This window comes from Pseudooceanicola sp. (genome assembly GCF_029213205.1).
Classification (GTDB): Bacteria; Pseudomonadota; Alphaproteobacteria; order Rhodobacterales; family Rhodobacteraceae; genus Pseudooceanicola.
Window position 1 is genome coordinate 1 of record NZ_JARGNH010000003.1, and the last position, 53,731, is coordinate 53,731.

General features: G+C 63.2%; 62 protein-coding genes (1 of these 62 cut by a window edge). 39 read left to right on the forward strand and 23 right to left on the reverse strand.

Going from position 1 to position 53,731, the window contains the following annotated elements; genetic code table 11:
- Positions 1-85 precede the first annotated feature (85 nt).
- From rnhA to P1U48_RS03610, 3 genes are all read right to left on the reverse strand, one after another.
- Positions 86-535 carry a ribonuclease HI gene (rnhA, locus tag P1U48_RS03600; protein ID WP_301067309.1) on the reverse strand — a complete coding sequence of 150 codons (450 nt, stop codon included), beginning with the start codon at positions 533-535 and terminating at the stop codon, positions 86-88.
- A gap of 99 nt (positions 536-634) precedes the next feature.
- Positions 635-1,588 (reverse strand): 4-hydroxy-3-methylbut-2-enyl diphosphate reductase, encoded by a 954-nt coding sequence (gene ispH / locus P1U48_RS03605; protein WP_301067311.1) that lies wholly within the window; start codon positions 1,586-1,588, stop codon positions 635-637.
- A 103-nt stretch (positions 1,589-1,691) separates the two neighbouring features.
- Positions 1,692-2,264, reverse strand: coding sequence for an NYN domain-containing protein (locus tag P1U48_RS03610; protein ID WP_301067312.1), 573 nt, complete (start codon positions 2,262-2,264; stop codon positions 1,692-1,694).
- 115 nt (positions 2,265-2,379) lie between these two features.
- Here P1U48_RS03610 and folK point away from each other — a divergent pair, with 115 nt between their 5' ends.
- From folK to P1U48_RS03670, 12 genes are all read left to right on the forward strand, one after another.
- Positions 2,380-2,985, forward strand: coding sequence for a 2-amino-4-hydroxy-6-hydroxymethyldihydropteridine diphosphokinase (gene folK, locus P1U48_RS03615; RefSeq protein WP_301067313.1), 606 nt, complete (start codon positions 2,380-2,382; stop codon positions 2,983-2,985).
- A gap of 53 nt (positions 2,986-3,038) precedes the next feature.
- Positions 3,039-3,392 carry a DNA-directed RNA polymerase subunit omega gene (gene rpoZ / locus P1U48_RS03620; RefSeq protein ID WP_301067314.1) on the forward strand — a complete coding sequence of 118 codons (354 nt, stop codon included), beginning with the start codon at positions 3,039-3,041 and terminating at the stop codon, positions 3,390-3,392.
- A 38-nt stretch (positions 3,393-3,430) separates the two neighbouring features.
- The gene (locus P1U48_RS03625) at positions 3,431-5,587 is read left to right on the forward strand and encodes a bifunctional (p)ppGpp synthetase/guanosine-3',5'-bis(diphosphate) 3'-pyrophosphohydrolase (RefSeq protein ID WP_301067315.1); all 2,157 of its coding nucleotides are present in this window, start codon (positions 3,431-3,433) and stop codon (positions 5,585-5,587) included.
- Complete coding sequence (locus P1U48_RS03630) at positions 5,577-6,239, forward strand: DUF2062 domain-containing protein (protein ID WP_301067318.1); 663 nt, start codon at positions 5,577-5,579, stop codon at positions 6,237-6,239. Before P1U48_RS03625 ends, P1U48_RS03630 begins: the two co-directional genes overlap by 11 nt.
- 17 nt (positions 6,240-6,256) lie before the next feature.
- Positions 6,257-6,997 carry a pyridoxine 5'-phosphate synthase gene (locus P1U48_RS03635; protein WP_301067319.1) on the forward strand — a complete coding sequence of 247 codons (741 nt, stop codon included), beginning with the start codon at positions 6,257-6,259 and terminating at the stop codon, positions 6,995-6,997.
- Entirely contained in the window at positions 6,994-7,431 is a 438-nt protein-coding gene (gene acpS, locus P1U48_RS03640; protein WP_301067321.1) for a holo-ACP synthase, read from the forward strand. The genes P1U48_RS03635 and acpS overlap by 4 nt, the downstream gene beginning before the upstream one ends.
- Before the next feature lie 86 nt (positions 7,432-7,517).
- On the forward strand, positions 7,518-8,357 hold the full coding sequence (gene lepB / locus P1U48_RS03645; protein ID WP_301067322.1) for a signal peptidase I: 840 nt from the start codon (positions 7,518-7,520) through the stop codon (positions 8,355-8,357).
- Between the two features lie 10 nt (positions 8,358-8,367).
- Positions 8,368-9,051: a ribonuclease III gene (rnc, locus tag P1U48_RS03650; protein ID WP_301067323.1), complete on the forward strand. Its 684-nt coding sequence runs from the start codon at positions 8,368-8,370 to the stop codon at positions 9,049-9,051.
- Positions 9,048-9,956 carry a GTPase Era gene (gene era, locus P1U48_RS03655; protein WP_301067324.1) on the forward strand — a complete coding sequence of 303 codons (909 nt, stop codon included), beginning with the start codon at positions 9,048-9,050 and terminating at the stop codon, positions 9,954-9,956. The genes rnc and era overlap by 4 nt, the downstream gene beginning before the upstream one ends.
- Before the next feature lie 80 nt (positions 9,957-10,036).
- Complete coding sequence (locus P1U48_RS03660; protein WP_301067325.1) at positions 10,037-10,366, forward strand: DUF1491 family protein; 330 nt, start codon at positions 10,037-10,039, stop codon at positions 10,364-10,366.
- Positions 10,367-10,437: 71 nt separating this feature from the next.
- The gene (locus P1U48_RS03665; RefSeq protein ID WP_301067327.1) at positions 10,438-10,971 is read left to right on the forward strand and encodes a TetR/AcrR family transcriptional regulator; all 534 of its coding nucleotides are present in this window, start codon (positions 10,438-10,440) and stop codon (positions 10,969-10,971) included.
- Positions 10,972-10,996: 25 nt separating this feature from the next.
- On the forward strand, positions 10,997-11,596 hold the full coding sequence (locus P1U48_RS03670; protein ID WP_301067328.1) for a glutathione S-transferase family protein: 600 nt from the start codon (positions 10,997-10,999) through the stop codon (positions 11,594-11,596).
- A gap of 6 nt (positions 11,597-11,602) precedes the next feature.
- Here the strand turns inward: P1U48_RS03670 and P1U48_RS03675 are convergent, their stop codons facing one another.
- Together P1U48_RS03675 and P1U48_RS03680 are read right to left on the reverse strand one after the other, a co-directional pair.
- Positions 11,603-12,013, reverse strand: a complete 411-nt coding sequence (locus tag P1U48_RS03675; RefSeq protein ID WP_301067330.1) for a thioredoxin family protein — start codon at positions 12,011-12,013, stop codon at positions 11,603-11,605.
- A 13-nt stretch (positions 12,014-12,026) separates the two neighbouring features.
- A complete protein-coding gene (locus P1U48_RS03680; protein ID WP_301067332.1) occupies positions 12,027-12,740 on the reverse strand; it encodes a cytochrome c biogenesis protein CcdA in 714 nt (237 codons plus the stop codon).
- A 166-nt stretch (positions 12,741-12,906) separates the two neighbouring features.
- Between P1U48_RS03680 and P1U48_RS03685 the strand changes: the two genes are divergently transcribed.
- From P1U48_RS03685 to arfB, 5 genes are all read left to right on the forward strand, one after another.
- Positions 12,907-14,241, forward strand: coding sequence for an MFS transporter (locus P1U48_RS03685; protein ID WP_301067334.1), 1,335 nt, complete (start codon positions 12,907-12,909; stop codon positions 14,239-14,241).
- A gap of 13 nt (positions 14,242-14,254) precedes the next feature.
- The gene (gene mepA / locus P1U48_RS03690) at positions 14,255-15,190 is read left to right on the forward strand and encodes a penicillin-insensitive murein endopeptidase (RefSeq protein WP_301067336.1); all 936 of its coding nucleotides are present in this window, start codon (positions 14,255-14,257) and stop codon (positions 15,188-15,190) included.
- On the forward strand, positions 15,163-16,056 hold the full coding sequence (locus P1U48_RS03695; protein WP_301067338.1) for an esterase-like activity of phytase family protein: 894 nt from the start codon (positions 15,163-15,165) through the stop codon (positions 16,054-16,056). Before mepA ends, P1U48_RS03695 begins: the two co-directional genes overlap by 28 nt.
- Positions 16,057-16,119: 63 nt before the next feature.
- Positions 16,120-16,743 (forward strand): queuosine precursor transporter, encoded by a 624-nt coding sequence (locus P1U48_RS03700; RefSeq protein ID WP_301067341.1) that lies wholly within the window; start codon positions 16,120-16,122, stop codon positions 16,741-16,743.
- Between the two features lie 266 nt (positions 16,744-17,009).
- Positions 17,010-17,423: an alternative ribosome rescue aminoacyl-tRNA hydrolase ArfB gene (gene arfB / locus P1U48_RS03705; protein ID WP_301067342.1), complete on the forward strand. Its 414-nt coding sequence runs from the start codon at positions 17,010-17,012 to the stop codon at positions 17,421-17,423.
- A gap of 271 nt (positions 17,424-17,694) precedes the next feature.
- On the opposite strand, the gene ettA is transcribed toward arfB, so the two are convergent.
- The gene (ettA, locus tag P1U48_RS03710) at positions 17,695-19,350 is read right to left on the reverse strand and encodes an energy-dependent translational throttle protein EttA (protein ID WP_301067344.1); all 1,656 of its coding nucleotides are present in this window, start codon (positions 19,348-19,350) and stop codon (positions 17,695-17,697) included.
- A gap of 209 nt (positions 19,351-19,559) precedes the next feature.
- Here ettA and P1U48_RS03715 point away from each other — a divergent pair, with 209 nt between their 5' ends.
- Both P1U48_RS03715 and dacB read left to right on the forward strand, forming a co-directional pair.
- Entirely contained in the window at positions 19,560-20,174 is a 615-nt protein-coding gene (locus P1U48_RS03715) for a nicotinate-nucleotide adenylyltransferase (RefSeq protein WP_301067668.1), read from the forward strand.
- Positions 20,171-21,697 (forward strand): D-alanyl-D-alanine carboxypeptidase/D-alanyl-D-alanine-endopeptidase, encoded by a 1,527-nt coding sequence (gene dacB, locus P1U48_RS03720; RefSeq protein WP_301067347.1) that lies wholly within the window; start codon positions 20,171-20,173, stop codon positions 21,695-21,697. The genes P1U48_RS03715 and dacB overlap by 4 nt, the downstream gene beginning before the upstream one ends.
- Here the strand turns inward: dacB and P1U48_RS03725 are convergent.
- Together P1U48_RS03725 and P1U48_RS03730 are read right to left on the reverse strand one after the other, a co-directional pair.
- The gene (locus tag P1U48_RS03725; protein ID WP_301067350.1) at positions 21,691-21,828 is read right to left on the reverse strand and encodes a hypothetical protein; all 138 of its coding nucleotides are present in this window, start codon (positions 21,826-21,828) and stop codon (positions 21,691-21,693) included. The two genes, dacB and P1U48_RS03725, sit on opposite strands and share 7 nt — an antisense overlap.
- A gap of 110 nt (positions 21,829-21,938) precedes the next feature.
- Entirely contained in the window at positions 21,939-22,364 is a 426-nt protein-coding gene (locus tag P1U48_RS03730; RefSeq protein WP_301067353.1) for a tellurite resistance TerB family protein, read from the reverse strand.
- A gap of 111 nt (positions 22,365-22,475) precedes the next feature.
- On the opposite strand from P1U48_RS03730, the gene P1U48_RS03735 reads away from it, so the two are divergent.
- The 4 genes from P1U48_RS03735 (at position 22,476) to P1U48_RS03750 (ending at position 27,760) form a co-directional block, all read left to right on the forward strand.
- Entirely contained in the window at positions 22,476-24,050 is a 1,575-nt protein-coding gene (locus tag P1U48_RS03735; RefSeq protein ID WP_301067355.1) for a lysine--tRNA ligase, read from the forward strand.
- Between the two features lie 126 nt (positions 24,051-24,176).
- Positions 24,177-24,803 (forward strand): CoA pyrophosphatase, encoded by a 627-nt coding sequence (locus tag P1U48_RS03740; RefSeq protein WP_301067357.1) that lies wholly within the window; start codon positions 24,177-24,179, stop codon positions 24,801-24,803.
- 145 nt (positions 24,804-24,948) lie between these two features.
- Positions 24,949-25,350, forward strand: coding sequence for a DUF4864 domain-containing protein (locus P1U48_RS03745; protein WP_301067359.1), 402 nt, complete (start codon positions 24,949-24,951; stop codon positions 25,348-25,350).
- Between the two features lie 118 nt (positions 25,351-25,468).
- Positions 25,469-27,760 carry a glycosyl hydrolase family 28-related protein gene (locus P1U48_RS03750; RefSeq protein ID WP_301067361.1) on the forward strand — a complete coding sequence of 764 codons (2,292 nt, stop codon included), beginning with the start codon at positions 25,469-25,471 and terminating at the stop codon, positions 27,758-27,760.
- Positions 27,761-27,764: 4 nt separating this feature from the next.
- On the opposite strand, the gene P1U48_RS03755 is transcribed toward P1U48_RS03750, so the two are convergent.
- Both P1U48_RS03755 and P1U48_RS03760 read right to left on the reverse strand, forming a co-directional pair.
- The gene (locus P1U48_RS03755; RefSeq protein ID WP_301067362.1) at positions 27,765-28,253 is read right to left on the reverse strand and encodes a pyridoxamine 5'-phosphate oxidase family protein; all 489 of its coding nucleotides are present in this window, start codon (positions 28,251-28,253) and stop codon (positions 27,765-27,767) included.
- 34 nt (positions 28,254-28,287) lie between these two features.
- Positions 28,288-28,959 (reverse strand): hypothetical protein, encoded by a 672-nt coding sequence (locus P1U48_RS03760; protein WP_301067364.1) that lies wholly within the window; start codon positions 28,957-28,959, stop codon positions 28,288-28,290.
- Positions 28,960-29,169: 210 nt separating this feature from the next.
- Here P1U48_RS03760 and P1U48_RS03765 point away from each other — a divergent pair, with 210 nt between their 5' ends.
- The 3 genes from P1U48_RS03765 to P1U48_RS03775 all read left to right on the forward strand — a co-directional run bounded on the left by P1U48_RS03765 (position 29,170) and on the right by P1U48_RS03775 (position 31,488).
- A complete protein-coding gene (locus P1U48_RS03765; protein ID WP_301067366.1) occupies positions 29,170-29,676 on the forward strand; it encodes a carbon monoxide dehydrogenase subunit G in 507 nt (168 codons plus the stop codon).
- A 124-nt stretch (positions 29,677-29,800) separates the two neighbouring features.
- On the forward strand, positions 29,801-30,730 hold the full coding sequence (locus tag P1U48_RS03770) for an ABC transporter ATP-binding protein (protein WP_301067368.1): 930 nt from the start codon (positions 29,801-29,803) through the stop codon (positions 30,728-30,730).
- Positions 30,727-31,488, forward strand: a complete 762-nt coding sequence (locus P1U48_RS03775; protein ID WP_301067370.1) for an ABC transporter permease — start codon at positions 30,727-30,729, stop codon at positions 31,486-31,488. Before P1U48_RS03770 ends, P1U48_RS03775 begins: the two co-directional genes overlap by 4 nt.
- 218 nt (positions 31,489-31,706) lie before the next feature.
- Here P1U48_RS03775 and uvrC read toward each other — a convergent pair whose 3' ends face one another.
- The 6 genes from uvrC to P1U48_RS03805 all read right to left on the reverse strand — a co-directional run bounded on the left by uvrC (position 31,707) and on the right by P1U48_RS03805 (position 36,894).
- On the reverse strand, positions 31,707-33,563 hold the full coding sequence (gene uvrC, locus P1U48_RS03780) for an excinuclease ABC subunit UvrC (RefSeq protein WP_301067372.1): 1,857 nt from the start codon (positions 33,561-33,563) through the stop codon (positions 31,707-31,709).
- 321 nt (positions 33,564-33,884) lie between these two features.
- Positions 33,885-34,664: an SDR family oxidoreductase gene (locus P1U48_RS03785; RefSeq protein WP_301067374.1), complete on the reverse strand. Its 780-nt coding sequence runs from the start codon at positions 34,662-34,664 to the stop codon at positions 33,885-33,887.
- A 16-nt stretch (positions 34,665-34,680) separates the two neighbouring features.
- Positions 34,681-35,628, reverse strand: a complete 948-nt coding sequence (locus P1U48_RS03790) for a calcium/sodium antiporter (protein WP_301067376.1) — start codon at positions 35,626-35,628, stop codon at positions 34,681-34,683.
- A 6-nt stretch (positions 35,629-35,634) separates the two neighbouring features.
- Positions 35,635-35,796 carry a hypothetical protein gene (locus P1U48_RS03795; protein ID WP_301067378.1) on the reverse strand — a complete coding sequence of 54 codons (162 nt, stop codon included), beginning with the start codon at positions 35,794-35,796 and terminating at the stop codon, positions 35,635-35,637.
- A gap of 4 nt (positions 35,797-35,800) precedes the next feature.
- A complete protein-coding gene (locus P1U48_RS03800) occupies positions 35,801-36,598 on the reverse strand; it encodes a S49 family peptidase (RefSeq protein ID WP_301067381.1) in 798 nt (265 codons plus the stop codon).
- A 152-nt stretch (positions 36,599-36,750) separates the two neighbouring features.
- Entirely contained in the window at positions 36,751-36,894 is a 144-nt protein-coding gene (locus P1U48_RS03805) for a hypothetical protein (protein ID WP_301067384.1), read from the reverse strand.
- A 100-nt stretch (positions 36,895-36,994) separates the two neighbouring features.
- Here P1U48_RS03805 and P1U48_RS03810 point away from each other — a divergent pair, with 100 nt between their 5' ends.
- From P1U48_RS03810 to ccoS, 5 genes are all read left to right on the forward strand, one after another.
- Complete coding sequence (locus P1U48_RS03810) at positions 36,995-37,897, forward strand: LysR family transcriptional regulator (protein WP_301067386.1); 903 nt, start codon at positions 36,995-36,997, stop codon at positions 37,895-37,897.
- Positions 37,898-37,994: 97 nt separating this feature from the next.
- The gene (gene ccoG / locus P1U48_RS03815) at positions 37,995-39,425 is read left to right on the forward strand and encodes a cytochrome c oxidase accessory protein CcoG (RefSeq protein ID WP_301067389.1); all 1,431 of its coding nucleotides are present in this window, start codon (positions 37,995-37,997) and stop codon (positions 39,423-39,425) included.
- 1 nt (position 39,426) lies between these two features.
- Positions 39,427-39,900 carry a FixH family protein gene (locus P1U48_RS03820; protein WP_301067391.1) on the forward strand — a complete coding sequence of 158 codons (474 nt, stop codon included), beginning with the start codon at positions 39,427-39,429 and terminating at the stop codon, positions 39,898-39,900.
- Between the two features lie 57 nt (positions 39,901-39,957).
- Positions 39,958-42,096 (forward strand): heavy metal translocating P-type ATPase, encoded by a 2,139-nt coding sequence (locus tag P1U48_RS03825; protein ID WP_301067669.1) that lies wholly within the window; start codon positions 39,958-39,960, stop codon positions 42,094-42,096.
- Positions 42,097-42,100: 4 nt separating this feature from the next.
- The gene (ccoS, locus tag P1U48_RS03830; protein WP_301067393.1) at positions 42,101-42,259 is read left to right on the forward strand and encodes a cbb3-type cytochrome oxidase assembly protein CcoS; all 159 of its coding nucleotides are present in this window, start codon (positions 42,101-42,103) and stop codon (positions 42,257-42,259) included.
- Between the two features lie 84 nt (positions 42,260-42,343).
- On the opposite strand, the gene P1U48_RS03835 is transcribed toward ccoS, so the two are convergent.
- From P1U48_RS03835 to P1U48_RS03855, 5 genes are all read right to left on the reverse strand, one after another.
- A complete protein-coding gene (locus tag P1U48_RS03835) occupies positions 42,344-43,660 on the reverse strand; it encodes a D-alanyl-D-alanine carboxypeptidase family protein (protein WP_301067671.1) in 1,317 nt (438 codons plus the stop codon).
- Positions 43,661-43,919: 259 nt separating this feature from the next.
- A complete protein-coding gene (locus P1U48_RS03840) occupies positions 43,920-44,879 on the reverse strand; it encodes an IS481 family transposase (protein ID WP_301067396.1) in 960 nt (319 codons plus the stop codon).
- A 90-nt stretch (positions 44,880-44,969) separates the two neighbouring features.
- Positions 44,970-45,143: a hypothetical protein gene (locus P1U48_RS03845; RefSeq protein WP_301067398.1), complete on the reverse strand. Its 174-nt coding sequence runs from the start codon at positions 45,141-45,143 to the stop codon at positions 44,970-44,972.
- Positions 45,110-45,544: a hypothetical protein gene (locus P1U48_RS03850; RefSeq protein WP_301067400.1), complete on the reverse strand. Its 435-nt coding sequence runs from the start codon at positions 45,542-45,544 to the stop codon at positions 45,110-45,112. The genes P1U48_RS03845 and P1U48_RS03850 overlap by 34 nt, the downstream gene beginning before the upstream one ends.
- A gap of 80 nt (positions 45,545-45,624) precedes the next feature.
- Complete coding sequence (locus tag P1U48_RS03855; RefSeq protein ID WP_301067401.1) at positions 45,625-46,326, reverse strand: HAD family hydrolase; 702 nt, start codon at positions 46,324-46,326, stop codon at positions 45,625-45,627.
- A 96-nt stretch (positions 46,327-46,422) separates the two neighbouring features.
- On the opposite strand from P1U48_RS03855, the gene clpS reads away from it, so the two are divergent.
- The 6 genes from clpS (at position 46,423) to P1U48_RS03885 (ending at position 50,790) form a co-directional block, all read left to right on the forward strand.
- The gene (gene clpS, locus P1U48_RS03860) at positions 46,423-46,764 is read left to right on the forward strand and encodes an ATP-dependent Clp protease adapter ClpS (protein WP_301067403.1); all 342 of its coding nucleotides are present in this window, start codon (positions 46,423-46,425) and stop codon (positions 46,762-46,764) included.
- Between the two features lie 10 nt (positions 46,765-46,774).
- Positions 46,775-47,776 carry a methyltransferase gene (locus tag P1U48_RS03865; protein ID WP_301067406.1) on the forward strand — a complete coding sequence of 334 codons (1,002 nt, stop codon included), beginning with the start codon at positions 46,775-46,777 and terminating at the stop codon, positions 47,774-47,776.
- Positions 47,777-47,801: 25 nt separating this feature from the next.
- Positions 47,802-48,602 (forward strand): SDR family oxidoreductase, encoded by an 801-nt coding sequence (locus P1U48_RS03870; RefSeq protein WP_301067407.1) that lies wholly within the window; start codon positions 47,802-47,804, stop codon positions 48,600-48,602.
- Between the two features lie 100 nt (positions 48,603-48,702).
- Positions 48,703-49,575 carry an oxygen-dependent coproporphyrinogen oxidase gene (gene hemF, locus P1U48_RS03875; RefSeq protein WP_301067409.1) on the forward strand — a complete coding sequence of 291 codons (873 nt, stop codon included), beginning with the start codon at positions 48,703-48,705 and terminating at the stop codon, positions 49,573-49,575.
- Between the two features lie 87 nt (positions 49,576-49,662).
- A complete protein-coding gene (locus tag P1U48_RS03880; RefSeq protein WP_301067410.1) occupies positions 49,663-49,839 on the forward strand; it encodes a PLDc N-terminal domain-containing protein in 177 nt (58 codons plus the stop codon).
- A 21-nt stretch (positions 49,840-49,860) separates the two neighbouring features.
- A complete protein-coding gene (locus tag P1U48_RS03885) occupies positions 49,861-50,790 on the forward strand; it encodes a YihY/virulence factor BrkB family protein (protein ID WP_301067413.1) in 930 nt (309 codons plus the stop codon).
- On the opposite strand, the gene P1U48_RS03890 is transcribed toward P1U48_RS03885, so the two are convergent.
- Entirely contained in the window at positions 50,751-51,233 is a 483-nt protein-coding gene (locus tag P1U48_RS03890; protein ID WP_301067415.1) for an RNA pyrophosphohydrolase, read from the reverse strand. The genes P1U48_RS03885 and P1U48_RS03890 overlap by 40 nt on opposite strands.
- Before the next feature lie 121 nt (positions 51,234-51,354).
- On the opposite strand from P1U48_RS03890, the gene P1U48_RS03895 reads away from it, so the two are divergent.
- Together P1U48_RS03895 and P1U48_RS03900 are read left to right on the forward strand one after the other, a co-directional pair.
- A complete protein-coding gene (locus P1U48_RS03895) occupies positions 51,355-52,440 on the forward strand; it encodes a CaiB/BaiF CoA-transferase family protein (RefSeq protein WP_301067418.1) in 1,086 nt (361 codons plus the stop codon).
- Between the two features lie 77 nt (positions 52,441-52,517).
- The gene (locus tag P1U48_RS03900; protein WP_301067420.1) at positions 52,518-53,351 is read left to right on the forward strand and encodes a DUF6544 family protein; all 834 of its coding nucleotides are present in this window, start codon (positions 52,518-52,520) and stop codon (positions 53,349-53,351) included.
- Positions 53,352-53,354: 3 nt separating this feature from the next.
- Here the strand turns inward: P1U48_RS03900 and P1U48_RS03905 are convergent, their stop codons facing one another.
- Positions 53,355-53,731 carry the 3' portion of a pseudouridine synthase gene (locus P1U48_RS03905; protein WP_301067422.1) on the reverse strand. 271 nt of this gene lie beyond the right edge of the window, so only the last 377 of its 648 coding nucleotides appear in the window; its start codon lies beyond the right edge, outside the window; the stop codon is at positions 53,355-53,357.

The window sequence follows — 53,731 nt, forward strand, 5'->3', positions numbered from 1 at the left end:
CCCCCCCCCCCCCCCCCCCCCCCCCCCCCCCCCCCCCCCCCCCCCGCGGCGCGGGCAACGCCCGCGCAAACCAATTGTTCCAGCTCTACTTGAACGGCGCCATCCCGGCCCGGGCCAGCTCATCGGCGCGCTCGTTCTCGGGATGCCCGGCATGGCCCTTGACCCAGGCCCAGGTGACCTCGTGGCGCGCCTGCGCCGCGTCCAGACGCTGCCAGAGCTCGGCATTCTTCACCGGCTTCTTCGCCGCCGTCTTCCAGCCGTTCTTCTTCCAGCCGTGAATCCAGCTGGTCACCCCGTTCTTCACATATTGGCTGTCGGTGATGATGGTGATCGCGGTGCCGCGTCCCAGCGCCTCAAGCGCCGAAATCGCCGCCATCAGCTCCATCCGGTTGTTGGTGGTATCGGGCTCTCCGCCGGACAATTCGCGTTCCTTCAGAACCCTGTCGCCATCCTTGGCCTGCATCAGAACGCCCCAGCCTCCGGGGCCGGGATTGCCGGAACAGGCGCCGTCGGTATAGGCAAGGTAATCTGGCATGGGTCGCGGCCTCGGCTGGTATTACGGGCGGTCAGGAGACACCACGCCGGTGCCGACCCGTCAAGCCCGTTCCGCCGCATTCGGTCCAGCCGCGGCGGATCAGCCCGGTTGGCGCAGCACCCGTGGCACCTTGAACTCGACGTTTTCCTTGGCGGTCTCCACCAGTTCGACGCGCACATCGAAACGGGTCCGCAGGGCGGCGATGACCTCATCCACCAGCACCTCCGGCGCGCTGGCCCCGGCGGTGACGCCCATCGCGCGGATGCCGTCCAGTGCGCGCCAGTCGATATCGGCGGCGCGCTGCACCAGCTGGGCATAGGCACAGCCCTGGCGCGCTGCGACCTCGACCAGACGTCGCGAATTCGATGAATTCGGCGCGCCGACCACCAGCATCGCGTCGATCTTGCCAGCCATCGCCTTGACCGCCTCCTGCCGGTTGGTGGTGGCGTAACAGATGTCTTCCTTGTGGGGCCCGACAATGGATGGAAACCGGGCCTGAAGGGCCGTGACGATCCCGGCGGTGTCATCGATCGACAGGGTGGTCTGGGTGACAAAGGCCAGCCGCGCGGGATCGCGGACCGCGAGCATCTGCACATCTGCCTCGGTTTCCACCAGCAGCACCTCGCCCGCAGGCAATTGCCCCATGGTGCCGATGGTTTCGGGATGGCCGGCATGGCCGATCATCACGATCTGCAATCCGGCGGCATGGTGCCGCTCGGCTTCGATATGCACCTTGCTGACCAGCGGGCAGGTGGCATCGACATAGATCATCTGGCGCTGCTCGGCCTCGGCGGGCACGCTTTTCGGCACCCCATGCGCGGAAAAGATCACCGGTCGATCGGGCGGGCATTCGTCCAGATCTTCGACAAACACCGCACCCTGTTCGCGCAGGCTGTCGACGACGAATTTGTTGTGCACGATTTCATGGCGGACATAGACCGGGGCGCCCCATTTGGTCAGCGCCATCTCGACGATCTTGATCGCCCGGTCGACACCGGCGCAGAATCCGCGCGGCGCGGCCAGGTAGAGGGTCAGGGGCGGTCGGTCGGACATCAGAGAGCCTTCGGAGATGCGGTGCGGCATCTCCGGATTAAGCCAGCCAGCGGCCCGCGTCCAGTGCGGGCCGGGGCCAGGTCAATTCGCGGCCGGGTCGCCGTCAGGTCGCAGTGGCGATCGCGCGCATCCGGTCTTCGGTCTGTTCACGTGGCGGGCGGCCAATGACATCGCGCAGCTCGTCCAGCTCGATGAAATTGTCAGCCTGACGGCGCAGCTCATCCGCGATCATTGGCGGCTGGCTGCGGATCGTCGACACCACCGAAACCCGGACGCCCGAGCGTTGCAGGCTTTCCACCAGGGGGCGGAAATCGCCATCGCCGGAAAACAGCACGATGTGATCCACCCGTGGCGCCAGCTCCATCGCATCGACGGTCAGTTCGATGTCCATGTTGCCCTTGACCTTACGCCGACCCTGGCTGTCAGTATATTCCTTGGCCGGTTTGGTCACCATGTTGAAGCCGTTGTAGTGCAACCAATCCACCAGTGGCCGAATGGGCGAATATTCTTCATTTTCCAGAAGTGCGGTGTAATAGAACGCACGCAGCATTTTCCCTCGCCGCATGAATTCCTGCCGCAACAACTTATAGTCAATGTCGAAGCCCAATGCCTTGGCTGCCGCGTAAAGATTGGAGCCATCGATGAACAGCGCCAGCCGTTCGTCTTTATAAAACATCAAAATTCCTTCCAAGCACTTGAGACCGGACGCGACCGTGAGTGTGTGAAACGTTTACGTTCAGCCTAAGGTGTAAAAAATACGTGCTTGCAGGCGACGCATCAAGCCCGCTGGTATGTTCAAAAGTATAGGAATCGTCCCCTTGACCCAAAGTTACTTCGCTGCAATCGGAGGGAATACTCCCAACGGGTCCATGCAATCATTGGATGTGGTGCGTCGCGCGGTTGTCGACCTCGGTTCGGTCGGGTTTCAGGTCACGGCGGTCAGTGCGCTCTATCAAACCCCGGCTTACCCGGCGGGATCGGGGGCGGATTTCATCAATGCCGCCGTCGCCTTTGACAGCCGCAAATCGCCCGACGAGGTGCTGGCAATATTCCATGATATCGAGCGGTTACGTGGTCGTCAGCGCCAGGAGCGCTGGGGCCCACGGACCCTTGACCTTGACCTGTTGGCGCAGGGTGCGCGGGTACTGCCTGACCGGGCGACATGGCGGCACTGGTGGGCGATTCCAGCCGCCGAACAGCGCGATTCCACCCCCGATCGGCTGGTTCTTCCGCACCCCCGGTTGCAGGATCGGGGCTTCGTACTGATTCCCCTTCGTGACATCGCGCCTGCGTGGCGGCACCCGGTGCTGGAGCGTTCGGTCGCGGAAATGTGCGCAGATTTGCCCGCTTGTGAGGTCGAATCCGTGCTGAAACTGGCCGATCCGCCTTGTGTTTGAGCGGGGCTGTGCCTATTACACGCTTTCTGCCGCCTTGATGAGTTGGAGTGACCATGGCCCGGGTGACCGTAGAAGATTGCGTCGACAAGGTTCCGAACCGGTTCGAACTGGTGATGCTGGCCGCACATCGTGCGCGTGAGGTATCTTCCGGGTCGCCGATCACCATCGACCGTGACAACGACAAGAATCCCGTCGTGGCGCTGCGTGAAATCGCCGACGAGACCCAAAGCGCCGACGAACTTCGCGAGCGCCTGATCGAGGCCAATCAGAACCAGATCGAGGTGGACGAGCCCGAGGACGACAACATGTCGTTGCTGATGGGCGCCGAAGTCGACAAACCGGCCGAGGACGACATGAGCGAAGAACGCTTGCTGCGTCAGCTTATGGAAGCCCAGGGGCAGGATTAACCGACGGGCGAACCCACTCAGAGAGGCACAAGGGCATCATGATCGCGGTTGACGACTTGATTGCTCTGGTCCGCGCCTACAATCCCAAGACCGATGAAAAACTGATCCGCAGGGCCTATGAATACGGCGCTGCGGCGCATGAGGGCCAGCTGCGCCAGTCCGGTGAGCCCTATTTCAGCCACCCGGTGGCGGTGGCCGCGATCCTGACCCAGCAAAAGCTGGACGATGCGACGATCATCACCGCGCTGTTGCATGACACCATCGAAGACACCGCAGCCAGTTACAGCGAAGTCGCCAAGATTTTTGGCCACGACATCGCCGATCTGGTCGACGGCGTCACCAAACTGACCAAGCTGCAATTGTCGTCGACCGAAACCCAGCAAGCGGAAAACTTTCGCAAGCTGCTGATGGCGATGTCCAAAGATCTGCGGGTGATTTTGGTCAAGCTGGCCGACCGGCTGCACAATATGCGCACCATTCGCGCGATGCGGAGCGAAAAGCAGGTCCAGAAGGCCCGCGAGACCATGGATATCTTTGCGCCGCTGGCCGGTCGCATGGGCATGCAATGGATGCGCGAAGAGCTGGAGGATCTGGCTTTCAAGGTGCTGAACCCGGAAGCCCGGCAATCGATCCTGCGCCGCTTCGTTACCCTGCAAAGCGATTCCGGCGGGGTGATCGAGCGGATCTCGGCGGATATGCAGAACGAGCTGGCCGAGGCCGGGATCGAGGCCGAGATCCTGGGCCGCGCCAAGAAACCCTATTCGATCTGGCGCAAGATGCAGGAAAAGGACCTCGGGTTTTCCCGGCTGTCCGACATCTATGGGTTTCGCGTCATCACCGGGTCTGAGGATGCCTGTTACCGGGCGCTGGGGGTGATCCACCGGCGCTGGAGGGCGGTGCCCGGGCGGTTCAAGGATTACATCAGCCAGCCGAAATCGAACGGCTATCGCTCGATCCACACCACGGTTTCGGGGCGCGACGGCAAGCGCGTCGAGGTGCAGATCCGCACCCGCGAAATGCATGAGATGGCCGAGGCCGGGGTGGCCGCGCATTGGTCCTATCGCGACGGGGTGCCGGCGGAAAACCCGTTTGCGGTCGACCCGGTGAAATGGCTGTCTGGTCTGACTGAGCAATTCAACAGCGAAGAAGATCACCAGGATTTCCTCGAAGCGGTCAAGCTGGAGATGTATACCGACAAGGTATTCTGCTTCACCCCCAAGGGTGAGGTGATCAAGCTGCCGCGCGGTGCCACGCCGATTGATTTCGCCTATGCGATCCACACCAGGATCGGCAACGCCTGTGTCGGGGCCAAGATCGATGGGATGCGGGTGCCGCTGTGGACCCGGGTCAAAAACGGCCAGTCGGTCGAGATCACCACCGCCGAGGGCCAGATGCCGCAGGCGACCTGGCTGGAGATGGCCGCCACCGGCAAGGCAAAATCGGCGATCCGTCGGGCATTGCGTGAGGTCGATCGCGAACGCTTCATCCGTCTCGGGCAGGAATTGGCGCGGTCGGGGTTTGAACATGTCGGCAAGCGCGCCACGGACAAGGCATTGGATACCGCGGCGCGGCATCTGCGCCTTGAGGACCGTCACGAGGTGCTGGCGCGCCTCGGTTCGGCCGAGATGACGGCGCGCGATGTGGTGCGGGCGGTCTATCCCAATCTGGTGCCCAACGACGGCCCCGGGATCGCCTGGGAACGTGCGGTGATCGGCCTGGCGGCGGGGCAGAGTTTCGAACGCGGGTCTTGTTGCCAGCCGCTGCCGGGCGAACGGATCGTCGGGATCACCTGGCGCGGGCGCGGGGTGGTGGTGCATGCGATTGATTGCGACAAGCTGGCGGAATTCGAGGACCAGCCCGATCGCTGGATCGATCTGCATTGGCATTCGGGCAAGCACAAACCGATCTATCCGGTGACACTTGGGATCACGATGGGCAATGACGCTGGCGTCTTGGGGCGAATCTGCACATTGATCGGTGAGCAGAAAGCCAATATCTCGGATCTTCGGATCGCCGACCGGAAACCGGATTTCTACCGGGTGTCGATCGATCTGGAGCTGAGTGACGTCGAACATCTGCACACGGTCGTTTCCGCGCTGGAGGCGGAAAGCGATGTCGCCGCAGTCGAACGGCGCCGATATGCGCCCGAGGCCGATCCGGCCCGGGCAGCACAGGGAGAGGCCGTTGGTCTTTAAACGCAGGGACAGACGACCGATCTGGAAAATCCTTTGGGATCTGCTCTGGCCCAAGGGCGGCTGGGCGCGGGCGTTTCACTATGTCCGCCACCGGCTGCGGCGGTTGCCTGACAGTCCGGACCGGATTGCGCGCGGCATCTTTGCCGGGGTGTTCACCGTGTTTTCCCCGCTTTACGGCCTGCATTTCGTGATCGCGGCACTGATCGCCAAGATCATGCGCGGCAATATCCTGGCGGCGTTGCTGGCGACCTTTGTCGGCAATCCGCTGACCTATCTGCCGATTGCGGTGGTGTCGCTGCAGACCGGGCATTTCCTGCTGGGGCGTCCACCGCGCCCGGATGACGAGGTGCACCGCACCATCGCGGGCAAATTCGCCGATGCGGCACTGGCGCTGAAACACAACTTCAGCGCCCTGTTCAACGACCGCGACGCCGATTGGAATGGGCTCAGCATCTTTTACCATGAGGTGTTCTTTCCCTATCTGATTGGTGGCGTTGTTCCCGGCATCATTGCCGGAATTGTGGCCTATTATGTGTCGCTGCCGCTGATCCGCGCCTATCAGCATCACCGCAAAGGGGCCTTGCAAGAGCGTCTGAAACGCATCAAGTCTGCGAAGACCGCCAAGGCCGAGGGCAAACCGCCCACGGCCTGACATCTGGAGGCAAGCCCATGACTCACCTGCGCCTAGGTGTGAATATCGACCATGTCGCCACTGTGCGAAACGCCCGTGGCGGCATCTATCCGGACCCCTTGCGCGCCGCCAGGCTGGCGCAGGAATCCGGCGCCGACGGGATCACCGCGCATCTGCGCGAGGATCGCCGCCATATTTCGGATGCCGATATCGAAGGGTTGATGCAGGTGTTGACGGTGCCGCTGAATTTCGAGATGGCGGCGACCGACGAAATGCAGGCGATTGCCCTGCGTCACAAGCCGCATGCGGTCTGTCTGGTCCCCGAAAAGCGCGAGGAACGGACCACCGAAGGCGGGCTGGAAGTGGCGCGCGAGGAAAACAAGCTGGCGCATTTCATCGCGCCGCTGCGCGAGGCCGGGTGCCGGGTGTCGATCTTTATCGCCGCCGACCGGGCGCAGATCGAGGCCGCCCACCGGATCGGCGCCGAGGTGATTGAACTGCACACTGGCGCCTATTGCGACAGCTTTGCCGAAGGCCGTTTCGAGGACAGCGCGCGCGAGTTGGAGCGGCTGCGCGAGATGTCGGGACTTGCCGATTCTCTGGGTCTTGAGGTGCATGCCGGTCATGGGCTGACCTATGATACGGTCACGCCGATCGCCGCCTTCCCCGAGGTGAAAGAGCTGAATATCGGTCATTTCCTGATCGGTGAGGCGATTTTCCTTGGGTTGAAGCCGGCGATCATCGAAATGCGCCGTCTGATGGATGCTGCCCGGGCATGATCCTCGGCATCGGCACCGATCTGGCCAATATCGAACGGATTCAAGGCACCCTGGATCGCTTTGGCGACCGGTTTCGCAACCGGGTGTTTACCGAGATCGAACAACGCAAGGCCGAGCGTCGCAAGGATGTCGCCGGCACCTATGCCAAACGCTGGGCCGCGAAAGAGGCCTGTTCCAAGGCGCTGGGCACCGGCCTGCGGATGGGCATCGCCTGGAAGGACATGGCGGTCTCGAACATGCGCAGCGGCCAGCCCAAGATGCATCTGACCGGCTGGGCCGCCGAGCGGCTGAAAGAGATGACACCGGCGGGCCATCACAGTGTGATCCATGTGACGCTGACGGATGATCACCCCTGGGCACAGGCCTTTGTGGTGATCGAGGCGCTGCCGATCGACGCCGATCCGCCGATGATACCGATGCCGCCGGGGCATTAAGCCGTCCTCGTGCCAGCGTCCGCAACCTTGACACTGCGCCACCGCCCCCGCATGTAACCCCCAAGGCAGCAGCAGGGACAATTCACATGGCAAGCGAAGGCGGCTTCGGCAGCGCGGTCTGGGAGACCATCAAGACTATCTTTTGGGCGCTGATCATCGCCGGCGTTTTTCGCACCTTGCTGTTTCAACCGTTCTGGATCCCCTCGGGATCGATGAAGGACACGCTGCTGATCGGCGATTTCCTGTTCGTCAACAAGATGGCCTATGGCTATTCCTACGCTTCATGCCCCTCGATCCGGATTCAGAAATTCGGCATCGACGTGGATGCCAGTGACATCTGCGGCGTGATCGACGGCGACAACACCCGGATCCTGGGCAGTGAGCCCGAGCGCGGCGATGTGGTGGTGTTCCGCCACCCGGTGACCGGACAGGATTACATCAAGCGGCTGGTCGGTCTGCCCGGCGATACCATTCAGATGATCGACGGCGTGTTGCAGATCAATGGCGCCGCGGTGCAGCTGGCCGATGGCGGTCAATTCAGCGAGACCTATGACCGTCAGGGCCCGGAAGGGCGCCCGCCGCGTTGCGAGAACGGCGCCGTCGGGCCGGGGGCGGAATGCCTGAAGTCGCGGCAGATCGAAACCCTGCCGAACGGGGTCGCGCATTCGATCCTGAATATCGGCAGCTTTCGCGGTGCCGATGAAACCGGCGTGTTCCATGTGCCCGAAGGCCATTACTTCATGATGGGCGACAACCGTGACAATTCGCTCGACTCCCGGTTCGCGCCGACGGCGGGCGGGGTCGGGTTCGTGCCCTTCGAAAACCTGATCGGACGGGCTGACCGGATCATGTTCTCTTCTGCTGGCCGTTCGATGCTGTTCTTCTGGACCTGGCGTGGCGACCGGTTCTTCAAAGGGATCACTTAGGCCTGCGGCGATGAAGCTGTCGCGCGACCAGATCGAATTTCAGCACCGGCTCGGGCATCAATTCGCCCAGCCGCAATTGCTGCAGCGTGCCCTGACCCATCCCTCACTGTCCTCGCCGAACCGTTCCGATAATCAGCGGCTGGAATTTCTGGGTGACCGGGTGCTGGGGCTGGTGATGGCGCAGGCGCTGCTGGCCGCCGACCGCGCCGCGACCGAGGGCCAGCTGGCGCCGCGGTTCAACGCGCTGGTGCGCAAGGAAAGCTGCGCCGACGTCGCGCGTGAGATTGACCTCGGCGCGGTGCTGAAACTCGGCCGATCGGAAATGATGACCGGTGGGCGGCGCAAAGAGGCACTGCTGGGTGACGCAATGGAAGCGGTGATTGCGGCGGTTTATCTGGACGCGGGCTTTGAAACGGCGCAAAGCCTGATCCTGCGGCTCTGGGGCAAACGGATCGAGTCGGTCGAAGACGATGCCCGCGATGCCAAATCGGCGTTGCAGGAATGGGCTCAGGCGCGTGGGCTGGCGCGCCCGGATTATGTTGAATTGTTGCGCAGCGGCCCGGATCATGCCCCGGTGTTCACCATCGAGGCCCGGTTGACGACCGGCGACAAGGCCAAGGGGCGTGATGCCTCCAAACGCAAGGCGGAACAGGCGGCGGCGCAGGCCCTGCTGGACAAGGTAGACAGGACATGACCCAGACACGTGCCGGTTTCGTTGCCCTGATCGGCGAACCCAATGCCGGCAAATCGACGCTGCTGAACCGGATGGTCGGTGCCAAGGTCAGCATCGTTACCCATAAGGTGCAGACCACCCGCGCCCGGATCCGGGGTGTGGCGATGGCGGGCGAGACCCAGATCGTGTTTGTCGACACACCGGGCCTGTTTCAGCCGAAGCGACGGCTGGACCGGGCGATGGTGTCGGCGGCCTGGGGCGGCGCGGCGGATGCCGATATCGTGGTGCTGCTGGTCGAGGCGCAGCGCGGCGTGACCGAGGGGGTCAAGACCATCCTCGGCAAGTTGCGCGACATGCCCGAGGGACACAAGGTGGCGCTGGCGATCAACAAGATCGACCGGGTCGAGGCCCCGAATCTGCTGGCGCTGACCGAAAGCCTGAACGCCGAGTTCGATTTCGTCCGCACATTCATGATCTCGGCCGAAAAGGGCCACGGGATCGATGCCCTGCGCGACTGGCTGGCCGAGGAATTGCCCGAAGGTCCCTGGCTCTATCCCGAGGACCAGATTGCCGATCTGCCGTTGCGGATGATCGCGGCCGAGATGACGCGCGAGAAACTGACCCTGCGGCTGCATCAGGAACTGCCCTATCAACTGACCGTCGAGACCGAGAATTGGGAAGAGCGCAAGGACGGCTCGGCCCGGATCGATCAGATCATCTATGTCAGCCGTGATGGCCACAAAGGCATCGTGCTGGGCAAGAAGGGCGAGACGATCAAGGCGGTTTCGACCGCGGCCCGCGCCGAGATCTCGGCCTTCATGGGACGTCCGGTGCATCTGTTCCTGCAGGTCAAAGTGCGCGAGAACTGGCAGGACGAGGCGGCGCGCTATTCCGAGATGGGCCTGGATATCCGCGACGGCAACTAGGCGACATTGCGGTTCCCCTGTTGATCTCTGGAACACAATCCGCGCAGCCCCCTTTGTCCATTCGAGTGAAAACACCCGTCATGCGCCTGACCGCTTCTTTCTGGGTTTCCGCCTATCTCGCCCGGCTCCGGCTGGCCGATATTCCGGCCTTCGTTACCGCGCATGGTGATGACACCGGCGGTTCGGTTCTGGTTAAGCTCAACACGCTGGACGGGCAGGCCGTCGCGCTCACCCGCAGTTTCGATCTGACCAGCGGCGCCCGGGTCTGGGTGGAACTGGCGCGCGGCGATGAGGCCGAGGTTGACGCCGCCATCGGGCGGCAGCGCGGCTTTGACCCCGATCTCTGGGTGATCGAGGTCGAGGATCGGCAGGGGCGACACCTGCTTGACGAACCGGGGCTTTCCGACTGAAGCTGGTAAATGTTTCTGCGTCGCAGAGTTATGCATAGGCATTTATGAATTTTTTGGTTTAGATTTCGGATATGGCACCCAAACAACGATTGTCCCCCGACGATTGGCTGAAAGCCGGGATCGATGCCCTGGCCCGGCTTGGCCCTGAGGGGTTGAAGGCCGAGCCGCTGGCACGGGGGTTGCAGACGACCAAGGGGTCGTTCTATTGGCATTTCGCCGATGTGCCGACATTTCAGCAACAGGTTCTGGAGTATTGGGGCCGTCTCAACGACGCCCCGGCAGACCCGCCCGCCAAGAAGAAAGAGGCGGTGGCCGAGCTGAAGACGATAATGGAACAGGGCATCGACGAAGACCTGTCGGCCGAGGCCGCGATGCGGGCCTGGGCGCGCACCGACCCGGCGGCGGCGGCGATGCTGTCAACGATCGACGCGCAACGGCTGGCGCGGATCAAGCTGCTGCTCGACAAGATCGGCGTCACCAACCCCGACATCGCGCGGGCGCTTTATGCGGCGCGGATCGGGATGACCCAGATTGCCAAAGGCAAGGACAAATCGAACCGGGCAGCGATCCAGACCCTGGTGGATCTGGTCTTGGCGCTTAGATAACGATCACTCTGAGGAGGAGACGATCATGCTGACCCTGTTCCATGCGCCGCGCAGCCGGTCCTCAGCCATCGTGCAGCTGATCGACGAAATGGGCGTCCATGGCGCGGTGACGATCCGCGAGGTCGGCATCTCCCGCCAGGACGGCAGCGGCGGCGCCGATCCGCAGAACCCGCATCCCGACGGCAAGGTGCCTTTTCTGACCCATGATGGTGTCGGGATGAGCGAGCTGAACGCGATCGCGCTCTACCTGACCGAAGTGTTCCCGCAGACCGGGCTGGGCTATGCCCCCGGTGACCCGTTGCGCGGCCCCTATCTGTCGTGGCTAGCCTGGTATGGCAATGTGCTGGAACCGGTGCTGCATTTCCATTTCTTCCAGATCGATTCGCCGCAGCTGGCCCGCACCTTTCGCGATTTTCCCACCGCCATGGCGCGGATCGAGGCGCAGCTGGCGCAAACGCCCTGGCTGATCGGGGATCGCTACAGCGCCGCTGATCTGCTGGTGGTGCAGATATTCCTGCGCTTCCCGGCCTTGATGCCGGAAACCGGCCCGGTGCCGGATTGGGTGGCGCGCTGCGCCGGCCGTCCCGCCGCCAAGCGGATCGCCAAGGAAGAGGCGGCGGGCTGAGCTGGATCAGGCCATAGCCGCCCGCAACGCCGCATCCAGCAGCATCTTGATCTGCGCTTCGCGGGTATCGGCAACCACGCGCCCGATCTCGGCCTTGCCTTTCAGGGCCACCAGGGTCGAGCGGCGCGGAATTCGCAGCCTCTGGGTAAAGGACGCCCGCGCGTAGGTGTCCCAATCGACATTGATAAAGGTGATGTTGGCCTCATAGGCCGGGTCCTGCGCCTTGAGCCGGTCCAGCACGGCCTCTTGTGCCTTGCAGGTCGTACACCAGCTGGCCTTGAAATCGAGGAACACGGTTTCACCGGCATCGAGGCGGGCCTCAACCAGCCCCGGCGTATACTCCATAGGCGCGGCCTGGCCGAGGCTTGGCAGCAGCAGGGCGGCGCCCCCGAGGGCGATAAAGTCGCGGCGTTTCATGGTGGTTCTCCTTTCAGATCGAAACAGACAGGTTGATCAGCCAATCGGGCATAAGAGTGAGCGCCCAGCCCTCAATCAGATGATGCAGACGAAACAGGATGGCGAGGCCGGTGGCGACAAAGACCACGCCCAGCACGGTTTTGGAGCGCTCGGCCAGCGCCCGCATCCAGGCTTGCCGGGTCACAAGCAGGCTGCGGGCGCCATAGCCGAGGCCGAGGATCAGGGTGGCGACTCCAGCGGCAAAGGCGGCCATGATCGCCGTCGCCCAGAGCAGGTTTTCACCTTGGCTGGCCAGTGAAATCGCGCCGCCCAGGGTCGGGCCGACGCAGGGGCTCCAGACCGCGCCGAGCAGCAGCCCGCCGAGGAATTGACCTCGCAACCCGCCACTATCGAGCCGCCCGATCCGGGCATCGGCGCCACTGGCGACACCGGCGGTCACCGTGGAAAATCCGGCCGACAGGCGCGGCACCAGCAGGATCAGGCCAAAGCCGACCATCAAGACCGCCCCGGCCTGGGCGATGGTCTGTTCGTCAATACCGATCAGATGACCAAAGCCAGCGATGCTGACCCCCAGCACCACAAAAGACAGCGCCATGCCCGTCGCCAGCGCCAGCGGCCCGCCACGGCTGGCCTGCAGCGACGCGCCCAGCACGATCGGCAACACCGGCAGAACGCAGGGATTGATGAGCGTCAGCAGCCCGGCGAGGTATCCAAGGAACAATTCCATCCCCTGACCTAGGTGCTGATGACGGCCGTTGTCATCCGGCAATCCGGTGAAGCCGATAAATTCAGCGTGGGAAATGTTACGATGCGGCCCGGCGGATTGCATTTGCGGCCTTGCCTCATGGCGGTGTTGACGGTCTTATCGCGGCAATCGTTCGGGGGGGGGCGGAATGACAAATCGCAAGCGCATCTGGGGGTGGTTCTTTTTCGATTGGGCCAGTCAGCCTTATAATACGCTGCTGATCACCTTTATCTTTGCGCCCTATGTCAAAGAGCTTATCGGCGACGGGGCCAAGGCCCAGGCGGCTTGGGGGTTCGGCATCGCCGCCGCCGGGTTCTGCATCGCCCTTCTGGCACCGATCCTGGGCGCGATATCGGACGTTTCGGGCAATCGGCTGCGCTGGATCTGGCTGTTTTCGCTGATGTATGTGGTCGGCGCTGCGGCGCTGTGGTGGGCGGCACCGGGCGATTTCGACCTGATCCGAACCTTGTTTTTCTTTGCCATCGGGCTGATCGGGATGGAATTCGCGACGATCTTTACCAATTCGATGCTGCCCGATCTGGGCAGCAAGGAAGAGATCGGACGGATTTCTGGCAGCGGCTGGGCCTTTGGCTATGTCGGCGGGCTGGTGGCGCTGGTGATAATGCTGGCGCTGTTGCAGGAAAATCCTGAAACCGGGCGCACGATGATCGGCATCGAGCCGATCTTCGGCCTTGATCCCGCGGCACGCGAAGGCACCCGCGCCGTCGGGCCGTTGAGTGCGATCTGGTACGCGGTCTTTATGATCCCGTTCTTTCTGTTCGTGCGCGACCCGAAAGTGGCCAAAGCCCCCAAGGGCGCGGTCAAGGCGGCGCTGACCGGGCTGGGCCGGACTCTGGCCGGGTTGCCGAAACGGCGCTCACTCTTTGCCTATCTGGGGTCGTCGATGTTCTATCGCGACGGGCTGAACGGCATGTATACCTTTGGCGGCATCTATGCCTCGGGCGTGCTGGGCTGGTCGATTGTCGATATCGGCGTTTTCGGCATCCTGGCGATTGTCTCCGGTGCCATTTTCGCCTGGATCGGCGGGCACGCGGATGTGCGCTTCGGCCCGAAACCGGTGATCACCCTCTGCATCGTGATCCTGACCCTTGTGGCGATTTCCATCGTGCTGGTGTCGCGTGAGAGCGTCTATTTCATTGCGGTCGGCCCGGAATCCGCATGGCCTGACATCGTGTTCTACGTTCTCGGCGCGCTGATCGGCGCGGCGGGCGGGGTGCTGCAAGCGGCCAGCCGGACGATGATGGTGCGTCAAGCCAATCCAGCCCGGATGACCGAGGCCTTTGGCCTCTATGCGCTGGCGGGCAAGGCGACCTCGTTCCTGGCGCCGCTATCGATCGGCATCGCCACCTCGCTGACCGGCAGTCAATCGTTGGGGGTGACGCCGCTGATCGGGCTTTTCGTTATCGGGTTGATCCTGCTACGCTGGGTCAATCCCGAAAACGCCAAAGCCGATCCGGCGTAGAAAGGCACAAGCCATGGCCCGCCATTTGATCCAAAGTACCATCGCCGCCCTGTTTCTGGCGGCCTGCGGCGGCGGCGGTGACGGTGCCGCGCCGAAACAATCCATCGTCTCTACCCAGCAGGAGATTCCCGCCGCCCTGCGCGGGGTGGCGGCGAAAAAGCTGTTCGGCGGCAAGACCACCGCCGCAGCGATGGCGCCCGCGCCCTATGGATCCTATGCCAAGGGCTGCGTCAGCGGCGCGGTGCAACTGCCCGAAACCGGCGCCACCTGGCAGGCGATGCGGCTGTCGCGCAATCGCAACTGGGGCCATCCGGAAACCGTGGATTTCCTGCAGGACCTCAGCCGCAAGGCGGCGGCGCTGCCGGGCTGGTCCGGCCTTTATATCGGCGATATCTCGCAACCGCGCGGCGGGCCGATGCTGACCGGCCATGCCTCGCATCAACTGGGGCTGGATGCCGATATCTGGATGTTGCCGCCCAAGCGGCTGGATCTGTCGCGGGCTGAGCGGGAAAACCTCTCGTCGATCTCGCTGCGCCGCGCGAACGGCGCCTATACCAACGACAACTGGACGCCGCAGCATATGGCGGTGATGAAGGCCGCCGCCGAGGATCCCCGGGTGGCGCGGATCTTTGTGTTTCCCGGCGCCAAGGTAAAGATGTGCGCCGAGGCAAAGGGTGACCGCAGTTGGCTGAACAAGATCCGGCCCTGGTGGGGGCATCATTACCATTTCCATGTGCGCCTGACCTGTCCGCCGGGCAGCAGGGGCTGTGTCAATCAGGCACCGCCGCCTGCCGGTGATGGCTGCGCGGATGCGCAGCAATGGGTGAACAATATCCTGAACCCGCCGCCACCCGATCCCAATAAACCCAAGGTCAAACCGAAACCGCGCCGGGAACTCACCCTCGCCGATCTGCCCAATCAATGCGTCCAAGTCTTGCAGTCGCGCTGATCGCGGCTTGCCTTTCGCCTGGATACAGCCGGGCGCAACCGGCCGAGCTGGTTGGCACGCTCACGCTGGACGGGGCCGCGCCCGATATTGGCGGGCTGTCCGGGCTGGAGCTGTCCGAGGATGGCAGCGGCATTACCGCCCTGTCGGACCGGGCGATCTTGTTTCGCGGGCAGATCCGGCGTGAGGATGGCCGCCCGGTCGCAGTTACCTTTGAGGCGCCACAGCCGCTGGCCTCGCGCCGCAACGGCCCGCTGGTGTTCCCGTTGAGCGATTCCGAAGGGCTGGCCGTTGCGCCTGATGGTGGCCTCTATGTCTCGTTCGAGCGCATCCACCGGGTGACCCATTACCAGCGGGCCGACGGGCCGGGCGCGCCAATGCCGCCACCGGCGCAATTCGGCCGGTTCCGCTGGAATGGCGGGATGGAGGCGCTGGCGATCGACGCCAATGGCGCGCTGTTCGCCCTGCCCGAAGGGGGCAGCCAGGACCGAAGCCTCCCGGTTTGGCGCTTTGCTGCGGGCTATTGGAACCAGGCGTTCAGCCTGCCGAAACGCGATTCATTCCTGCCGGTGGGCGCCGATTTCGGGCCGGACGGGCTGTTCTACCTGCTGGAGCGCGATTATTCCGTCGCCGGGTTCCGCAGCCGGGTGCGCCGCTTTGACCTGCGCGGCACCGAGGTGGCGGGCGAGGTCACGCTGCTGGAGACCGCCAGCGGCACCCATGACAACCTCGAAGGGATTGCGGTCTGGCGCGATGCCGCGGGGGCGATCCGGTTGACCCTGGTCTCGGATGACAATTTCTGGTTCTTCCTGGCCTCGGAGCTGGTCGAATATGTCCTGCCCCTTGCACCAGAGCGGCAAACCGACTAAACGAGCCCCGTCCCGGTCGGGGCACACAAGTCGCCGCAACCTTGTCTAAAAAACGGGCATCAGATGAACCGCAAATACCTTCCCGGCATTCTTGCCATGGCCGCGATTGTCGTGGCTTCGAACATCCTCGTTCAGTTCCTGTTTGGCCAGTGGCTGACCTGGGGGGCGTTCACCTATCCCTTTGCCTTTCTGGTCACCGATGTGATGAACCGGGTCTATGGCCTGGCCGCCGCGCGTCGGGTGGTGATCGCCGGCTTTGTCACCGGCGTCGCCTGTTCGCTGATCGGCACCCAGATTTCCGGCGAGTTCGGGCCGCTGGTGACGCTGCGGATCGCGCTGGGATCAGGCCTGGCCTTTCTGGTGGCGCAGCTGACGGATGTATTTGTTTTCAACCGCTTGCGCCAGGGCCGCTGGTGGCGGGCGCCGCTGGTGTCGACGCTGATCGGGGCGACGCTCGACACTACGCTGTTTTTCAGCATCGCCTTTGCCGCGACGCTGACCTTTCTGGAGCCGGGCAATGATATCGCCTGGGCCAATGAACCGCTGCCGCTGCTCGGCCTCGGGCCGGTCGTGCCGCTCTGGATGTCGCTGGCGCTGGCGGATTGGAGCGTCAAGCTGACCCTCGCAGTGATGGCTTTGTTACCATTTCGTGTGGTTGTCCGAAAAATGACCGCAAGACCTGCCTGATTTTGTTTGGCGATCCGCGAATTTTGTGAGACGATTCAGATATCGGAAACAAACTGAAAGGAGGTGCTCTAGTGTCTAATGGGACTTTGGAGAGAGGTGTTGGAACAGTTTGGAGGCAGGTCAGCTGAGGCAGCCCTCGGCTGAGTGAAATCCAGATTGGTGGGCAACCTAACCGACCCCACCTCCTTATCTCGACAAGGGCCGTTCCATATTCGGGGCGGCCCTTTCATATTGTCAGCACGCGACAGGCGCAGGGCAAGGCAACCATGCTGAAGATCACCGAGCAGATCAGTATCGAAGACTGGGAACTGACCGAGCAATTCATCCGCGCGTCAGGCCCCGGCGGGCAGAACGTGAACAAGGTGTCCACGGCGGTCGAACTGCGGTTCGAGGCCGAACGCTCGCCGTCGCTGCCCCCGGCGGTCAAGGCACGGCTGAAGCGGCTGGCCGGGCGGCGCTGGACCAAGGAGGGCGCGGTGGTGATCCAGGTCTCCGAGGAACGCTCGCAGGCCCGCAATCGCGACATCGCCCGGGAGCGGCTGGCCGAGCTGGTGCGCAAGGCGACGATGGTGCCGAAACGGCGGGTGCCGACGAAAGTGTCGAAGAACCAGAAGCGCAAGCGGGTGGAGGCCAAGAAGGTGCGCAGCGAGGTGAAGGAAGGGCGGGGGTGGGAGCGGTGAGGGAGATCTCGGAAAGCAGTCAGTGCCGGATGCGCCAGTGTTGTGCTCTTACGAAAGGATCACCGCTGAAGGGCTGGAATCTCTAAGCCCATAACCGTCCATCAAACCGGGGGAACTCCAACTACAGCCATTGGTATGCTATCGCCGGGTGACTTCGAAATAAGACAGCAGAAACTGAACCAGGCAGGTGTCTAGGAAGCTAGGGGCACCTCACTGCGTGACTGGCGCTCAGCGGTCAGGTCACCGCAAGCGCCAGTCCTAAATCAGCGGATCAGCGGGTAAACTTCTTGTATTTCACCCGCTTGGGTTCCATTGCATCGGGCCCCAGGCGTCGCATTTTGTCTTCTTCGTAATCTTCGAAGTTGCCTTCGAACCATTCGACATGGGCGTCGCCCTCGAAGGCCAGCATATGGGTGCAGATCCGGTCGAGGAAGAAGCGGTCGTGCGAAATCACCACCGCGCAGCCTGCGAAATCGACCAGTGCGTCTTCGAGTGCGCGCAGGGTTTCGACGTCGAGGTCATTGGTCGGTTCATCAAGCAGCAGCACATTGCCGCCGTCCTTCAGGAGCCGCGCCATATGGACCCGGTTGCGCTCACCGCCCGAGAGCAGCAAGACTTTTTTCTGCTGGTCTGAGCCTTTGAAGTTGAACGCGCCGCAATAGGCGCGCGAGTTGATCTCGGCATCGCCAAGCTTGATGATCTCGGCGCCGCCGGAAATCGCCTGCCAGACGTTGTCATCGGGGCTGAGGTCGTCGCGGGACTGATCGACATAGGACAGTTTGACCGTATTGCCGATGGTGACGCTGCCGGAATCAGGCTGTTCCTGGCCGGTGATCATCTTGAACAGGGTGGATTTTCCGGCGCCGTTGGGGCCAATCACCCCGACGATGCCGCCGGGCGGGATCGAGAACGACAGGTTCTCGATCAACAGCTTGTCGCCCATCGCCTTGCTCAGATTCTCGACCTCGATCACCTTGCCGCCGAGGCGTGGCCCATGCGGAATCACGATCTGTGCCTTGCCGACGCGTTCGCGCAGCGATTCATCGGCCATCTTTTCATAGGACTGGATCCGCGCCTTGGATTTCGCCTGCCGGGCCTTGGCCCCCTGGCGCATCCATTCCAGTTCGCGTTCCAGCGTCTTTTGCTTGGCCTTGTCCTCGCGGGCTTCGTGCAGCAGGCGCTTGGCCTTTTGTTCGACCCAGGCAGAATAATTGCCCTCGTAGGGAATGCCACGGCCACGGTCGAGCTCTAGGATCCAGCTGGTGATGTCATCCAGGAAATAGCGGTCATGGGTGACGATCAGGATGGTGCCCTTGTAGTCGATCAGGTGCTGTTGCAGCCAGGCGATGGTTTCGGCATCCAGGTGGTTGGTCGGTTCGTCGAGCAGCAGCATATCCGGCTCTTCGAGCAGCAGTTTGCAGAGCGCGACCCGGCGTTTTTCGCCGCCCGAGAGGGTGGTGACATCGGCGTCATCCGGCGGGCAGCGCAGCGCCTCGAGCGAGATGTCGATCTGGCTGTCCAGATCCCAGAGGTTCTGCGCGTCGATCTCGTCCTGAAGCTTGGCCATTTCCTCGGCGGTCTCATCCGAGTAGTTCATCGCCAGGTCGTTGTAGCGGTCGAGGATCGCCTTTTTGTCGGCCACGCCCAGCATCACATTGCCGCGCACGTCGAGGTTTGGATCAAGGTCGGGCTCCTGCGGCAGATAGCCGACCTTGGCGCCTTCGGCATGCCAGGCTTCGCCCTGAAAATCCTTGTCCCAGCCGGCCATGATCTTCAACAGGGTCGATTTGCCCGCGCCATTGACCCCGACAACGCCGATCTTCACCCCCGGCAGGAAATTCAAATGGATGTTCTCGAAGCATTTCTTGCCGCCGGGATAGGTCTTGGAGACCCCGGACATGTGGTAGACATATTGATACGAGGCCATCATTTCCCTCCTGGTTCGCAAGGCAGCTAGATACGCGCGATGCCCGGCAGGGACAATCACCCAAGGGGAGATTTCCGGGCGCTGCGACCTAGGGCTCGATTGTTTCCATTTTGGAGACAACTTGGGGATTGTTTCTGATTGTCGCCAAGTGGGCGTATGATCGTCTGCGCCCCTTTCCCAAGGTGGTGGCGTTGCGATACATCCGTTTCATGCGCTCTGGTTTTCCAAATGTTCGGGCCGGTCAGGTGGTTGGGCTGTTGGGTGGATCCTTTGATCCGGCCCATGATGGTCATGCGATGATCACCCGTGAAGCGCTGAAGCGGTTCCGGCTGGATCAGGTCTGGTGGCTGGTCAGCCCCGGCAATCCGCTGAAGGCCCGGCAACCCGCGCCGATGGCGGATCGGCTGCAGCGGGCGCGAGCGGTGATGGACCATCCCAAGGTTCGCGTTACCGATATCGAGGCGCGGCTCGGCACCCGCTATACCGCGCGCAGCTTGCGGGCTTTGATCGCGCGCTATCCCGGGGTGCGCTTTGTCTGGCTGATGGGGGCGGACAATCTGGGACAGTTTGACCAATGGCAGGAATGGCGCTGGATCATGGATCATGTCCCGGTCGGGGTTCTGGCGCGTCCACAGCAACGGATTTCCGCCCGGATGTCCAAGGCGGCGCGGATTTATCACGCGGCCCGTCTGCCATCGCGGCATTCCAGCGTGTTGGCGGATCATTCCGCCCCGGCCTGGTGTTTTGTGAATGTGCCGATGGTGGCGTTGTCGTCGACCGAATTGCGGCGCAAGGGAAACTGGGTGGCGGAGCCTGCGAAATGAAATCAACGGGGTTGAAACCCGGGGCGCTGACCCGACGGCTGTTTCTGGGCACCGGTCTTGCGGCTTTGGCCGCGCCGGTCTGGGCCGAGGTCCCGGCGCGGTCACTGCGCCCGGTGCTGCGTCCGGCCAATCTGGGCCAGCCAAGGGTGGATGCGGCCGCCGATCTGGTCCAGCGGGCCAAGCTGGGAATCCCGGTCGTCTTTGCGGTGGCGGATGCGACCAGCGGCAAGATGCTGGAAACCGGCGACGGAGCGCTGGCGGTGCCGCCCGCCAGCGTCGCCAAGACCCTGACCACGCTATATGCGCTGGACACGCTCGGCCCGGGGTTCCGCTTCGACACCCGACTGCTGGCGACCGGGCCGATCAGCAATGGCCGGATCGCCGGCGATCTGGTGCTGGCGGGGGGGGGGGATCCGACCCTCGACACCAATGCCCTGGCGGAAATGGCGGCGGCGCTGAAACAGGCCGGGGTGCGCGAAGTGGCGGGCCGGTTCCTGGTCTGGGGGGGGGGCTTGCCGCATATCGCCACCATCGACCGGGACCAGCCCGATCATGTCGGCTATAGCCCGGCGCTGTCCGGGTTGAACCTGAATTTCAACCGGGTGCATTTCGAATGGCGCCGGGTGTCAGGCAAATGGGCGGTCAGCATGGATGCGCGATCCGCCCCGTATCGCCCGGATGTGACCGTCGCCCGGATGCAGGTCGTTGATCGGCAAGTGCCGGTCTACACCTATGCCGACAGTGACGGGCGCGACAATTGGACGGTCGCCGAGGCGGCTTTGGGCAAGGGCGGGGCGCGTTGGCTGCCGGTGCGCAAGCCCGAGATCTATGCCGGTGAGGTGTTTCAGACCCTGGCGGGCAGCCATGGTATCCGGCTGAAAGCACCGGTGCTGAGCCATAGCGCACCGCAAGGCGAGATTCTGGTCAGCCATCAGAGCCGGCCGCTGACCGAAATTCTGACCGCGATGCTGAAATATTCGACCAATCTGACCGCTGAAATCATCGGCTTGCGCGCCAGCCTGCAGCGCGGCGGCACGATCACCAGCCTGGCCGGGTCGGCGGCGATGATGAACGCCTGGCTGGCCGCGGAATATGGTATCTCAGATATCCGGCTGGTCGACCATTCCGGTCTGGGCGGCGCCAGCCGGGTCTCGGCGGCGGCGATGGTCGGCGCGCTGACCGCCCCGGGCGTGCAACAGCGTCTGCGACCATTGCTGAAACCGGTGGTGCTGCGCGATAGAAATCGGAAACCCGACAAACATCATCCGATCAAGGTCGCGGCCAAGACCGGCACATTGAATTTCGTCAGCGGGTTGGCAGGGTTCATGACCGGCGCTGATGGGACCGATCTGGCCTTTGCGATCTTTGCCGCCGACACAGGGCGCCGAGAGGCCCTGGGCGAAGATGAGCGCGAGCGCCCGCCGGGGGCGCGATCCTGGAACGGCCGGGCCAAGACCTTGCAACAGGCCCTGATCGAACGCTGGGGCGCTTTGTTTGCCAACGGGCCGGTGTCCGGTCAGTAGTGATGCCCGAGGCTGTGGGTGCCGAGCTGGACGATCTGTTGTTGGCCTTTGCTTGTGTCGGCCAGGGTGCCGAGAACCGGCAGCAGGCAGAGCATCAGGGTGGCGAAAATCAGGAAATGTGAACGTTTCATCGGATCAGTATCCATAAGGCTATGATCTCAATGTGGGGTGGCTGTGCGATTCCGCCTATTCCGGTATTCCAGACCTAGCGAGATCTCGCCGAGCCCTGGGCAAGTTTCCGCTATGGGCGGATATGGCGGGCGCGGGCGCCGCGTTCGATCGCGGCGGCATGCAGCCGGTCGATATCCAGCTCATAGCGGATTTCTTCGAGCAGGCGCAGCTCGGCCTCGCGCAGGGTGCCATCAGCGGCGGCCACGTCACAGGCCAGGGCATAGGCGGTTTCAAACAGCCGCTCTGGCAGGTTGTCACGGATCAGCCCAAACAGGGCGTCGAGCCCGTCCTCTTCGGAAAACAGGTCAAACACGATTTGCGACAGGGTTTTCACCCGATCCAGGTCGAAGGTGGCAAAGATCGGCAACGTGTTGACGTTGTTTTCGATCTTCACAAGCTCCATGGTCCGCACATCGGCGTCAGAGACCGACACCGCGATCATCAGGGCGACCAGGCAATCCTGCGGGGTCAGGGCGTTGGGAACGGGTTCGGACATCTGTATCCTCGATCATGTGGTGCGGTGCAGATTATTGACCCGGCCGGGCCCGGGCAATAGGAAGCGGCCTTGTCCCGCCGATCAATCGGCGGTCGCTAAAGGAGTGTAGCAATGACTGATCTGCGCGAAACCGCGATGAATTCGAAGGCCTGGCCCTTTGAAGAGGCGCGGGCGTTGCTCAAACGCTACGAAAAGGCGCCGCCGGAAAAGGGCTATGTACTGTTCGAAACCGGCTATGGTCCTTCGGGCCTGCCGCATATCGGCACCTTTGGCGAGGTGGCGCGCACCACGATGATCCGCCGTGCCTTTGAGGTGCTTTCGGACATCCCGACCCGGCTGATCTGTTTCAGCGACGATATGGATGGGATGCGCAAGGTGCCGGACAATGTGCCGAACCCGGAAATGCTGCGCGAGCATTTGCAGAAACCGCTGACCAAGGTGCCGGACCCGTTCGAGGAATTCGAAAGCTTCGGCCATCACAACAACGCGATGCTGCGCCGGTTCCTCGATACCTTCGGCTTTGAATATGAATTCATCAGCGCCACCGAATATTATGCGACCGGCAAGCTTGACGCGGTGCTGAAACTGGCTTGTGAACGCTATGATCAAGTGATGAAGGTGATGCTGAAATCGCTGCGCGAGGAGCGTCAGCAGACCTATTCGATCTTTCTGCCGATCCACCCGGAAACCGGTCGGGTGCTCTATGTGCCGATGAAATCGGTGAACCCGACGGATCACACCATCACCTTTGACGATGCCGAGGGGCGGGAGTGGACGCTGCCGGTGACCGGCGGCAATGTGAAATTGCAGTGGAAACCGGATTTCGGGGCGCGCTGGGCAGCGCTGGATGTCGATTTCGAGATGTATGGCAAGGATCACTCCACCAACACCCCGATCTATGACCGGATTTGCGAGATTCTGGGCGGGCGCAAGCCGAACCATTTCTCATACGAGCTGTTCCTCGACGAGAATGGGCAGAAGATTTCGAAATCCTCGGGCAACGGGATTTCGATCGACGAATGGCTGACCTATGCCAGTTCGGAAAGCCTGGCCTATTTCATGTTCCAGAAGCCGAAGACCGCCAAGCGGATGTATTTCGACGTCATCCCCAAGATGATGGACGAATACCACCAGCAATTGCGCGCCTATGCCGGGCAGGATGCGACGCAGCGGCTGGCCAATCCGGTGTTTCATATCCACGGCCACAACGTGCCGGCCTCGGACATGGTGGTGCCGTTCTCGATGTTGTTGAACCTGGCCAGCGTCGCCAGCGCCGAGGACAAGGACACGCTGTGGGGCTTTATCCGTCGCTATGCGCCGGAAGCCAGCCCGCTGACCCATCCGGGTCTGGACGCGGCGGCGGGCTATGCGGTGCGCTATTACAACGATTTCGTGAAGCCGCATAAGGTCTATCGGATGCCCAGCGATGTCGAGCGGTTGGCACTGGTCGAATTGCGTGACGCCCTGAAGGATTGGGGCGGGCCGATGGATGCCGAAGAATTGCAAAACCTGGTGTTCTCGGTTGGGCGCGACCGGTTCGATCCGCTGCGCGACTGGTTCAAGGCACTCTACGAGGTGCTGCTGGGGGCCAGTCAGGGCCCGCGCTTTGGTGGCTTCATCGCGCTATACGGCGTGATCGAGACGGTGGCGCTGATCGATCAGGCGCTGGCGGGCGACCTCGTCTGATCAAGGGGCAGCTGGCGGCTTTGCCAAGTGGCTGGATTGTACCGTCCAAGACTTGGCCTTGCCCAGCGGCAGGGCTAATGTCGGGAGCAGGCCGAGGAATGGCCCGGTGACAGGACAATCAAACCCATGCCGCTTACGTTTTCCGACCCCCTGCGCGATACGATTCGCACCCGGCTGGAGAGTTTTCCCCGCTATGTCAGCCAACGCGACGATCTGCGCCGCGCCGCGGTCTGTCTGGCCTTGACCGATATGCCGGATGGCGGGGCCGGGCTGGTGCTGACCTTTCGTGCCGCGCGGATGTCCTCCCATTCCAACCAGTTTGCCCTGCCCGGCGGGCGGATCGATCCCGGCGAGACCGAGGTCGAGGCCGCCCGGCGCGAGATGGACGAAGAGCTGGGCTATCTGCTGCCTGAGGAGTCTCTGCTGGGGCTGCTCGATGACTACGAGACCCGGTCGGGTTATATCATCACGCCAGTGGTGTTCTGGGCCGAGCCAGGGATATCGGGCGGCTTCGTTCCCAATCCGGGTGAGGTGGCCAAGGTGTTTACGGTTTCGCTGGGAGAACTCACCGATCCCGAGCTGCTGAGCTTTGTCACCATCCCGGAAAGCGACCGCCCGGTGATCCGGATCAGCCTGGTCGAGTCCTATATCCATGCGCCGACCGCGGCCCTGATGCATCAGTTGGGTGAGCTGGTGTGCGGTCGGGAAACCCGGGTCAACGATTACGAAGAACCGGTTTTCGCCTGGCGCTGATTGCCGATGTGGCGCAGGGGGGCTGTCTGCCCCCCGCTCGGGCCTTGCCCGAGCCCCCCCGAGAATATTTTTGGCAAGATGAAGCCGGACTATGAAACCATGTCGCCTGTGCTGACGTATCTGGAGCAGCAAGGGAGGACAGGCCATGCGGCAGTTGATGGGGCTTATCGCGGTAATGATCGGGCTGGCGGCGCCGGCGTCGGGCCAGAGCGCGGCGATCCAATCAGTGATCAGCGCGCAGATCGCGGATTTTCAGGCCGACGATTTCGATGCGGCCTTTGAACATGCCAGTCGCCGGATTCAGGGCTGGTTCGTCACGCCGCAGAATTTCGGCGCGATGGTGCGTCAGGCCTATCCGATGGTGCACCGCCCGCGCGAGTTTCGGTTCCTCGATCTGCAGGCGCGTGAGGCCGGGCTGAACCAGATTGTCGCGATCACAGATGCCAGCGGCCACAGCTTTTTGCTGCGTTATGAGATGATCGTCAGCGACCGGGGCTGGAAGATCGATGGCGTCTATATTCTGCCGCCGCAAGACCTGGCCACCTGAACCGCAGATGCCGGGCAGGGCCGGACACCGTCACGGTGCTCTGAGATCGTGTTAAGGCGGCGCTGTTAGCTCCCGTTCCCCAAACGCCCGGCTGTGGGCCATCTGGAAGGGGAATTCGATGAACAAGGCGATCACCGACGGAATCGTGTTTATGCCACCGGCGTTTTCGGGGGGGCTGGCGGTCTGGTCCAAGGGTGACGGCACCCCGGGGTCGGACACATATGCAGGCGACCCGGGGGCCGCCTATGTTCCGGCGGATGCGGATTTTGCTGGCTGTCTGGAGCTGCTGAAGGGCACCAGCACCCAGAAGCTGCGCTATATGGGCGAGACCCCGATCCTGCCCGGCTGCTACCTGCGGATCAGCGCCCGGGTCAAGGCGATGAGTGGCAACCTGCCCAATGTGCGCATCGCAGGATGGGCGGGCGGTGCGGGCGACGTGCATGTGGCCGGGTTGACCGAGGTCGGGCCGAGCGTGACCCTGACCCAATATGGTGAGGTGGTCGAGATCAGCGCGATTGTCGGCAGCGGCGACCGGCAGGGCGTCGATATGGTCTGGGGCAATGCCCCGCTCTATGGCCATTTCGGGCTGGACCTGACCGGCGCCAACGGCGGTGTGGTGCGGATCGACGATATCACCATCGAGGATGTCACCGAGGTGTTCCTGCGCACGATGCTGCCTTGGGTGGATGTGCGCGACTACGGCGCCAAGGGTGACGGGTCGAGCAATGACCTGGCGGCGTTCCAGGCGGCGGATGCGACGGCGAACGGGCGGTTGGTGATGGTCTCCGAGGGGAGCTATTTCCTCGGCGGCAGCCTGACCATGGAAAGCCGGGTGCAGTTTGAGGGGACTGTCAGCATGGCCACCGCCTCGATCCTGTCGCTGACCCGGAATTTCGACCTGCCGAGCTATATCGATGCCTTTGGCGATGAAGAACTGGCCTTCAAGAAGGCGTTTCAATCGCTGTTGAACGACAGCCAGCACGAAAGTCTGGACATGGGCGGGCGGCGGATCACCGTCACCGGCCCGATCGACATGGCGGCGGCTGTGGCCAATAAATCCACCTTTTCGACCCGGCGCCATATCGCCAACGGCCAGTTCGACGTGGCGGACTCGAGCAATTGGGATGATGTGGTCTCCACCTCGCAGGCCAGCTATTCGCCGTCCAACGCGCTGAAACTGACCGGGGTGGTTAATGTCGCCAATGTGCGGGTCGGATCGCTGGTCACTGGCAATGGGGTGGGTCGTGAGGTCTATGTCCGGGACCGGAACATCGGCGCGCAGGAGATCACCCTGTCGGCGCCGCTCTACGATGCGGCGGGCACCCAGACCTATACCTTTACCCGGTTCCAATATCTGCTCGATTTCAGCGGCTTTGACGATTTCGACAAATTCTCGATGTCGGATATCGAGTTTCGCCTGAACGGGCGGTGTTCGGGGATCCTGCTGGCGCCCTCGGGGCTGATCTTTCACCTGCGCGACTGCGTGATGAACAAGCCGAAGGATCGCGGGCTGACCAGCCATGGCGAGGGCTGTCAGGGGATGCTGATCGACCGCTGCCAGTTCCTGTCGGACGAGGGCGGGGTGCTGAGCCCGAACCGGGTGTCGGTGGCGCTGAACGCCAATGCCAATGATGTGAAGCTGCGCGACAACCGCATTGTCCAGTTCCGCCATTTTGCGGTCCTGGCCGGGACCGGTACGATCATCACCGGCAATCACTGGTTCCAGGGCGATGACGCCAACAACGCGGTGCGTCTGGCGGGGCTGGTCCTGACCCATCCGAATACAAGGGCGACGATCAATGGCAATTATGTCGACAATTGCTTTATCGAATGGGCGAACGAGCATGATGCCAGCCCGGCGTTCAACAGCGAGTTCTCATTCTCGGGCCTGAGCATCACCGACAATATTTTCTTGTGTTCGGATGTGGCGCCCTGGTTCACCTTCATCGTGGTCAAGCCGCATGGCACCGGGCATTTCCTGAACGGGCTGGCGGTGACCGGCAATATTTTTCGCACCATCCATGGCCTGATCGACCGGGTGGAATCCGTCGACACCAGCTTTGCCGATTTGGATTATGACCGCTGCAGGAACGTGACCTTCAGCGACAACATGTTCAACAATGTCAGCGTCGGGGCGTCGAATCCGCTGATCCTGCGCCATGACGAGGCGACGGAGGCGGCGACTTGGGACGTCGAATGCGCCCCGAACCTGCCGTTTGGTGGCTGGGCGCAGACGGTGGAAAGCCTGGTCGCCAATGGCAAGATCACCCGCGCCAACAACACCGCGCATTGGGGGATGCCCTATGTGAAGGTGAAGGAGGGCGCGGCCAAGACCCAGGTGACGCTGAACTGGGAAGAGCCGGTCAAGGGCACCGCCACGGTGATCGTGCGGATGGATGACACGGTCTGACGGGTCAGCTCAGGATGTCGGCGGCGGTGAGGCGATAGGCCTTGCCGAAGCCGGCGTTCAGAAAGGCGCTGTCGATGTCGAATAGCGCGAAAAAGAAATCCGAAAATCCGGCATAGAGCTGTGCCTTGGGGCGCAGCGCCAGGTAATGGGCGCTGAGGCGGGCGTGATCGGCGTGGTCCTGACGGACCATCCGCACCCGGCATTGCAGGGTCAGCCGGGGATGGGTCAGCGGATCGCCCTTGTCGCCCGGCTCACCAACCAGCAGCGAGGCGGCGGGGTTGGATTTCAGCGCCACAGAATGGGCCGCGAGATCTGAGAGCAGGCTGAGCGGGCGCCCGTCCGCTGCGGTGGCCAGCGCGATCCGGCTGAGCATCGGCGCGCCACTGCCGGGGTCGATCACCGCAAGGGCGGCGAAGCGCGCCTGCTGCAACAGGGCCTGCGCCAGGGCGCGGGCGGCGTCATCAGTCTGACGGATCGGGTTGGTCTCGGCCATGCGCCAGCCTAGCCGGCACGTCGGGGCGGCTCAATCAGAAGCTGGTCCAGATGCCGATCTTGATCTGACGATCCACAATCGGGGTGATGCCGGTGGACAGGCCAAGATCGATCCAGCTGTGTTTGAAGATGCGCAGGGCGGTCGAGCTTTCCAATCGCAGATAGGGCTGCCCGCCGCGGGCCTGATAGGCAAAAACCTGGACATAGCTTTTGACCCGGGGGCCGGCCGACAGGCCAAGGGTCAGGTCGATCTTACCGGCCAGCCCCTTGGTGGCCAGATTGACCTCGGCGCCGATATTGGCCTCGACCCAGCCGTGCATCTGAAACAGCTCAAACCCATGTCCCAGCATGATCCGGGGCGAGATCGCCGGATCCCCCGACAGGGTGCCGCCGCCAAGCGCAAAGGTCAGGCGGGATCGGTGTTGTGGCGGCAGCAGGCTGATCTGGTAGAACGCCATCGCCTTGTTGAGCCGCCCGGCGGCGAGGTCGAGCTCGAATCCCAGGGTCATCCGGTTGCTGAGCCCGGATTCATGGAACACCGAGGTCAGCACCCGGGGCGCCAGCGGGATCGAGCCATCGGTGAGGCGAGTGGTGGTGGCGGTAAAGGAATGCCCGGTGCCACGTGGCCAGGCCCCGGCCAGCCCCGGCGGGGCCAACAGCAACAGGGCGACAATCGCCAGAGAGATGGGGCGGGCGATATTGGGCATGCGGCAAGCCTGCGCTGCTCGCCTTAACGGCCCGTTAACCAAGCCGGCCAAATCGGTGATGAAATGGCTGCGCGGCGTCGGCATCGGTGTCACCGGAAAACCGAACCTTGGGTTAATCGCTGAGGCCAGTATGGTATTCCGTTCCGCCAGTCACTGGGGTAGCGTCCGCGCCAACCCCCCAGATCAGGGCCCATTTCAGGAGTGACCCCCATGCAGATGACCGACACGCGCGATATCAAATGTGACCCGGCAACCGTATTCGCGGCGCTGATTTCGCCCGAAGTGCTGAAGGAATGCGTGCCCGGTGCACAAGAGGTCAGCGGCACCCCCGAGGACGGGTTCGAGGCGACGGTGGTGCAGAAGGTCGGACCGGTCAAGGCGACGTTCAAGGGGCAGGTGGTGGTGTCCGACATCGTGCCGGGGCAAAGCCTGACCCTGTCCGGTGAAGGCAAGGGCGGCGCCGCGGGCTTTGCCAAGGGCGGCGCCAAGGTGACGCTGGAAGCGATCCCTGAGGGCACCAGACTGACCTATGACGTCGAGGCAAAAGTCGGCGGCAAGCTGGCGCAGCTGGGCAGCCGGATAATTGATGGCTTTGCCAAGAAGATGGCGGATCAGTTCTTTAGCCGCTTTCAAGAGGTGCTTGAGGGCCCCGCCGATGACGGCGATGAGCCCGAGGCGGTCAAGAAAGGCTGGCTGGCGCGGGTCACAGGGCGCTGATGCGCATGATTGCCGCGCCACTGTGCAAAAACGCGAGGTGAAGAACGACGGCTCCGGCTTGCTATTCTCGCGCGCAGGGGTAGGGTCCCGGCGCGAGAACAGGAAGTGAACACCGGAGGTGCCAATGGCCCCGATCCTTCAGATCAAGAATTTGCGCAAGACCTATGAGGGCGGCTTTGAGGCGCTGAAGGGCGTGTCGCTGGATATCGAAGAGGGCGAGATCATTGCCCTGCTCGGCCCCAATGGCGCTGGAAAGACGACGCTGATTTCGACCCTCTGCGGGATCACCATTCCGACCTCGGGCAATGCCACGGTCGGTGGTTTTGACATTCAGCGCGACTTTCGCGCCGCCCGCAATCTGATTGGGTTGGTGCCGCAGGAGATCGCTCTGGAGCAGTTCGAGACGGTCGGAAATGCGGTGCGGCTGACCCGCGGGCTGTTCGGAAAGCGCCGCGATGACGCGCATATCGACAAGGTGCTGGGCCAGCTGTCGCTGCTGGACAAGAAGGGCGTGCGCACCATGGCCCTGTCCGGCGGCATGAAACGCCGGGTGCTGATCGCCAAGGCGCTGAGCCATGACCCAAGGGTGCTGTTTCTGGACGAGCCGACCGCCGGTGTCGACGTCAGCCTGCGCAAGGAGATGTGGGAGGTGGTCGCTGAGCTGAAACGCGACGGCGTGACCATCATCCTGACCACCCATTACCTGGAAGAGGCCGAAGCGATTGCCGATCGGATCGCGGTGATCAACAAGGGCGAGATCCTGCTGGTCGAAGAAACCGACAAGCTGATGCAGCGGCTGGGCAAGAAGCAGTTGATCGTGGACCTGCGCGACCCGCTGGCGGAAATACCCGCCGCGCTCGCAGGGTTCGATCTGGCGCTGGGCGCGGAAGGCCGTTGCCTGATCTACACCTATGACACCCAGTCCGAACGCACTGGCATCACCAGGCTATTGTCCGAATTGGCGGCGACCGGCATCAATCTGCGCGACCTGTCAACGCGTCAGGATTCACTGGAAGAGATCTTTGTCGGTCTCGTGAGGGAGGACGCGGCATGAACGTGATCGCGATCTGGTCGATCTACCGTTATGAAATGGCGCGGTTTTTCAGAACCATCCTGCAAAGCTTCATCTCGCCGGTGATCTCGACCTCGCTCTATTTCGTGGTCTTTGGCACCGCCATCGGCAGCCGGATTCAAGAGGTCGAAGGGGTCAGCTATGGCGCCTTCATCGTGCCGGGGCTGATCATGCTGTCGGTGATGATGCAATCGATTTCCAACGCCTCCTTCGCCATCTATTTCCCGAAATTCATCGGCACGATCTATGAGATCCTGTCAGCGCCGGTGAATTTCCTTGAGGTGGTGGTGGGCTATGTCGGCGCCGCGGCGACCAAGTCGCTGTTCATCGGGCTGGTGATCCTCGGCACCGCCTCGTTGTTTGTCGATCTCAGCATCGCGCATCCGCTGGCGATGCTGGCGTTCCTGGTTCTGACGTGTATCTCGTTCGCGCTGATGGGCTTTATCATCGGGATTTGGGCAAAGAACTTTGAACAGCTGCAGTTGGTTCCGATGCTGATCGTCACGCCGCTGGTGTTTCTCGGCGGCGCCTTCTATTCGACCTCAATGCTGCCGCCGGTCTGGCAAACCGTTACCCTGTTCAACCCGGTGGTCTATCTGATCTCGGGATTCCGCTGGGCGTTTTTCGAACAGGCCGATGTCCCGGTCGGGCTCAGCCTGCTGGCGATTGCCGGGTTCACGGCGCTTTGCCTTGGCGTCATCTGGTGGATCTTCCGCAGCGGTTGGCGGCTGCGCGACTGAACTCGACCGGAAATGTGCGCCTGCGGCGCATGCCTATATTTGCGATTTCCTCCGGAAATCGGGTGCCTCCGGCGGGAATATTTTTGGCAAGATGAAGCCGGAGACGGTGCCTGCTTCCTCTGGTTGCGAAATATCCCGGGGTTTGGGGCAGAGCCCCAATCCAGAATGGTGTGCGCCGCAGGCGCGCAATCTGGTCAGGGCTGGATTGCGAGACTCGGTCAGCCACGGTCGTGGAAATGGTCATAGATGGTTTCGGCCAGCCTGTCCGACACCCCCTCGACTGCTTTCAGATCCGACAGATTGGCGCGGCTGACCGCCTTGGCCGATCCGAAATGTGCCAGCAGGGCGCGTTTTCGGGCGGCGCCAACCCCGGCGATGTCGTCGAGCGGTGTTGCCGAGATCGCCTTGCTGCGCTTGGCGCGATGAGTGCCGATGGCAAAGCGATGCGCCTCGTCGCGCAGGCGCTGGATGAAATAGAGCACCGGATCGTCGCGGCGCAGGGCAAAGGCGCGGGCGCCGGGGCGGTGGAATTCCTCTTTGCCGGCGTCGCGGTCGATGCCTTTGGCGACGCCAATGAAAGGGACATCCTTGACCCCGGTCTGCTCCATGATCTCGCGCACCGCCGAGACCTGACCGGCACCGCCGTCGATCAGCATCAGATCCGGCCACAGCCCTTTGGAGCGATCCGGATCGTCCTTCAGCAATCGGGTCAGGCGCCGGGTCAGCACCTCTTTCATCATTCCAAAATCATCGCCGGGGGTCAGTTCGTCGCCGCGAATGTTGAACTTGCGGTACTGGGACTTCAGAAACCCCTCGGGCCCGGCAACGATCATCGCGCCGACGGCGTGACTGCCCTGGATATGCGAATTGTCATAGACCTCGACCCGGGTCGGCGGCGCCACCAAGTCAAAGGCCTCGGCCAGCCCGCGCAGCAGCTTTGACTGCGCCGCGCCCTCGGCCATCTTGCGGCCCAGGCTTTCGCGGGCGTTGCGGCTGGCGCCTTCGATCAGCTCGGCCTTTTCGCCGCGCTGGGGCACCAGGATTTCCACCTTGCGGCCGGCCTTTTCGCTCAGCGCCGCCTGCATCAGGTCGGGGTCTTCGATCGGGTGCGACAGCAGGATCTGTCGCGGCGGTTCCTTGTTGTCGTAGAACTGGCCGAGAAAGGCCTGCAGCACCTCGGCCTCGTCGACATCGGCCCCGGCGCGGGGATAGAAATCGCGGTTGCCCCAGTTCTGGTTGGCGCGGATGAAGAACACCTGCACGCAGGCCTGCCCGGCCTCCATATGCAGGGCGATGACGTCGGCCTCGGCGGTGCTGCGCGGGTTGATGCCCTGGGCGGTCTGCACCTGGGTCAGAGCGCGGATGCGGTCGCGCAGGGCCGCGGCGCGTTCGAATTCCATCGCCTCGGCTGCGGCGGCCATATCGGCGGCGAGCTGTTCTTGCATCTCGGTCGAGCGCCCAGAGAGGAAGCGTTCGGCATCCGCGACCGAGGCGGCGTAATCCGCGGCGCCAATCAGCCCGGTGCAGGGGGCCGAGCAGCGTTTGATCTGATACATCAGGCAGGGGCGGCTGCGGCCTTCGAACTGGCTGTCGGTGCAATTGCGCAGCAGGAACGCCCGCTGGATCTGGGTCAGTGTCCGGTTCACCGCATCGGCGCTGGCGAAGGGGCCGTAATAGGCGCCTTTTTCCTTTTTGGCGCCGCGGTGCTTTTTGATCTGCGGAAAGTCGTGATCCTTTGCGACCAGGATATTGGGAAAGCTCTTGTCGTCGCGCAGCAGCACGTTGTAGCGCGGTTTCAGCTGCTTGATCAGGTTCTGTTCGAGCAGCAGCGCCTCGGTCTCTGTCCGGGTGCTCAGGAACATCATCGCGGCGGTTTCGCGGATCATCCGGGCGATCCGCCCGGAATGGCCGGTCGGGCGGGCATAGCTGGAAACCCGCGCTTTGAGGTTCCGCGCCTTGCCGACATAGAGCACCCGGGACTCGGCATCGAGCATCCGATAGACCCCCGGCGCGGTGGTCAGTCGGCGCAGATGATCCTGGATCAGCGCATGGCCTGTTTTTGAGTCGTTTGGCATGAAAGCTTTGCGTTGGTCAGCTTCGAAATGGATGATTCTCGGGCCTGCCTGCAATTTCCGATGCCACGGAGCAAGACACAAGCTTTCCCCGTAACCTGTGGGTAAGTCTGGAGACAACTTTTGTCGGATCGGAAATTATTGTTGTTTTTGGCTGGCTTCCTCGGTTTGCCTAAATTTTAGGCAATTACGTAAGGTGTTGAAATTAAACGACATAAAATCGCATCATGGGGCAAATCTCTGATAACATTGATCTTTTGGTAACGATTCTGTGACCACATCCGCACCCGTGCAAAACTTTTTTGTCGCCGGACCAAATGAGGCCTATTCCAGCCCGACAATGTCCGGCGTGCGCCAACCCAGGTGCTGACCACCGTCAACGCAGATCAATTGACCGGTTACCGCAGGTGCGGAAAGTAGATAAATCAGGGCGGAAGTGACGTCGTTTGGGTTCGCGCCACGGTTGAGTATTGTTGCCTGCCTCTGGGTCTCGAAATGCGCCGCGCTCTGTCGGGCACCGACCAGGGTCGGGCCGGGACCGATGGCGTTTACCCGCACCGCTGGGGCCAATGCCTGGGCTGCGGTCTGGGTCAGAGTCCAGAGCGCCGATTTGGCCAGGGTGTAGCTCATGAATTCCGGTGTCAGCTTGCGGACCCGCTGGTCAATCATGTTGACCACCAATGCCTGGGCCTGCGGTTCGTCGTTGGCATCTGGGGCCGGCGCCGGGGCCTGGGCGGCAAAGCCCTGGATCAGTACGAAGGGCGCGCGCAGGTTTGATTCCAGATGCCGGTCCCAGCTGTCACGGCTGGCGCTGTGGATGTTGTCATATTCAAAGATCGAGGCATTGTTGACCAGACAGGTCAGGCCAGAGCCCAGCGCCGCAATTGCTGCCGGGATCAGCGCCTGCGTCTGGGCCTCGTCGGTCAGATCGGCCTGAACACAGACCGCCCGCCGCCCGAGGGCGCGGATCGCCGCGGCGGTGTCTTCGGCGGCGTCGTGCGAGGTGGCGTAATGCACAGCGACGTCATGCCCGGCCTCGGCCAGGGCGATGGCCATGGCGCGACCCAGCCGTTTGCCGCCACCGGTCACCAAAGCGGTTTGCATCGCGGTTCCTTTCGATTCAGATCAGCACCAGTATGACGTAGAGCAAATAGGCCGCACTCAAGGCAATGCCCCACCTGCGGGTCAGGTCACGGCGCAGCAGGACAAAGCCGCCCAGCAACAGCGCCGCGCCCAACATCACCCAGATGTCGAAACGGGCGATTTCCGGGGCCACCGGGATCGGCCCGACCAGCGCGGTAATGCCGAGGATTGCCAGCAGGTTGAACAGGTTTGATCCGATCACATTGCCGATCGCTACATCCGCCTGACGGCGCAATGCGGCCATCACCGTGGTCGCCAGCTCGGGCAGCGAGGTGCCGACCGCCACCAGGGTCAGGCCGATCACCGCGTCGCTGACGCCAAAGGCACTGGCCAGCACCGCGGCATTGGTGACCAGCAGATCGGCACCCAGCGGCAGCCCGGCCAGCCCCATCGTCAGAAAGACAGCAATCCGCCAGGCCGGCATTTCGGGATCGGCGGTGTCCGGCGCCATGCCGTCATCGCCGCGGCGCGCCTTGAGGGCGCCGCGCAGCTGATCAGACAGCGCCAGCGCCAGCGCGACCAGCAGGATGATCCCAGCCCAGAGGTCGATCACCCCGCGCTGGGCCAAAGCCACGAACAGCAGCGTCGCCGCCACCATGGTCAGGTAGCTGCGCCGGGTGTTGACCCGGCCGGTGTGCAGCCCCGAGATCAGCGCCGGCAGGCCGAGCACCAGCAGGATATTGGCGATATTCGATCCGACGACATTGCCCAGTGCCAACCCCGGCTTGCCCGACAGCACCGCGTCTACCGAAATCAGCAATTCGGGCAGAGAGGTGCCAAAGGCGACCACGGTCAGCGACACGACCAGCGCCGGAATCCCGACCCGCAGCGCCAGATTGACCGCGCCCCGCACCAGGAGATCACCCGCCAGCACCAGCAAGACCAGACCGATTGTGGCCATGACAGCCGCTTCGATCAGTACCATGTTTGATTAGCCTTTTTTGCAGGGGCAGGGCCCCTTGCCGATCCGATGGCGCCCGCATGCCGGGCATTTCGCGGCGGTGCGTCGCGGTGGGCGCGGCATCCGCAGTTTACCAAACATCGCCAGCACTGCCATGCCGATCAGGAACAGGGTGACGATCTTGACGATCATCCGCTCACAGCCCGAAGCGGGCAAAGGCGGCCCGTTCCTCAATCCCGCCGAGGGCGTCGTCGATCACCGCCGCACCCAGACGCTGGGCGATGCCCCGGCGCGGGCCGTATTGGCGGAACCGGACCTTGTCACCGAACCGGGCCTTCATGAAGGGCACCAGATGGCTGATGCCGTCGATCAGCCCCAGGTCCTGCGCCCGTCGGCCAAGCCAGACTTCGCCCTCGAACAGCGGCACCTCGGGTTTCAACCGATCGCCGCGCCGGGCTTTCACATGGTTGATGAAACTGGTGTGGATATCGCCCAGCAACGCCTCGAGCTTTTCGACATCCTGCGGGTCCTCGGGGCGGAACGGGTCGAGCATCGACTTGGACTTGCCAGCCGTGTGCACCCGTCGTTCAATGCCTTGGCGCGACAGGAAAATTTGCGCACCAAATCCCGAGGATATCACCCCGATCGAACCGATGACCGAGCTTTCGTCGGCATGGATTTCATCCGCCGCACAGGCCAGCCAATAGCCGCCCGAGGCGGCAACATCCTCGACAAAGGCAAAGACCGGGACCGACCGCTCGGCCGCCAGCCGCCGGATCCGCGCCGCGATCAACGAGGATTGCACCGGCGAACCACCGGGCGAATTGATCAGCAGGGCCACGGCGACCGGCTTGCCGCGGCGAAAGGCGCGCTCGATGGTCGGGGCCAGAAGCTGATCGTTCAGTGGGCCACGGGCGCCTGAGGCGATCAGGCCCTTAAGCCGGATCACCGCGACGCTGGGCGCGCGGTTCAGAAAGGGGAGGCGATCAAACATGTCCTGCATGTAGAGCGCCGCGGGGCAACAAACAAGGGAACCGCCGCGCGAAACCGCGGGGCGAGGCGGCCCCTGTCACCTGTGTCCGTCGGGGGTGTCCGGCTGGGGCGTTGGGCGCGCACTGGGCAAAGGCGCGCGCCGCGACGCCGGGCTCAGAAGTCTTCCGGCAGGTTGCGCCAATTCGGGCTGGCGCGCCAGCGGCCCCTGGGGTCGGGTTTGCCGCCGCGCAATTCACGTTGGTGCCGGGCCTCGCGCAGAGTTGCGGCGGCAAGATATTCCGAGAAGATCGCAAACATTTCAGATGATCCTTTTTGACCGGTTTCATGCCTGTAACATGAATGAATGGGGCGATTTCCGCTATTCAGGAATATCGCGACCATGTAAGCTGATCTTACAATGGATTGGCTGACGCTCCCCCCTCTGACCGCGTTGCGGGCCTTTGCTGCCTATGCCGAAAGCGGCTCGATGTCCGCTGCCGGGGCGCGGCTGAATGTCAGCCATGCGGCGGTCAGCCAGCAGATTCGCGCGCTTGAGGACCATCTGGGCCTGACCCTGCTTGAGCGGGGCCGGTCGCGCGGCGCCCTGACCGACGCCGGGCTGACCCTGGCCGAGGCCGCCGGCGCCGGGTTCGAACGGATTCAGCGCGCGGTGGCCGAACTGACCGGCGCCGATGCCGACAGGCCGGTGCAGGTGACGACAACCCCGGCCTTTGCCGCCAATTGGTTGATGCCCAGGCTGGCACGGTTTCGCGCCAAATATCCCGAAGTCTCTTTGATGATCGACCCGTCGCCGGAAACCCGCAGCCTGCGTCCTGGCGAGATTGATCTGGCCGTGCGCTATGGCACCGGCAGTTGGCCAGGGCTCGAAGCCGAGTTGCTGATCGAGACGCCGATCGTCGTTGTCGCGGCGCGGTCCCTGGTTGGCGATGGCGCCTATGTCTCGCCCGCCGATCTGTCAGGGTTTCACTGGATGCAGGAGATCGGGACCAATGAGGCGAGCGAGTTTTTCGAGTGCCACGGCGCGGTGCTGGACCGGGCCAGGGGGCTGACATCGCTGCCCGGAAACCTGATGATCGACGCGGCCCGCGAGGGGCAGGGCATCGCCGTGACCGCCGGGGCGTTTGTCGCGTCGGACGTGGCGTCAGGCCGGTTGCGGATTCTGTTCGAGGATCGGCGTAAAAAGGGCTATTTTCTGGTGTGGCGGACTGGGATGCTGCGCCCCCAGGCCCGCGCCTTCCGCAATTGGATAAGGGGGGAAGGCAAGCGCAGTTTGGATCGCTCTGACCGTGACCAGAAATAGATATCGCGGAAATGTGTGATTTGATCGAAGTCAAGGCTGGCCAGGCCACCGCCTGACAGAACATAGTCAAATTTCCGAACGGATGGGGTGAGTCCCGGTGACGTCCACTGAACCAGAACAACGGCTTTATGCCCCCCGCGAACCGATCTTTCCCAAGCGGGTCAAAGGCCGGTTTCGTAACCTGAAATGGCTGATCATGCTGTTCACCTTGGGTGTCTATTACCTGACGCCCTGGATTCGCTGGGACCGGGGGCCGAACCTGCCCGATCAGGCGGTGCTGGTGGATCTCGCCAATCGCCGCTTCTTCTTTTTCTGGATCGAGATCTGGCCGCATGAGTTCTATTTCATCGCCGGTCTGCTGGTGATGGCCGGGTTGGGCCTGTTCCTGTTCACCTCGGCGCTGGGGCGGGTCTGGTGTGGCTATACCTGTCCGCAAACCGTCTGGACCGACCTGTTCATGCTGGTCGAGCGCTGGATCGACGGGGATCGCAACGCCCAGCTGCGCCTGCACCGACAAAAGAAATGGGACTTCCGCAAGGTCCGGCTGCGACTGACGAAATGGTCGGTGTGGTTTCTGATCGGCCTCGCCACCGGCGGGGCGTGGGTGTTCTATTTCACCGATGCGCCGCAGCTATTGGTCGATCTGTTCACCCTGAACGCGCATCCGGTCGCCTATACGACGATCCTTGTGCTGACGATGACGACCTTCATCTTTGGCGGCTTCGCGCGCGAACAGATCTGCATCTACGCCTGTCCCTGGCCGCGGATCCAGGCGGCGATGATGGACGAGGACACGTTGGTCGTCGCCTATCGCGACTGGCGCGGAGAGCCGCGCGGCAAGCACCGCAAGGCCGAGGGCGCCGATCAGCTGGGCGATTGCATCGATTGCAACGCCTGCGTCAACGTCTGCCCGGTCGGCATCGACATTCGCGACGGCCAGCAACTGGCCTGCATCACCTGCGCGCTGTGTATCGACGCCTGTGACGACATGATGGAAAAGGTCGGCAAGCCGCGCGGGCTGATCGATTATATGGCGCTGACCGACGAGGTGGCCGAACGCGCGGGCAAGGCGCCGCGCAACATCTGGAAACATATCCTGCGGCCGCGCACGATCATGTATACCACCCTGTGGTCGCTGGTCGGGTTCGGCCTGATGTTCGCGCTGTTCATCCGCCCCGATATCGAGGTCACCGTGGCGCCGGTGCGCAATCCGACCTTTGTCACCATGTCTGACGGGTCGATCCGCAACACCTATGATGTGCGGCTGCTCAACAAACATGGCGATGACCGACCATTCCGGATTTCGATCAAGGGCGATCTTTCGCTCAGGGTGCAGCTCGAGGGCACGCCATATGAAACGGTGACAGTGCCCGCCGATGCGACCAAGCTGCAAAAGGTCTATATCGTCGCGCCGCGCGGTTCGGCCCCCGCCGAGGCGGAGCGGACCGAGGTGCGGATCTGGGTCGAAGACATCGCCAATGGCGATCGCGCCTACAAGGACACGGTCTTTAACGGAAAGGCGAATTGAGATGGCCCAAGCTGACTCCCCGGGATTCCGGATCACCGGCTGGCATGTCCTGGCGATCTTTGTCGGCGCCTTTGGCACCATCATCGCGGTGAATATTCTGCTGGCGGTGCAGGCGGTACGGACCTTTCCGGGGCTTGAGGTCAAGAATTCCTATGTCGCCAGCCAGACCTTTGACATCGACCGTGCTGCGCAGGAGCGGCTGGGTTGGAGCATCCGCGCCGATGAGGCCGATGGCCAGATCCGGCTGGCGATCAGCGACCGCAACGGCGCGCCGGTGCAGGTCCGTGATCTGCATGCGGTGGTCGGGCGTGCGACCCAGGTCGCGGACGATGTCGAGCCGGTCTTTGCCTGGGATGGCGGCGCCTATGTCGCGCCGCTGGAGCTGAGTGGCGGCCAATGGCATGTCCGGCTGACGGCCCTGGCCGAAGATGGCACAATGTTCAAGCAACGCATCGTGTTGCATGTGAAACGCTGAACCCCGGTCATGCAGCTGACGCGCGCACCCATCTCAGCCTGTCCGGCCTGTTCCGCGATGCCCGCGGCCGAGGCGCTGGCCGAGGCGCGCGCGGCGATGCAGGAGTCCACGATTTCGCTGTCACTGCCGAGCATCCATTGCAGCGCCTGTATTTCGGGGGTGGAGCGGGCGTTGAACGCGGCGCCGGGGGTGCGCGACGCGCGGGTGAACCTGACCCTGAAACGCGCCCGGATCGATGCCGCTGCCGATGTAACGGCTGCGGATCTGATCCGGTTGCTGGCCGGGGCCGGGTATGAGGCGCATGAGCTGGACGCCGGCGCCATCGCCGCCACCAAGACCGACAAGGCCGGACGCGACCTGTTGATGCGGCTGGCCGTGGCCGGGTTCGCGATGATGAATGTGATGCTGCTGTCGGTCTCGGTCTGGTCCGGCGCCGAGGATGCCACCCGCGATCTGTTCCACTGGATCAGCGCGGCGATCACCTTGCCGGCCATCGCCTTTTCCGCACAACCGTTCTTTCGCAACGCCTGGACCGCACTCAGGGCCGGGCATCTGAACATGGATGTGCCGATCTCGCTGGCGATCCTGCTGGCGCTGGCGACGTCGCTCTGGGAAACCGCGCTCTCTGGCGAACATGCTTATTTCGACGCGGCGATTTCGCTGACCTTTTTCCTTCTGGCCGGGCGCTACCTCGATCACCGCACCCGCGCCATCGCCCGTTCGGCGGCTGAGGAGCTGACGGCGCTGGAAGTGCCGCGCGCCTGGCTGGTCGAGGGCGGGGAAGAGCGTCAGGTGCCGGTGGCCGAGCTGCGCCCCGGCATGCTGATCCGGGTGCGCCCTGGCGGGCGGATGCCGGTGGACGGCGAAATTGTCGAGGGGCGGTCCGAACTTGATCGGTCTTTGTTGACCGGCGAGACCCTGCCGGTGCTGGCCGAGCCGGGCGGCAATGTCAGCGCGGGCGAGGTCAATCTGACCGGGCCGCTGCTGGTGCGTGCCTCTGCGGTGGGGGTCGAAACCTCGCTGCACCGGATGGCCGAACTGGTCGCCATCGCCGAAAGCGGGCGCTCGCGCTATACCTCGCTGGCGGATCGGGCGGCCAAGCTCTATGCGCCCGGCGTGCATATCCTGTCGGCGCTCAGCTTTGTTGGCTGGTGGCTTTATTCCGGCGATGTCCGGGTCGCGATCAATATCGCAGCGGCGGTGCTGATCATCACCTGCCCTTGCGCGCTGGGCCTTGCGGTGCCGGCGGTGACCACGGCGGCCTCGGGGCGGTTGTTCCGGCGCGGGATGCTGGTGAAGCATCAGACGGCGCTGGAGCGTCTGTCCGAGGTCGACACCGTGGTCTTCGACAAGACCGGCACCTTGACCGCAGGCGCACCAGAGCCGGTGGCGCTGACCGAACACAGCACGCGCGATCTGCAAATCGCGCTGGCACTGGCCGAAGGTTCGGCGCATCCGCTCAGCATGGCCCTGGCCAGGGCGATTCACGCCCAAGGGCTGAGCGCCGCGCCGGTCACTGGCATCACCGAATTGCCGGGCTATGGCACCAGTGGCACCTGGCAGGGGCAAACGGTGCGGCTGGGAAGGGCCGGGTGGACCGGCGGCGATGAGACTGAAACCACGGCCGCCTGGCTGAAGATCGGCAGTGATGCGCCGGTGGCCTTTCGCTTTAACGACGCGCTGCGCCAGGGCGCCGCCGAGGCGGTTGCGGCATTGCAGGCGCGCGGCATCAAGGTGATCATCATGTCCGGCGATACCCGTGGCGCGGTCGCGGCGCTGGCCAATCGGCTGGGCATCGCGCAATGGCTGGCGGGTGCCCTGCCGGGTGACAAGGCGGCGCAGATCGAAACGCTGCAGGCACAGGGCGCCAGGGTGCTGATGATCGGTGACGGGTTGAACGACACCGCCGCGCTGAGCGTTGCGCATGTGTCGATCTCGCCGGCCTCGGCGCTGGATGCGGCGCGGGTGGCCTCGGATATCGTGCTGCTGGGGGGCGACCTTTCTCCGGTGCCCGAAGCGCTGCAAATCGCGGCCAAGGCGACCCGGCGTATCCGCCAGAATTTTCGCATTGCGACGCTCTATAACGTGATCGCCGTGCCGATCGCGATCATCGGCTTGGCGACGCCGCTGGTGGCAGCGCTGGCGATGTCGATGTCGTCGATCACGGTTTCTCTGAACGCGCTCAGGTTGAGGTGAGGCAATGGATGTTCTGGTCTGGCTGATCCCGGTGTCGCTTTTCCTGGGCGGTATTGGCTTGTTGGCGTTCCTCTATACGGTTCGCTCGAATCAATATGACGACCCCGAAGGCGACAGCCGCCGCATCCTGTCGGATGAATGGGACGACCACCCGCGCCCCTGATCTTTATCACCCCGGACAAGTAAAAACGCCGCCCCTGTTGGAGGCGGCGTTCCTACTTGCGGACCGAGAAAGCTTCGAGGGAAGTCAGCTGGACGGACCGATCATGAAACAGGTTTGATTGCGCGCCTGCAGGCGGCGACAGGCCAGATCAGCGGTTTCCCGTGTCAGGCCCATGAAATTGGCGTCAAAGCCGGTGGGCTTGTTCACCACCTTGCGCAGAGACCCGTCGAGGGTCGAAATCTCGTTCAGGGCGGTTTGCAGCAGCACCCGCTCGGCCTTGTATTGGCTGGGGTAGCGACCGACGTTGATGCCCCAGTGCCGGCCGCCCGAGGTGGACACGCGGCTGACGACCTCGGGCCCGCTGGGGCGGGCCTTGCCGATCCCGGCGGCCTGAACGGTTTCTTCCTGCACCTCGGCCACTGTCGCTTCGATCACCGAGGCCATCGCCATCGCCACCGCAACCGGGGCGCCGTCGGCGGCGGGCGGCGCGGCGCTTTCGGGGCGCTGTTTCGGACGCAGGCTGACCTTGACGGCGGTCAGCAGTCGGATGGTCTTGCCCGCCGCGGTTCTGCCCTTGCCGGGTCCGGCATCGGCATAGAGCGGCAGCGCCGGTTTACGGGTCTTGGCATTGGACGGTGCCCGGCGGAACCCGAGGTCCAGCAGTTCAGCGACCTTGGCATTGCGCGCCGAGGAGGAGCGGCCGCCAAACACCGTGGCGATGATCCGTTCATTGCCACGTTCAGCCGAGGCGACCAGATTGAACCCGGCGGCGCTGGTATAGCCGGTCTTGATCCCGTCGGCGCCTTTGTAATTGGACAGCAGGCGGTGGTTGGTGTTGGTCACCTTGCGCATCCCCGCATCGGTGGTCTTGCGGCTGAACAGGTTGTAATATTCGGGGAAGTCATACAGCAGGTGCCGCCCCAGCAGGGTCATGTCGCGGGCGGTGGACAGGTGTCCCTCTTCGGTCAGCCCGTTGGCATTGCGAAACGTCGACCGGGTCATCCCCAAGGCTTCGGCGGTGCGATTCATCCGGCGGGCAAAGGCCGCTTCGCTGCCTTCCAGTGCTTCACCGATGGCGGTGGCGGCGTCATTGGCCGATTTCACCGCGGCGGCGCGCAGCAAATAGCGGAACTTGATCTTTTGCCCGGTCTGGAGCCCAAGTTTCGAGGGCGGCTCTGACGCCGCGTGGCGGGAAATCTTGACCGTCGTGTCCAGCGAAATCTCGCCGTTCCGCACGGCGGTAAAGGCGATGTAGAGAGTCATCATCTTGGTCAGCGAGGCCGGATGCAGGCGGGCATCGGCGTTGCGCGAATGCAGGATCTCGCCGGTGCGGGCATCCATCACCACCGCCGCCGACGGCGCGGCCGTGGCTGCCAGAGGCAGACCACATACAAATGCCAGTGTAAGAAGGAATGGCCCAACGAGGGCCAGCCGACTGCGCCGAACTGTCACGGTAATTGCCTTTTCACTGCCTCGCGCTCCCGGTTTGTCCGGATAGCAAATTGTTAAGTCTACGTTACCACAATAGCTTCGACCTGCAAAGTACGAGTTTTACTTAATAAATGCTTTGTTTTTCCGCGTTGGATCAACATCTGGTGCCTGCTGAAACCGCCTTCCCAAGATTGGCGATTGTGGCGAAAATGCGGCGGCGGATGATTGCCTAGGTGTTCAGTCCCGGCATTTGGTGGATCGGATTTAGGATGAATCGATCTGGTTCTGAAGTCCAGATCTTGCAGATGTATTCGTAGGGCGTGAGACCGTTGAGGGTCTTTAGCCTGCGTGCGAAGTTGTATGCGTCCATGAAGTCGGCGAGATGCGTGCGCAGCTGATCATGGCTGTCGTAGTGGTACCGCTTCACCGTCGCGTCCTTGATCGTGCGGTTCATTCGCTCGACCTGGCCATTGGTCCAAGGGTGGTTTGGCTTGGTTAGCCGATGCTCGATCTCATTGGCTTCGCATATCATGTCGAACCGCATCTGCCGTGAATATGCGGTGTTGCGATTGCGAGGCTGCTCGGCGAACTGGATGCCATTATCGGTCAGGACCGTATGAATGCGATAAGGGACGGCCCTGAGCAGAAGTTCGAGGAACTCCCATGCGGTCTTTCGATCTGCCTTGTCCACGAGTTGTGTGATTGCAAACTTGCTGGTCCGGTCAATGCCTACAAAGAGATAGAGCTTGCCCTCCACCGTCTGAACCTCGGCTATGTCGATATGAAAGTAGCCGATAGGGTATCGCTTGAACCGCTGTCGTTTTGGTTTGTCGCCCTCGACATCCGGCAAGCGCGAGATGCCATGCCGCTGGAGGCACCGATGTAGCGCCGACCGCGTCAGGTGCGGAATCGACGGTTGAAGGGCATAGAGGCAATCATCCAGCGGCAGCAGCGTGTGCCGTCGGAATGCTACGATCATTTCCTCTTCCGTCTCCGTGAGAACGGTTGAACGAGGTTCCTTCGGTCCGGTCTTCAAATCCTCCACCGTCGCACGCTTCCGCCACTTCGAAACGGTCTTGGGATTGATGCCCAGCTCCCGGCTCAGCTCCGAGAGCGAAGCTTGCGATCGCTGTATTGCTGCTCTGACGGCGTACGTGGTCGTGGCGCTCCCGTGACGAACTTGTCCCATAATGCTTCCTTCCATTCCAACGAAAGGATCACACCATCAAACCGTGGGATCAAACACCTAGGGTCGGATCGGATCAACCGGCTTTGACGCTCAGTTGCTGCCTTCATCTGGATATTTGACCCAGACTTCCAGCACGTCCCTGATCTCCAGGGAACGCGCCAGGCGTCTCTGCTCTTCATCGATGAGCTTCGAACTCGCACCTTTGTCGATCAACAGCTTGACCGATTTTCTCAGCAGGTTGATCTGTTTCTTGTTTTTTCCCACTCATACCACAGGCGTTTCTGACGGGCTTTGGTGCCTTTGATCTGGGCCATTTCCCGCAGCAGACGCCGCATGGCGCGATGATCGACCGCAGCACCATAGATGATCCAGGTCGTCATGTTGGGTGAAAAGCCTTCGATAACCACCCGATCATCTTTTTCCCTGCGCTGCGCAACGAGCTTGGCATAGTCGCGTCTATCCAGCTTCAGAAATTCGGATTGCGAATAGGTCCGCTTGCCGCCCTCGGCATAGGCGCCAATGGCTTCGTTGCCCGGATCGTTGTCGTTATCTTCGCCACCTGCGCGGGCAACGGCCGCGATCAACAAGATGCCCAACGCCAGGATTCCGGCGATAGCAATGTTCAGATAGTGCGACGGGCGATGCGCGTTGATCACCAGGGGCATGGCAATTCCCTCCCGGCTGCTCACCCAAGTAAACCACAAAAAGCGCTCTTTTCCAGTTGAGTGAGTCGCAGTGCAGCGGGTTATCCGATCCCGGCCACCAGATCCGGTAGGTGTTGCAGCCCGTCCAGGCGGTAATATCGCGGGGCGGCGCTGGGCTCGTCGGCATGTTCCAGCGCCCAGGTCAGCCCATGCGGCACGTAGACGCCCCAGCCACCGGCCTCCAGCGCAGGGACGACATCGGACTTCATCGAATTGCCGATCATCATTGCGCGGTCCGCGCCATCGCCGTGTCGGTCAAAGATCTCAGCGTAGATTGTGGCCGTCTTGTCGGACACGATTTCCACCCCGTGGAACAGATCGCCGAGGCCGGATTGAGCCAGCTTGCGCTCCTGGTCCAGCAGGTCGCCCTTGGTGATCAGCAGCACCCGATGGGTTTCGGCCAGCGCCTCGACCGCCGCCCGGGCGTCTGGCAGCAGGTCGATCGGGTGATGCAGCATCTCCTGCCCGGCCTCGATCACCTCGCGAATCACCCGTGCCGGAACCTGTTCGTTGGTGACCTCGATCGCGGTTTCGATCATTGACAGGACAAAGCCCTTGATCCCGAATCCATAGTGGCCAAGGTTGCGGCGTTCAGCGGCCAGCAGGCGGTCGTCCAGGTGGTCGCGGTCGGCATATTCCGCCAACAGTCCGGCGAATCGATCCTGGGTCAGGCGAAAGAATCGCTCGTTGTGCCACAGGGTATCGTCGGCATCGAAACCGATTGTTGTAAGTTTTTCTGCCATCTTGTCGCGGGCAGGGGCCCGGCCCTCTTTTCCTGCACCGGGCGAAAGTTATATAGGAAGGCCAAAGGCCGAAACCCCAAGGATTCGATCAGGGCAATGAACTGGCAACCGGTGCAGATGATGGCGCAGAACGGCAACGACGAGGGTGACACCTCGATCGTGGTCGAAACACGTCCGAAGACCCGCCGCCCGCCGCTCTACAAGGTGATGCTTCTGAACGACGATTACACGCCGATGGAATTTGTCGTCGCAGTGTTGGAACGGTTCTTTGGCATGACCCACGCCCAGGCGTTCGAGATCATGCTGACGGTCCATAAGAAGGGCCTGGCGGTGGTCGGGGTGTTCAGTCACGAGATTGCCGAGACCAAGGTCGCGCAGGTGATGGATTTTGCCCGGCGGCATCAACACCCGCTGCAATGCACCATGGAAAAGGAATAGGCGCAGGGGCATGAGCGCACCACGTCTGGAACTGGCCCTGGCGGGCGGCGGGTTGAGCCTGCCCGAGGATGGCCCGATTGCCGTCTTTGGTGCGCGCGCCGGGATGGATCTCACGGCGCTGCCGCAGGACCGGCTGGTGGTGTTGACCGGGTTTCGCCCGGATCACGACGCCTTCACCGCGGCAGGCTATACCACCGCACTTGCCCCCGAGGGGCGGTTTGCCGCCGCGCTGGTGTTTCTGCCACGCGCCAAGGCGCAGGCGCGGGCGATGATCGCCGAGGCGGTGGCGCTGACTGACGGGCCGGTGATCGTCGATGGGGCCCGCACCGATGGCATCGAGTCGATGATCAAGGCGCTGCGCGCCCGGGTGGCGCTGAACGGCCCGGTCAACAAGGCACATGGCAAGCTGGTGTGGTTCGAGGGCGGCGATTTCGACGATTGGGCGGTGTCGGGGCCGACGCCACTGCCGGATGGCTGGATCACCGCGCCGGGGGTGTTTTCCGCCGATGGCATCGATCCCGCCTCGGCGCTGCTGGCGGCGGCGCTGCCGGACAAGATCGGCGGAAGGGTCGCCGACCTGGGCGCCGGCTGGGGCTATCTGGCCGCTCGTATCCTGGACCGGCCCGGGGTGCGCCAGCTTGATCTGGTCGAGGCCGAGCATGTGGCGCTGGATTGCGCCCGCGCCAATATCTCCGATCCACGCGCCGCGTTCCATTGGGCCGATGCGACGCTGTGGCGCCCGGCGACGGCACTGGACGCCGTGGTCATGAACCCGCCGTTCCACCAAAACCGCAGCGCCGAACCGGGGATTGGCCAGGCGTTTATCCGCGCCGCCGCCGCGATGCTGCGCCCCGGCGGCCGGGTCTGGATCGTCGCCAACCGGCATCTGCCTTATGAGGCCGCGTTGAGTGCGGCCTTCGGCAATGCCGAAGAGGTCGGCGGCGACAACCGGTTCAAGATCCTGAGCGCGACACTCCAGTCTCGCCAGGCGCGACGTGATCGCGTAACCTGATCGAACGCCGCACGAGAGGCCCTTTATGTCGTTTTCCATCGCAGGCAAGACCGCCATTGTCACCGGCGCCGCCAACGGGATCGGATTGGCCATCGCCCGGCATTTTGCCGACCGTGGCGCCAATGTGATCTTTGCCGATATCGACGAGGATCGGCTGATCGAAGAGCTGGGGGCGAAGAGCGAAGACGACAACATCCGCTATTTCGCCGGCGATCTGCGCGAAAAGCTGACCGTCGCCAACCTGCTGTCTGCCACTATCGATGCATTTGAGCGGGTCGATATCCTGGTCAATGCCTCGCGCCAGATCGTGCCCTCCGACCCGTTGACACCGGATGAGGACGCGGTTGAATGCATGTTGCAGCAGAATCTGATGACCGCCCTCAGGATGAGCCAGATGGTCGCCCGCCGGATGATCAAGCAGGCTGAAGGGCAGACCGAAGGCAGCGCCGGGTCGATCATCAATATCTCGTCGATTGCCGGGCGCCGGGCGCATCCCAGCCTGCTGGGGTATTCGATTTCTGTCGCGGCACTGGATCAGATGACAAGGTCTCTGGCGCTGGCACTGGCGCCCAATCGGATTCGGGTGAATGCGGTCGCCTTTGGGTCGGTGATGAGCGCCAGCTTGCAGAGCGTGCTGAAGGAAAACAGCGATTTCCGCAGTGAAATCGAAGGCGGCACGCCGATGCAGCGGATCGCGGCACCCGGTGAGCTGGCCGAGGCGGTGCAATATCTGGCGGGCGAGGCCTCGGGCTTCATGACCGGTCAGGTGATGACCGTGGATGGTGGCCGCACTCTGCTGGACCCGGTGTCGGCGCCGATTCACTAGGCGGCTGCGGCGATCCGGCCACTGGCCGGGTCAGGGGCGGCACACTAGCCTCGCGCGCGGCAAAACAGGCCAGATATCAGACCACCGGAAAGGATCGCGGATGAGCGGGATGGACAGCGAAAAGGCGCAGGCCGCAACCTGGTTTCGCGATCTGCGCGACCAGATCGTCACCGCCTTTGAAGCGTTGGAGGACAAGGCCGGGGCGAATCCGGGCCGGTTCGAGGTCAGCGAGACCAGGCGCGCCGCGCCGGACGGCGGCGATGCCGGTGGCGGGCTGATGAGCGTGCTGCGCGGCGGTCAAGTGTTCGAAAAGGTCGGGGTCAATGTTTCCACCGTTTACGGCGAGCTGGGCGAACGGGCGCAGGCGGCGATGGCGGCGCGCACCGGGCTGCCGGGCATGGCCGGGGATCCGCGCTTCTGGGCCAGCGGCATCAGCCTGGTGGCGCATATGCAAAACCCGTATTGCCCGGCGGTGCATATGAACACCAGGATGTTCTGGACCCCGCATGGCTGGTGGTTCGGCGGCGGCTCTGACCTGAACCCTTGTATCGAATATGCCGAGGACACGGCGCATTTCCACGCGGTGCAAAAGGCGCATTGCGACCGCCATGGCGCTGACCTCTATCCGCGCTTCAAGGCCTGGGCGGATGAATATTTCTATATCCCGCATCGCCACCGGGCGCGTGGTGTCGGCGGCATATTCCTGGACGATTACAACAGCGGCGATTGGGCGGCGGATTTCAGTTTCATCCGCGATGTCGGCGCGGCGTTCCTGCCGGCCTTCCTGCCGCTGATCGAGGCCCGGATGGCGACGGAATGGGATGCGGCGGACAAGGACATCCAGCTGATTCATCGCGGGCTCTATGCCGAATACAATCTGGTCTATGATCGGGGCACCAAATTCGGGCTTGAAACCGGCCATGATGCCAATGCGGTGCTGATGTCGCTGCCGCCCTTGGCGAAATGGCTGTGAGCGCTTGCGCGACCGGCCTGCGTTGACCACTGCGCGGCTTTTCCATCCGGCTTGAAACAGGCCAGAGCCAAACCCGGTGCATTGGCGATGACGGGCCCGGTTGCGCCGATACCGCCGCCAAGGCCGGACGTCTGGGCGATCAATTCGGTCATCGGCTCTGGGTCGACGACCGGGGCCAAGCTGATCTGGGTGCTGTTGGTCCTTGTTCTGCCGATTGTCGGCTTTATCATCTGGCTTATGGCCGGGCCGCGGGGGGCCCGCTGAGCCTGATTTCGAAAGGACCGGATGAGTAGCGACCACAGCGTTGAATTCTCCCCCCTGACAGCGGCACCGATGCGCGGTGTCGCGCTGTGGTGGCTGGCCCTCAGGCGGGTCTGGGACCAGATCGGCGAGGCCAATATGGGGCTGGTCGCCGCCGGGGTTGCCTTCTTTGTGATGCTGGCGCTGTTTCCCGGCCTGGCGGCGCTGATTGCCATCTGGGGGTTGCTGGCGGATCAGGCGGTGCTGCTCGGGCAGATCGAATTGCTGCGCGGTATTGTCCCGGTCGAGGTCTTTACCCTGGTCGAGGCGCAGGTTCTGACGCTGATTGCCGCCGGGGGCGAAACGCTGGGCTGGGCCGGGCTGTTGTCGCTGGCCTTGGCGACCTGGTCGGCGCGCTCAGGTGTCGCTGCCCTGATGCTGGGGCTGAACACCATTCACGGGCAGGGGCGCCGATCAGGCGTGTTTCACTATTTGATGTCGCTGTTGCTGACATTGGCGCTGTTCGGGGTGGCGATCGTGGCGCTGGGCTCGGTGGTGGTTGCGCCGATCGTGCTGCAATTCGTGCCGCTGGGGCCGGGGGCCGCGCTGGTCGCGGCGGCGGTGCGCTGGGTCTCGGCCATCGGGGTGCTGCTGGTCGGGCTGTCGCTGATCTATCGCTATGGTCCGAACACTGGCGGGGCCCGGCATGGCTGGGCGACGCCGGGGGCCGGGCTGGCGGTGATCCTGTGGATGGCCGTGTCCTGGGGGTTCTCGCTCTACCTCGCCAATTTCGCTGATTACAATCAGGTCTATGGCTCAATCGGCGCAGCGATTGCGCTACTGGTCTGGCTCTATGCCAGCGCCTTTGTGGTGCTGCTCGGCGCCTCGCTGAATGTGCAGCTTGACCGGGCAAGGCAGGGCCAGAGCATAGAAAATCAGAGCAGCGGGCCAAGCTCGGCCAGAACCGATTCATAGACCGCCCGTTTGAACGGCACGATTGACTCGACCAGATCGCCCTTGTCGATCCATTTCCAGGCCGAGAATTCCGGATGCGCGGTGGCGATGTTCACCTCTGCGTCGCTGCCGTGATAGCGCAGGAGGAACCATTTCTGCTCCTGCCCGCGATAGCGGCCTTTCCACAGTTTTTTGATCATATTGGCGGGCAGATCATAATGGTGCCAGCCCTTGGTCTCGATCTCGAAACTGACCAGATCGGCGGTGATCCCGGTCTCTTCCTCAAGCTCGCGCAGCGCTGCGGTATGGGGGTCCTCGCCCGCATCGATACCACCCTGTGGCATCTGCCAGGCGTCGCTGGCAAAACCGATACGCTGGCCGACAAACACCTGACCGACTGGATTGGCCAGCATCAGGCCGACATTGCGGCGATAGGGCAGGCGGGCGATCTCTTCGGGGGTCATGGCGGTCCTTTCAATTTGTTTCTGCATACAACCCTCCGACGCCAAGGCCAATCGCCGGTTCGGGATGGACCTTGGCGCGTCGAGCTGTAATTTTGGCCCGAATCCACGAAAGGACAGAAACATGTTGAACGGCATCCGGATAATCGAGATCGAGGGCATCGGCCCGGGACCCTTTGCGGGGATGACACTGGCCGATCTCGGGGCCGAGGTGATTGTGGTGCAGCGCAAGGGCGGAGCCGGGGAGGTCGGCGGCGGTCGTCCGCCCTTGACCCGGGGCAAGCGGGCGATTGCGCTCGACCTCAAGGATGCGGCGGATCTGGTGCTGCTGAAACAGCTGATTGCCAGTGCCGACGGGCTGATCGAAGGGTTCCGCCCCGGGGTGATGGAACGGCTGGGGTTGGGGCCAGAGGACTGCCAGGCGATCCAGCCTCGCCTGGTCTATGGAAGGATGACCGGCTGGGGTCAGGACGGGCCAATGTCGCAGCAGGCCGGGCATGACCTGAATTACATCTCTGTTGCCGGGGCGCTCTGGTATGCCTCGCCCGCGGGCCAACCGCCGTTGACGCCGCCAACCCTGGTTGGTGATATCGGTGGTGGCGCACTCTATCTGGTGATCGGCCTGCTGGCCGGAATCATGGAGGCGCGCCAGACCGGCAAGGGCCGGGTGGTGGACGCCGCCATCGTCGACGGTGCCGCGCATATGATGAACCTGCTGCTGTCGCTCGGGGCCACCGGCAACCTGTCCTACGACCGCGGTCAGAGCCGGTTGGATGGGCCACATTACAGCCGCACCTATGTCTGCGCTGATGGTGGCTTCATTTCGGTTCAATGTCTTGAGCCGAAATTCTATGCCGCCTTCCGCGAAATTCTGGGACTCGATCAGGATCGGGATTTCGACGATCAGGCGGATCGGGCCCGCTGGCCGGAACAGACGGCAAAGTTGGCGACGATCTTTGCTGCGAAACCGCGCGATCACTGGGCCGGAGTGTTCGCCGGAAGCGATGCCTGCGTCGCCCCGATTCTGACCCCGGAAGAGGCGGCCGCGCATCCGCATATGCAGGCGCGCGGCACCTACCAGCCCAGCCTCGGCGGCCTGCAGGCCGTGGCAGCGCCCCGCTTCACCGGCTACGATCCGACGCCGCGCCCGGTGGCCAGCTACAACCAGCACGAGGCCGAGATTCGGGCCGAACTGGCAGCCAAGACTTGACCCATGTCAGGGTGAGGTCCGGCGCGTTCTGACAGATTCCCCCGGGTGCTGAAATAGAAAGGCCCCGGGTGAAGATCATGCCGTTCATCATGATGCCACTGGCCATCGGCCTGGCGCTGGCGCTGCTGGCCGGTCTGGCGCTGCGCTGGTCGGACCAGCGTGCGCTGGCACGGGAATGGGCGCGGCTCGCCGGGCTGGCGGCACCTGCACCGGCGCGGTTTGAGCCCGAGATGATTGCCGATTTGCCGGAACCGGCGCGCCGCTATCTCACTTGGGCGATCCAGCCGGGCACGCCGTTGGCGGGGCTGGTTGAGGTCACCATGACCGGGCGCTTCGGCCTCGGCGATCAGGTCGAACCGAGGTATCAACCAATGCGCGCCCGCCAGATCCTGACGCCGCCCGACGGGTTCGTCTGGGAAATGCACGGCACCGGCGCCATGCCGGTGTCGGGGTCCGACAGCGGCGGCTGGACCCGCTTCGCCCTGGCCGGGATCCTGCCGGTGGCGCGCAGTGGTGGCACCGCCGATCACCGGCGCTCGGCCTTTGGCCGGATGCTGGCCGAGGCGGCGATCTGGTGCCCCAGCGCGCTGATGCCGGGGCCGCATGTGACCTGGTCATCCCCGGCTGCGGATGTGGCCCGCGTCAGCCTGCGCGATGACGGGATCGAGCATGTGGTCGATCTCCAGCTGACCGCCAGCGGCGCCCCCAGTTCGGTGGTGATGCAGCGCTGGTCAAATGCCAACCCGGCCAAACGCTGGCAATACCAGCCCTTCGGCGGCGATCTTTCCGATTATCGCGAGGTCGCCGGTCATCACCTGCCGTTCCACGCCGAGGTCGGCAATTTTTATGGCACGCCGGATTATTTCCCGTTCTTCATCGCCGATCTGACCGGGGTGCGCTTTCCCGGCTGAGGCTCAGAACGGCGCCTTGGCGCGAAAGCTCAGGCCCTGGCCACCATCCGGATGCAGCAGCCGCAACTCCTCGGAATGCAGCATCATCCTGGGGTGATCGTCGCGGGCCGGGCCGCTGGCATAGAACGGATCGCCCAGAATCGGATGACCAAGCGCCAGCATATGCACCCGCAGTTGATGGCTGCGCCCGGTCTTCGGCATCAGCCGCACCCGGCTTTCACCATCGCCACGGCGCAGGCAGCGCCATTCGGTCTGTGCGGCGCGACCGTTTTCATGATCGACATGCTGGCGCGGCCGGTTCGGCCAATCGACGCAGAGCGGCAGATCCACCAGTCCCGATTTCTCCGCCATCTCGCCGCTGACCCGCGCCACATAGGTCT

Excerpts from the sequence above, each read along its gene's own strand:
- P1U48_RS03850 (WP_301067400.1), bottom strand. The coding sequence starts at position 45,544 with ATGCCCCTGGTGATCAACGCGCATCGCCCGTCGCACTATCTGAACATT.
- P1U48_RS03880 (WP_301067410.1), top strand. The coding sequence starts at position 49,663 with ATGACGGGCCCGGTTGCGCCGATACCGCCGCCAAGGCCGGACGTCTGG.
- P1U48_RS03795 (WP_301067378.1), bottom strand. The coding sequence starts at position 35,796 with ATGATCGTCAAGATCGTCACCCTGTTCCTGATCGGCATGGCAGTGCTG.
- rnc (WP_301067323.1), top strand. The coding sequence starts at position 8,368 with ATGAAGCTGTCGCGCGACCAGATCGAATTTCAGCACCGGCTCGGGCAT.
- P1U48_RS03675 (WP_301067330.1), bottom strand. The coding sequence starts at position 12,013 with ATGAAACGCCGCGACTTTATCGCCCTCGGGGGCGCCGCCCTGCTGCTG.
- mepA (WP_301067336.1), top strand. The coding sequence starts at position 14,255 with ATGGCCCGCCATTTGATCCAAAGTACCATCGCCGCCCTGTTTCTGGCG.
- P1U48_RS03730 (WP_301067353.1), bottom strand. The coding sequence starts at position 22,364 with ATGTCCGAACCCGTTCCCAACGCCCTGACCCCGCAGGATTGCCTGGTC.
- folK (WP_301067313.1), top strand. The coding sequence starts at position 2,380 with ATGTTCAAAAGTATAGGAATCGTCCCCTTGACCCAAAGTTACTTCGCT.
- P1U48_RS03635 (WP_301067319.1), top strand. The coding sequence starts at position 6,257 with ATGACTCACCTGCGCCTAGGTGTGAATATCGACCATGTCGCCACTGTG.
- P1U48_RS03870 (WP_301067407.1), top strand. The coding sequence starts at position 47,802 with ATGTCGTTTTCCATCGCAGGCAAGACCGCCATTGTCACCGGCGCCGCC.
- clpS (WP_301067403.1), top strand. The coding sequence starts at position 46,423 with ATGAACTGGCAACCGGTGCAGATGATGGCGCAGAACGGCAACGACGAG.
- ccoS (WP_301067393.1), top strand. The coding sequence starts at position 42,101 with ATGGATGTTCTGGTCTGGCTGATCCCGGTGTCGCTTTTCCTGGGCGGT.
- P1U48_RS03685 (WP_301067334.1), top strand. The coding sequence starts at position 12,907 with ATGACAAATCGCAAGCGCATCTGGGGGTGGTTCTTTTTCGATTGGGCC.
- P1U48_RS03890 (WP_301067415.1), bottom strand. The coding sequence starts at position 51,233 with ATGACCCCCGAAGAGATCGCCCGCCTGCCCTATCGCCGCAATGTCGGC.
- P1U48_RS03765 (WP_301067366.1), top strand. The coding sequence starts at position 29,170 with ATGCAGATGACCGACACGCGCGATATCAAATGTGACCCGGCAACCGTA.
- P1U48_RS03790 (WP_301067376.1), bottom strand. The coding sequence starts at position 35,628 with ATGGTACTGATCGAAGCGGCTGTCATGGCCACAATCGGTCTGGTCTTG.
- uvrC (WP_301067372.1), bottom strand. The coding sequence starts at position 33,563 with ATGCCAAACGACTCAAAAACAGGCCATGCGCTGATCCAGGATCATCTG.
- P1U48_RS03715 (WP_301067668.1), top strand. The coding sequence starts at position 19,560 with ATGCGCTCTGGTTTTCCAAATGTTCGGGCCGGTCAGGTGGTTGGGCTG.
- P1U48_RS03680 (WP_301067332.1), bottom strand. The coding sequence starts at position 12,740 with ATGGAATTGTTCCTTGGATACCTCGCCGGGCTGCTGACGCTCATCAAT.
- P1U48_RS03665 (WP_301067327.1), top strand. The coding sequence starts at position 10,438 with ATGGCACCCAAACAACGATTGTCCCCCGACGATTGGCTGAAAGCCGGG.
- P1U48_RS03805 (WP_301067384.1), bottom strand. The coding sequence starts at position 36,894 with ATGTTTGCGATCTTCTCGGAATATCTTGCCGCCGCAACTCTGCGCGAG.
- P1U48_RS03900 (WP_301067420.1), top strand. The coding sequence starts at position 52,518 with ATGCCGTTCATCATGATGCCACTGGCCATCGGCCTGGCGCTGGCGCTG.
- P1U48_RS03865 (WP_301067406.1), top strand. The coding sequence starts at position 46,775 with ATGAGCGCACCACGTCTGGAACTGGCCCTGGCGGGCGGCGGGTTGAGC.
- P1U48_RS03700 (WP_301067341.1), top strand. The coding sequence starts at position 16,120 with ATGAACCGCAAATACCTTCCCGGCATTCTTGCCATGGCCGCGATTGTC.
- P1U48_RS03625 (WP_301067315.1), top strand. The coding sequence starts at position 3,431 with ATGATCGCGGTTGACGACTTGATTGCTCTGGTCCGCGCCTACAATCCC.
- lepB (WP_301067322.1), top strand. The coding sequence starts at position 7,518 with ATGGCAAGCGAAGGCGGCTTCGGCAGCGCGGTCTGGGAGACCATCAAG.
- P1U48_RS03740 (WP_301067357.1), top strand. The coding sequence starts at position 24,177 with ATGCCGCTTACGTTTTCCGACCCCCTGCGCGATACGATTCGCACCCGG.
- P1U48_RS03770 (WP_301067368.1), top strand. The coding sequence starts at position 29,801 with ATGGCCCCGATCCTTCAGATCAAGAATTTGCGCAAGACCTATGAGGGC.
- P1U48_RS03775 (WP_301067370.1), top strand. The coding sequence starts at position 30,727 with ATGAACGTGATCGCGATCTGGTCGATCTACCGTTATGAAATGGCGCGG.
- P1U48_RS03670 (WP_301067328.1), top strand. The coding sequence starts at position 10,997 with ATGCTGACCCTGTTCCATGCGCCGCGCAGCCGGTCCTCAGCCATCGTG.
- P1U48_RS03840 (WP_301067396.1), bottom strand. The coding sequence starts at position 44,879 with ATGGGACAAGTTCGTCACGGGAGCGCCACGACCACGTACGCCGTCAGA.
- acpS (WP_301067321.1), top strand. The coding sequence starts at position 6,994 with ATGATCCTCGGCATCGGCACCGATCTGGCCAATATCGAACGGATTCAA.
- era (WP_301067324.1), top strand. The coding sequence starts at position 9,048 with ATGACCCAGACACGTGCCGGTTTCGTTGCCCTGATCGGCGAACCCAAT.
- rnhA (WP_301067309.1), bottom strand. The coding sequence starts at position 535 with ATGCCAGATTACCTTGCCTATACCGACGGCGCCTGTTCCGGCAATCCC.
- P1U48_RS03785 (WP_301067374.1), bottom strand. The coding sequence starts at position 34,664 with ATGCAAACCGCTTTGGTGACCGGTGGCGGCAAACGGCTGGGTCGCGCC.
- ispH (WP_301067311.1), bottom strand. The coding sequence starts at position 1,588 with ATGTCCGACCGACCGCCCCTGACCCTCTACCTGGCCGCGCCGCGCGGA.
- hemF (WP_301067409.1), top strand. The coding sequence starts at position 48,703 with ATGAGCGGGATGGACAGCGAAAAGGCGCAGGCCGCAACCTGGTTTCGC.
- P1U48_RS03755 (WP_301067362.1), bottom strand. The coding sequence starts at position 28,253 with ATGGCCGAGACCAACCCGATCCGTCAGACTGATGACGCCGCCCGCGCC.
- rpoZ (WP_301067314.1), top strand. The coding sequence starts at position 3,039 with ATGGCCCGGGTGACCGTAGAAGATTGCGTCGACAAGGTTCCGAACCGG.
- P1U48_RS03885 (WP_301067413.1), top strand. The coding sequence starts at position 49,861 with ATGAGTAGCGACCACAGCGTTGAATTCTCCCCCCTGACAGCGGCACCG.
- ettA (WP_301067344.1), bottom strand. The coding sequence starts at position 19,350 with ATGGCCTCGTATCAATATGTCTACCACATGTCCGGGGTCTCCAAGACC.
- P1U48_RS03820 (WP_301067391.1), top strand. The coding sequence starts at position 39,427 with ATGGCCCAAGCTGACTCCCCGGGATTCCGGATCACCGGCTGGCATGTC.
- P1U48_RS03855 (WP_301067401.1), bottom strand. The coding sequence starts at position 46,326 with ATGGCAGAAAAACTTACAACAATCGGTTTCGATGCCGACGATACCCTG.
- P1U48_RS03725 (WP_301067350.1), bottom strand. The coding sequence starts at position 21,828 with ATGAAACGTTCACATTTCCTGATTTTCGCCACCCTGATGCTCTGCCTG.
- P1U48_RS03760 (WP_301067364.1), bottom strand. The coding sequence starts at position 28,959 with ATGCCCAATATCGCCCGCCCCATCTCTCTGGCGATTGTCGCCCTGTTG.
- P1U48_RS03610 (WP_301067312.1), bottom strand. The coding sequence starts at position 2,264 with ATGTTTTATAAAGACGAACGGCTGGCGCTGTTCATCGATGGCTCCAAT.
- P1U48_RS03745 (WP_301067359.1), top strand. The coding sequence starts at position 24,949 with ATGCGGCAGTTGATGGGGCTTATCGCGGTAATGATCGGGCTGGCGGCG.
- P1U48_RS03895 (WP_301067418.1), top strand. The coding sequence starts at position 51,355 with ATGTTGAACGGCATCCGGATAATCGAGATCGAGGGCATCGGCCCGGGA.
- P1U48_RS03825 (WP_301067669.1), top strand. The coding sequence starts at position 39,958 with ATGCCCGCGGCCGAGGCGCTGGCCGAGGCGCGCGCGGCGATGCAGGAG.
- arfB (WP_301067342.1), top strand. The coding sequence starts at position 17,010 with ATGCTGAAGATCACCGAGCAGATCAGTATCGAAGACTGGGAACTGACC.
- P1U48_RS03800 (WP_301067381.1), bottom strand. The coding sequence starts at position 36,598 with ATGTTTGATCGCCTCCCCTTTCTGAACCGCGCGCCCAGCGTCGCGGTG.
- P1U48_RS03810 (WP_301067386.1), top strand. The coding sequence starts at position 36,995 with ATGGATTGGCTGACGCTCCCCCCTCTGACCGCGTTGCGGGCCTTTGCT.
- P1U48_RS03735 (WP_301067355.1), top strand. The coding sequence starts at position 22,476 with ATGACTGATCTGCGCGAAACCGCGATGAATTCGAAGGCCTGGCCCTTT.
- P1U48_RS03750 (WP_301067361.1), top strand. The coding sequence starts at position 25,469 with ATGAACAAGGCGATCACCGACGGAATCGTGTTTATGCCACCGGCGTTT.
- P1U48_RS03695 (WP_301067338.1), top strand. The coding sequence starts at position 15,163 with ATGCGTCCAAGTCTTGCAGTCGCGCTGATCGCGGCTTGCCTTTCGCCT.
- dacB (WP_301067347.1), top strand. The coding sequence starts at position 20,171 with ATGAAATCAACGGGGTTGAAACCCGGGGCGCTGACCCGACGGCTGTTT.
- P1U48_RS03660 (WP_301067325.1), top strand. The coding sequence starts at position 10,037 with ATGCGCCTGACCGCTTCTTTCTGGGTTTCCGCCTATCTCGCCCGGCTC.